Annotated in this window: 48 protein-coding genes (1 of these 48 running past the window's edge); 25 read left to right on the forward strand and 23 right to left on the reverse strand. The window is 70.1% G+C overall.

Features of this window, described 5'->3' with window-relative positions:
• Together infA and JI746_RS24250 are read right to left on the reverse strand one after the other, a co-directional pair.
• Positions 1-55 carry the start of a translation initiation factor IF-1 gene (gene infA / locus JI746_RS24245; RefSeq protein WP_201692869.1) on the reverse strand. 206 nt of this gene lie to the left of the window's left edge, so 55 of the gene's 261 nt are visible here — the first part of the coding sequence; it begins with the start codon at positions 53-55; its stop codon lies off the left edge, out of view.
• A 239-nt stretch (positions 56-294) separates the two neighbouring features.
• Complete coding sequence (locus JI746_RS24250) at positions 295-723, reverse strand: MarR family winged helix-turn-helix transcriptional regulator (protein WP_201692870.1); 429 nt, start codon at positions 721-723, stop codon at positions 295-297.
• A gap of 116 nt (positions 724-839) precedes the next feature.
• On the opposite strand from JI746_RS24250, the gene JI746_RS24255 reads away from it, so the two are divergent.
• On the forward strand, positions 840-1,307 hold the full coding sequence (locus tag JI746_RS24255) for a tripartite tricarboxylate transporter TctB family protein (RefSeq protein WP_201692871.1): 468 nt from the start codon (positions 840-842) through the stop codon (positions 1,305-1,307).
• Positions 1,308-1,317: 10 nt separating this feature from the next.
• Positions 1,318-2,820 (forward strand): tripartite tricarboxylate transporter permease, encoded by a 1,503-nt coding sequence (locus JI746_RS24260; protein WP_201692872.1) that lies wholly within the window; start codon positions 1,318-1,320, stop codon positions 2,818-2,820.
• A 118-nt stretch (positions 2,821-2,938) separates the two neighbouring features.
• Here JI746_RS24260 and JI746_RS24265 read toward each other — a convergent pair whose 3' ends face one another.
• Positions 2,939-3,643 carry a hypothetical protein gene (locus tag JI746_RS24265; protein ID WP_201692873.1) on the reverse strand — a complete coding sequence of 235 codons (705 nt, stop codon included), beginning with the start codon at positions 3,641-3,643 and terminating at the stop codon, positions 2,939-2,941.
• A 116-nt stretch (positions 3,644-3,759) separates the two neighbouring features.
• The gene (gene gshA, locus JI746_RS24270; protein ID WP_201692874.1) at positions 3,760-5,313 is read right to left on the reverse strand and encodes a glutamate--cysteine ligase; all 1,554 of its coding nucleotides are present in this window, start codon (positions 5,311-5,313) and stop codon (positions 3,760-3,762) included.
• A 163-nt stretch (positions 5,314-5,476) separates the two neighbouring features.
• On the opposite strand from gshA, the gene JI746_RS24275 reads away from it, so the two are divergent.
• Positions 5,477-5,950, forward strand: coding sequence for an SRPBCC family protein (locus JI746_RS24275; protein WP_201692875.1), 474 nt, complete (start codon positions 5,477-5,479; stop codon positions 5,948-5,950).
• A 94-nt stretch (positions 5,951-6,044) separates the two neighbouring features.
• Here JI746_RS24275 and JI746_RS24280 read toward each other — a convergent pair whose 3' ends face one another.
• Positions 6,045-6,662: a YidB family protein gene (locus JI746_RS24280; protein WP_201692876.1), complete on the reverse strand. Its 618-nt coding sequence runs from the start codon at positions 6,660-6,662 to the stop codon at positions 6,045-6,047.
• Between the two features lie 81 nt (positions 6,663-6,743).
• Positions 6,744-7,409 carry an alpha/beta hydrolase gene (locus JI746_RS24285; protein WP_201692877.1) on the reverse strand — a complete coding sequence of 222 codons (666 nt, stop codon included), beginning with the start codon at positions 7,407-7,409 and terminating at the stop codon, positions 6,744-6,746.
• Between the two features lie 136 nt (positions 7,410-7,545).
• On the opposite strand from JI746_RS24285, the gene JI746_RS24290 reads away from it, so the two are divergent.
• The 3 genes from JI746_RS24290 to JI746_RS24300 all read left to right on the forward strand — a co-directional run bounded on the left by JI746_RS24290 (position 7,546) and on the right by JI746_RS24300 (position 9,560).
• On the forward strand, positions 7,546-7,935 hold the full coding sequence (locus JI746_RS24290) for an HPF/RaiA family ribosome-associated protein (RefSeq protein WP_201692878.1): 390 nt from the start codon (positions 7,546-7,548) through the stop codon (positions 7,933-7,935).
• Between the two features lie 296 nt (positions 7,936-8,231).
• Positions 8,232-8,591, forward strand: coding sequence for a PA2779 family protein (locus JI746_RS24295; protein WP_201692879.1), 360 nt, complete (start codon positions 8,232-8,234; stop codon positions 8,589-8,591).
• 6 nt (positions 8,592-8,597) lie between these two features.
• On the forward strand, positions 8,598-9,560 hold the full coding sequence (locus JI746_RS24300; protein WP_201692880.1) for a PA2778 family cysteine peptidase: 963 nt from the start codon (positions 8,598-8,600) through the stop codon (positions 9,558-9,560).
• Here JI746_RS24300 and JI746_RS24305 read toward each other — a convergent pair.
• Complete coding sequence (locus JI746_RS24305; protein WP_201692881.1) at positions 9,557-10,612, reverse strand: serine hydrolase domain-containing protein; 1,056 nt, start codon at positions 10,610-10,612, stop codon at positions 9,557-9,559. The genes JI746_RS24300 and JI746_RS24305 overlap by 4 nt on opposite strands.
• Positions 10,613-10,654: 42 nt before the next feature.
• On the opposite strand from JI746_RS24305, the gene JI746_RS24310 reads away from it, so the two are divergent.
• The 3 genes from JI746_RS24310 (at position 10,655) to JI746_RS24320 (ending at position 12,912) form a co-directional block, all read left to right on the forward strand.
• On the forward strand, positions 10,655-11,530 hold the full coding sequence (locus JI746_RS24310) for an NUDIX hydrolase (protein WP_201692882.1): 876 nt from the start codon (positions 10,655-10,657) through the stop codon (positions 11,528-11,530).
• A gap of 420 nt (positions 11,531-11,950) precedes the next feature.
• Positions 11,951-12,394, forward strand: coding sequence for a DUF4864 domain-containing protein (locus tag JI746_RS24315; protein ID WP_201692883.1), 444 nt, complete (start codon positions 11,951-11,953; stop codon positions 12,392-12,394).
• An 11-nt stretch (positions 12,395-12,405) separates the two neighbouring features.
• Complete coding sequence (locus JI746_RS24320; protein ID WP_201692884.1) at positions 12,406-12,912, forward strand: DUF4864 domain-containing protein; 507 nt, start codon at positions 12,406-12,408, stop codon at positions 12,910-12,912.
• Positions 12,913-12,975: 63 nt separating this feature from the next.
• Here JI746_RS24320 and JI746_RS24325 read toward each other — a convergent pair whose 3' ends face one another.
• The 5 genes from JI746_RS24325 to JI746_RS24345 all read right to left on the reverse strand — a co-directional run bounded on the left by JI746_RS24325 (position 12,976) and on the right by JI746_RS24345 (position 16,452).
• A complete protein-coding gene (locus JI746_RS24325) occupies positions 12,976-13,377 on the reverse strand; it encodes a hypothetical protein (protein ID WP_201692885.1) in 402 nt (133 codons plus the stop codon).
• A gap of 134 nt (positions 13,378-13,511) precedes the next feature.
• Entirely contained in the window at positions 13,512-14,102 is a 591-nt protein-coding gene (locus JI746_RS24330) for a L,D-transpeptidase (RefSeq protein WP_236600091.1), read from the reverse strand.
• Between the two features lie 169 nt (positions 14,103-14,271).
• On the reverse strand, positions 14,272-15,156 hold the full coding sequence (locus JI746_RS24335; protein WP_201692887.1) for a hypothetical protein: 885 nt from the start codon (positions 15,154-15,156) through the stop codon (positions 14,272-14,274).
• 104 nt (positions 15,157-15,260) lie between these two features.
• Positions 15,261-15,431 (reverse strand): hypothetical protein, encoded by a 171-nt coding sequence (locus tag JI746_RS24340; RefSeq protein ID WP_201692888.1) that lies wholly within the window; start codon positions 15,429-15,431, stop codon positions 15,261-15,263.
• Between the two features lie 100 nt (positions 15,432-15,531).
• Positions 15,532-16,452 (reverse strand): DUF808 domain-containing protein, encoded by a 921-nt coding sequence (locus JI746_RS24345; protein ID WP_201692889.1) that lies wholly within the window; start codon positions 16,450-16,452, stop codon positions 15,532-15,534.
• 415 nt (positions 16,453-16,867) lie between these two features.
• On the opposite strand from JI746_RS24345, the gene JI746_RS24350 reads away from it, so the two are divergent.
• The 3 genes from JI746_RS24350 to JI746_RS24360 are packed head-to-tail and all read left to right on the forward strand — an operon-like array spanning position 16,868 to position 19,417.
• Complete coding sequence (locus JI746_RS24350) at positions 16,868-17,644, forward strand: c-type cytochrome (protein ID WP_236600092.1); 777 nt, start codon at positions 16,868-16,870, stop codon at positions 17,642-17,644.
• A complete protein-coding gene (locus JI746_RS24355) occupies positions 17,644-18,921 on the forward strand; it encodes a c-type cytochrome (protein WP_201692914.1) in 1,278 nt (425 codons plus the stop codon). Before JI746_RS24350 ends, JI746_RS24355 begins: the two co-directional genes overlap by 1 nt.
• A gap of 19 nt (positions 18,922-18,940) precedes the next feature.
• Positions 18,941-19,417: a protein-tyrosine phosphatase family protein gene (locus JI746_RS24360; RefSeq protein WP_201692890.1), complete on the forward strand. Its 477-nt coding sequence runs from the start codon at positions 18,941-18,943 to the stop codon at positions 19,415-19,417.
• Positions 19,418-19,427: 10 nt separating this feature from the next.
• Here the strand turns inward: JI746_RS24360 and JI746_RS24365 are convergent, their stop codons facing one another.
• Positions 19,428-19,592 (reverse strand): hypothetical protein, encoded by a 165-nt coding sequence (locus tag JI746_RS24365; protein ID WP_236600093.1) that lies wholly within the window; start codon positions 19,590-19,592, stop codon positions 19,428-19,430.
• Between the two features lie 6 nt (positions 19,593-19,598).
• Between JI746_RS24365 and JI746_RS24370 the strand changes: the two genes are divergently transcribed.
• Entirely contained in the window at positions 19,599-19,766 is a 168-nt protein-coding gene (locus JI746_RS24370; RefSeq protein ID WP_201692892.1) for a protein-tyrosine phosphatase family protein, read from the forward strand.
• Positions 19,767-19,929: 163 nt separating this feature from the next.
• On the opposite strand, the gene atpE is transcribed toward JI746_RS24370, so the two are convergent.
• From atpE to JI746_RS24400, 6 genes are read right to left on the reverse strand one after another with little or no spacing between them, the layout of a single operon-like run.
• Complete coding sequence (gene atpE / locus JI746_RS24375; protein WP_201692893.1) at positions 19,930-20,172, reverse strand: F0F1 ATP synthase subunit C; 243 nt, start codon at positions 20,170-20,172, stop codon at positions 19,930-19,932.
• 45 nt (positions 20,173-20,217) lie between these two features.
• Positions 20,218-20,703, reverse strand: a complete 486-nt coding sequence (gene folK / locus JI746_RS24380) for a 2-amino-4-hydroxy-6-hydroxymethyldihydropteridine diphosphokinase (protein ID WP_201692894.1) — start codon at positions 20,701-20,703, stop codon at positions 20,218-20,220.
• A 9-nt stretch (positions 20,704-20,712) separates the two neighbouring features.
• Positions 20,713-22,305: a polynucleotide adenylyltransferase PcnB gene (gene pcnB / locus JI746_RS24385; RefSeq protein WP_201692895.1), complete on the reverse strand. Its 1,593-nt coding sequence runs from the start codon at positions 22,303-22,305 to the stop codon at positions 20,713-20,715.
• Positions 22,302-22,988, reverse strand: coding sequence for an HAD family hydrolase (locus tag JI746_RS24390; protein ID WP_330893067.1), 687 nt, complete (start codon positions 22,986-22,988; stop codon positions 22,302-22,304). Before JI746_RS24390 ends, pcnB begins: the two co-directional genes overlap by 4 nt.
• On the reverse strand, positions 22,985-23,659 hold the full coding sequence (hda, locus tag JI746_RS24395; RefSeq protein WP_201692896.1) for a DnaA regulatory inactivator Hda: 675 nt from the start codon (positions 23,657-23,659) through the stop codon (positions 22,985-22,987). The genes JI746_RS24390 and hda overlap by 4 nt, the downstream gene beginning before the upstream one ends.
• An 8-nt stretch (positions 23,660-23,667) precedes the next feature.
• Positions 23,668-24,738 carry an AI-2E family transporter gene (locus tag JI746_RS24400; RefSeq protein ID WP_201692897.1) on the reverse strand — a complete coding sequence of 357 codons (1,071 nt, stop codon included), beginning with the start codon at positions 24,736-24,738 and terminating at the stop codon, positions 23,668-23,670.
• Positions 24,739-24,827: 89 nt separating this feature from the next.
• Between JI746_RS24400 and purM the strand changes: the two genes are divergently transcribed.
• From purM to JI746_RS24425, 5 genes are all read left to right on the forward strand, one after another.
• A complete protein-coding gene (purM, locus tag JI746_RS24405; protein WP_201692898.1) occupies positions 24,828-25,865 on the forward strand; it encodes a phosphoribosylformylglycinamidine cyclo-ligase in 1,038 nt (345 codons plus the stop codon).
• A gap of 7 nt (positions 25,866-25,872) precedes the next feature.
• Positions 25,873-27,063, forward strand: a complete 1,191-nt coding sequence (locus JI746_RS24410) for an MFS transporter (protein WP_201692899.1) — start codon at positions 25,873-25,875, stop codon at positions 27,061-27,063.
• Positions 27,064-27,440: 377 nt separating this feature from the next.
• Positions 27,441-28,685 carry an ABC transporter substrate-binding protein gene (locus tag JI746_RS24415; protein ID WP_201692900.1) on the forward strand — a complete coding sequence of 415 codons (1,245 nt, stop codon included), beginning with the start codon at positions 27,441-27,443 and terminating at the stop codon, positions 28,683-28,685.
• 55 nt (positions 28,686-28,740) lie between these two features.
• Positions 28,741-30,420: a methyl-accepting chemotaxis protein gene (locus JI746_RS28280; protein ID WP_330893068.1), complete on the forward strand. Its 1,680-nt coding sequence runs from the start codon at positions 28,741-28,743 to the stop codon at positions 30,418-30,420.
• Between the two features lie 118 nt (positions 30,421-30,538).
• Positions 30,539-31,276 (forward strand): ParA family protein, encoded by a 738-nt coding sequence (locus JI746_RS24425; protein WP_201692901.1) that lies wholly within the window; start codon positions 30,539-30,541, stop codon positions 31,274-31,276.
• A gap of 274 nt (positions 31,277-31,550) precedes the next feature.
• Here JI746_RS24425 and JI746_RS24430 read toward each other — a convergent pair whose 3' ends face one another.
• Complete coding sequence (locus tag JI746_RS24430) at positions 31,551-32,405, reverse strand: SirB1 family protein (RefSeq protein WP_201692902.1); 855 nt, start codon at positions 32,403-32,405, stop codon at positions 31,551-31,553.
• A gap of 67 nt (positions 32,406-32,472) precedes the next feature.
• Positions 32,473-34,038 carry a murein biosynthesis integral membrane protein MurJ gene (murJ, locus tag JI746_RS24435; protein ID WP_201692903.1) on the reverse strand — a complete coding sequence of 522 codons (1,566 nt, stop codon included), beginning with the start codon at positions 34,036-34,038 and terminating at the stop codon, positions 32,473-32,475.
• Between the two features lie 118 nt (positions 34,039-34,156).
• Here murJ and rpsT point away from each other — a divergent pair, with 118 nt between their 5' ends.
• Complete coding sequence (gene rpsT, locus JI746_RS24440) at positions 34,157-34,465, forward strand: 30S ribosomal protein S20 (RefSeq protein ID WP_201692904.1); 309 nt, start codon at positions 34,157-34,159, stop codon at positions 34,463-34,465.
• A 317-nt stretch (positions 34,466-34,782) separates the two neighbouring features.
• On the opposite strand, the gene JI746_RS24445 is transcribed toward rpsT, so the two are convergent.
• Positions 34,783-35,106, reverse strand: coding sequence for a DUF3579 domain-containing protein (locus JI746_RS24445; RefSeq protein WP_201692905.1), 324 nt, complete (start codon positions 35,104-35,106; stop codon positions 34,783-34,785).
• A gap of 279 nt (positions 35,107-35,385) precedes the next feature.
• On the opposite strand from JI746_RS24445, the gene JI746_RS24450 reads away from it, so the two are divergent.
• Positions 35,386-36,579 (forward strand): aspartate aminotransferase family protein, encoded by a 1,194-nt coding sequence (locus tag JI746_RS24450; RefSeq protein ID WP_201692906.1) that lies wholly within the window; start codon positions 35,386-35,388, stop codon positions 36,577-36,579.
• A gap of 8 nt (positions 36,580-36,587) precedes the next feature.
• Positions 36,588-37,508: an ornithine carbamoyltransferase gene (argF, locus tag JI746_RS24455; RefSeq protein ID WP_201692917.1), complete on the forward strand. Its 921-nt coding sequence runs from the start codon at positions 36,588-36,590 to the stop codon at positions 37,506-37,508.
• A gap of 135 nt (positions 37,509-37,643) precedes the next feature.
• Here the strand turns inward: argF and JI746_RS24460 are convergent, their stop codons facing one another.
• Positions 37,644-38,030 (reverse strand): hypothetical protein, encoded by a 387-nt coding sequence (locus tag JI746_RS24460; protein ID WP_201692907.1) that lies wholly within the window; start codon positions 38,028-38,030, stop codon positions 37,644-37,646.
• 86 nt (positions 38,031-38,116) lie between these two features.
• Here JI746_RS24460 and JI746_RS24465 point away from each other — a divergent pair, with 86 nt between their 5' ends.
• The 4 genes from JI746_RS24465 to kynA all read left to right on the forward strand — a co-directional run bounded on the left by JI746_RS24465 (position 38,117) and on the right by kynA (position 41,293).
• Complete coding sequence (locus tag JI746_RS24465) at positions 38,117-38,452, forward strand: YkgJ family cysteine cluster protein (RefSeq protein ID WP_201692908.1); 336 nt, start codon at positions 38,117-38,119, stop codon at positions 38,450-38,452.
• Between the two features lie 66 nt (positions 38,453-38,518).
• Positions 38,519-39,148: an arylformamidase gene (kynB, locus tag JI746_RS24470; RefSeq protein ID WP_201692909.1), complete on the forward strand. Its 630-nt coding sequence runs from the start codon at positions 38,519-38,521 to the stop codon at positions 39,146-39,148.
• Positions 39,145-40,407, forward strand: a complete 1,263-nt coding sequence (kynU, locus tag JI746_RS24475; protein WP_201692910.1) for a kynureninase — start codon at positions 39,145-39,147, stop codon at positions 40,405-40,407. Before kynB ends, kynU begins: the two co-directional genes overlap by 4 nt.
• Before the next feature lie 94 nt (positions 40,408-40,501).
• Positions 40,502-41,293 (forward strand): tryptophan 2,3-dioxygenase, encoded by a 792-nt coding sequence (gene kynA, locus JI746_RS24480; RefSeq protein WP_330893069.1) that lies wholly within the window; start codon positions 40,502-40,504, stop codon positions 41,291-41,293.
• Positions 41,294-41,436 lie beyond the last annotated feature (143 nt).

Raw genomic sequence — 41,436 nt, forward strand, 5'->3', positions numbered from 1 at the left:
CCGGCAGGATTTCGGCCACGCGGCCGTTCATTTCGATCAGTTCTTCCTTCGCCATGCAGGTCTCTCGTGGGCAGCTGCGCCCGCCCGTGCGAACGGCGCGGCCCGTGCATCCTGGCAGGGGGCGTCGCCATCAGTGAATCGGCCGGCCGATCGGGGCCGGTACATGCAAACCTGCGCTGTCGCGGCCTCGTGCTGCAAGGGCGGGGGTCTGCTTCCTGGGGGCCGTCATGCACCACTGCGCACCGGCCCCGGACATTGAATTGTAAGCCGGACGGGCAAAGCGCGCAGGCGCGCCTACCCGGGCTTGCCGGCGCTGGCGCGCGCGGCCTCGATCACCGCGGCCAGCTTGCCGAGCTCCGCCTGGTGCAGCGCCGCCAGCCGCTCCACGCGGCGCCGTCCCTTGGGCGTCAGGTGGACCTCGACGAGCCGGCGGTCGTCCTGGTTCTCGCGCCGCCGCACCAGCCCCGCTTCCTCGCAACGCGTGACCAGCGCCACGACGCCATGCTGCTGCGCCTGCAGCCGCTCCGCCAGTTCGCCGATGCTCGCCCAGTCGCGGCCCGGAAAGGCCTGCGTGTGCAGCAGCATGTGGTACTGCAGCGCCGTGAGGCCGGCGGCGCGGGCAGCCTCCTCCCCGAAGCGCAGGAAGCGCCGCAGCTGATAGCGGAACTGCGATTGCCGTTCCAGGCCGGCCTTGTCCAGCCCCTCGATCGTCTTGTTTTCCATCTGCTTCCCGGGGCTGCAATGTAGCACCCGGTCCCGTACGGGCGAACCACAGGCCATGATCAAATTAGATCATGCCGTGATACAAACGCCGGTTCGGAAACTCAGAGACAGATGCAATGAAGTTACGCATCCGCAACCAGAAGGACGTCGCCGCAGGAGCGATCTACCTTGCCTTCGGCGCCGCATTCAGCCTCGGGGCCCTGAACTACAAGATGGGCGACGCCGCCCGCATGGGCCCCGCATGGTTCCCGTTCTGGATCGGCGTGCTGCTGATGGCGATCGGTGCCGCGACGACGGCCGCCGGCCTGAAGTCCCATGCCGTGGAAGACAAGCTGCAGAAGCTCGAATTGCGCAGCCTGGCCTGGATCATCGGCTCCGTGTGCCTGTTCGGGCTGCTGCTGCAACCCCTCGGTCTGGTGCTGGCGCTGGCCGCGCTGGTGATCGTCTCCAGCATGGCGAGCCATGAATTCGGCTGGAAGGGCACGCTGGCGAATGCGACGGTGCTGATCCTCTTCAGCGTCGGCGCGTTCATCCAGGGCATCAGCCTGCAGATCCCGCTTTGGCCCCACTTCCTGATCGATTGAGGACAACGGGATGGAATTGCTTTCGCACCTGGCGCTCGGTTTCCAAACCGCGCTCTCCCTGAACAACCTGCTCTATGCCTTCATCGGCTGCCTGCTCGGCACGCTGATCGGGGTGCTGCCGGGCCTCGGCCCGTCGACCACCATCGCGATGCTGCTGCCCGTCACGTACGCGCTGCCGCCCGTGTCCGCGCTGATCATGCTCGCCGGCATCTACTACGGCGCGCAGTACGGCGGCTCCACCACCGCCATCCTGGTCAACCTGCCGGGCGAGTCGTCCTCCGTGGTGACCGCCATCGACGGCTACCAGATGGCCCGCAAGGGACGCGCCGGCGCGGCGCTCGCCACCGCCGGCATCAGTTCCTTCCTCGCCGGCTGCTTCGCCACCCTGGTGCTGGCCGCCTTCGCCACGCCCATGTCCGAACTGGCCTTCAAGTTCGGGCCCGCCGAGTACTTCTCGCTGATGGTGCTGGGCCTCGTCGGTGCCGTGGTGCTGGCTTCCGGCTCGCTGATCAAGGCCATCGGCATGATCCTGCTGGGACTGGCGCTGGGCCTGGTCGGCACCGACGTCAATTCCGGCGTGGCGCGCTACTCGTTCAACATCCCGGAACTCACCGACGGCATCAACTTCGTCGCCGTGGCGATGGGCCTGTTCGGCTTCGCCGAGATCGTGGCGAACGTGGAGCAACGCGAGCACCGCGAGACCTTCACCAACAAGGTCACCAACCTGTTCCCGACGATGGAGGACTTCCGCCGCATGCTGCCGGCCGCCGCGCGCGGCACGGCGCTCGGCACGGTGCTGGGCATGCTGCCGGGCGGCGGCGCGACGCTGTCTTCCTTCGCGGCCTACACGCTGGAAAAGAAGCTGTCCAAGCGCAGCGAGGAATTCGGCCACGGGGCCATCGAGGGCGTGGCAGGGCCGGAAGCGGCGAACAACGCCGGCGCCCAGACCTCGTTCGTGCCGCTGCTCACGCTGGGGATTCCTTCCAACGTGGTGATGGCGCTGATGGTCGGTGCGATGACGATCCACAACATCCAGCCGGGACCGCAGGTCATGACCAGCAACCCGGAACTGTTCTGGGGCCTGATCGCCTCGATGTGGATCGGCAACGCGATGCTGATCGTGCTGAACCTGCCGCTGATCGGCGTCTGGGTCAAGCTGCTGAAGGTGCCTTACCGCTACCTGTACCCGGCCATCCTGGTGTTCTGCTGCATCGGCGTCTACTCGATCAACAACAACACCTTCGACGTGTTCGTCACCGCCGGCTTCGGCATCCTGGGCTACGTGTTCGCGCGCTGCGGCATGGAACCGGCGCCGCTGCTGCTCGGGTTCGTGCTGGGCCCGATGATGGAAGAGAACCTGCGCCGCGCGCTGCTGCTGTCGCGGGGCGACTTCTCCACGCTGTTCACGCGGCCGCTGTCGCTGTCGCTGCTGATCGCAACCCTCGTGCTGCTGGTGATCGTGGCGCTGCCGGCCATCAAGCGCACCCGCGAGGACGCCTTCCAGGAAGCCTGAGTTCGAAGGGCGTTGGGAGCCCCTGGAGCGGCCGCGAGGCCGCTCTTTTTCGTTCTTCGTCGCAGGGCAACCCTGCGCCCGCTTCGAAATGCGGGAGACGTCCGGTCTTTCTCCGGCGTCAGCGCCCAGCCCGCACGCTGATGCCGTCCACCACCATCTTCGACCCGGCCGCCACCAGCAGGATGTCACCACCGAGCTGCACGTAGCGGTGGCCCGGCGGCAGCTTGGGCAACGCTGCCATCACCGGCTTCGGCACGGAGGCGATCGGCACGCCGGCGGGCAGGGACTGCCCGATCTCCCAGTGCGGCGCGGTGCCCGCCGGCGGATTCGCCTCGTAGTACTTGCGCACCGAAGCACGGTCCTTGTCGCCGAAGTAGGCCCCCGGGCCGAGCGGCTTGCGCGCGAAGTGCGTGCCCTTGCCGACGTCGTCGGTGGGGATGCGCGTGTCGGCACGGTCGTCGAGCGCCATCTTGGCCCGCCGCTGCAGGGGCGCGTCCGGCTCGGCCCCGGGCGGGGCCAGCGCCTGCTGCGCCGGCGCCGGCGCAGCGGGCGCTGCAGTGACCTTCTCGATCGCGGCCGGACGCGCGGCGGCCTGCGCCGCGGGCGCCGGTGCGCGGGCCGTGCTCTTCGCCCTGGTGTCCTTCTTCGCGGTCACCGGCCTGGCCGGCCGCACCGGCCGGATCTGGTCGAGCGGGCGGCCGATCACCGCCGGGGCCACCGGGTCGGGCAGGTGCGACTGCGCGAGCGCCAGCCCGGCGCCGCCGGCATCGGCCAGCAGCAGCGCGAGCAGGAAGGTCAGGCGATGCGGGCGGGGCGGGGTCATGCAGGCTCCTGGGCAGGTTCGCGTTTCGCCCGCAACTGTCGCGCCAAGCGTGGCGCGGTGTTGTCGGACAAGGCGGCATTGCCCGTCGGACGCCGGCGCGCCTGCTGGCGCCGCCGCTAGACGGCGGCCAGTGCGGGCGCGACGGCGCTGCGGCCCAGCCCCAGGCGCTCCGGCGAGATGTACTGCTGCCGGTACTGCTCGAAGGGCATGCTGTCGGCCGCTTCCACGGCGGCCTGGTCCTGCACCGACTGCCGGACCATCCCTTCCATGCGCTGCTGCAGGGCACCCGTGTACGGCAGCTTCAGGAGCTTGTCCCTGGCCTGGCGCGACTGCGCGAGGGCGAAGGGCCCGAAGCCGTTGTCGTGGTCGCGCGCCATGGCGGCCAGCACGCGGGCCGACGGCAGCATCTCGGCGTTGGTGAGCAGGGCCTGCGCTGCGCGCAGCGCATCGGAGTAGTCGGAGGTGGCATGCACCGCATCGAGCATCGCGGCGATGGGCGTGCACTGCGCCAGCACCTCGTCGCCCCACTCGGTGAGCTTGACCTCGCGGCCGGCGCGTTCCAGCGTCAGCGCGGGATCGCGCCCGTAGGCGGCGGTGCGGTGCTGGTTGCGACCGAGCTCCGCGATTTCCTCCGGCGAGTCCTCGGGGCTCTCGGCCAGCAGGCAATGCAGCAGGAACACGTCGAGGAAGCGCAGCGTCTGCGCCTTGATGCCGATCGGCACGAAGGGGTCGAGGTCCATCAGCCGCACTTCGACGTATTCGACGCCGCGTTCGCGCAGCGCATGCAGCGGGCGTTCGCCGGGGCGGATCACGCGCTTGGGGCGGATGGTGCCGTAGAACTCGTTCTCGATCTGCAGCAGGCTGGTGGCGAGCTGGTTGTACTCGCCGCCCGGGTTGACGATGCCGATCGCCTCGTAGGCGGGATACGGGCGCGTCAGCGCATCGTGCAGCGAGGCCGCATAGCCTTCGAGGCTGTTGTAGCTGACGGCAAGACTGGCCTGCGCCTCGCTCTGGTAGCCCAGGCGCCCCATGCGCAAGGAGGTGCCGTAAGGCATGTACACCGTGCCGGGCGACAGCGTCTGCAGTTCGTGCTTGCGGCCGGTGACGAAGCTGGCGCAGGCCGCCGGCGAGGCGCCGAACAGGTACAGCAGCAGGAAGGCGTGGCGGCGGAAGTTGCGGATCAGGCCGAAGTACTCCGCATCGCTCACGCCCGGCATCGACCAGTTGTAGTGGATGCCGGAGATCGTCTGCATGCGCCGGCCGTAGCGGTTGGCCAGCCCCACCCGGTAGACGCTCTTGGCGCGGCCGACGTTGGAGGCGCCGTAGCGGCCGATCGGGATGTTCTCGTCCGCCGGCAAGGTGCAGGGCATGCTGCTGACCCACAGCAGTTCGTCGCCGAGGGCGCGGTAGACGAACTGGTGGACGTTGGTCAGTTCCTCCAGGCACTGCTCCACGCTGGCGTGCACGCCCGTGATCAGTTCCAGCTGCGATTCGCTGTAGTCGGTGGTGATGTGTGGATGCGTCAGCGCGGAGCCGAGCGCCGCGGGATGCGGCGTCAACGCCAGCGCGCCGGTGGCCGTGGAACGCAGGCTTTCCTTCTCGATGCCGCGGCGGATGCCTTGCAGCCGCGCGGGCGCCAGCGTGCTCAAGGCCTCTTGCAGATTGCTCATGAAAATGTTCCCGCCGCCCTCTGGATGTATCTGGCGTGCGAAGTTAGCACCTTTGCGCAAAACGTGCTTGCGAGCGGTCAACCTGAGCCGGCCGCCGCGCGTTGTGGCTCGCCCCGGGCCGGCTGGCAGAATGGCCGCGTTCGCACGTGCGAGGAGGACGGCCATGAGCGTGAGCGTGCCCATCGAGCTGGGTTACGAATTCGAGGTCCGGGCGAAGTTCGACGAGGTGTTCGCGCTGCTGTCGGACGTCCCCCGGTCGGTGGCGCACTTCCCGAAGGTGGACCGGCTCACGGACCTCGGCGACGGCGTCTACAAGTGGGAGATGCGCAAGGTTGGCACGGCGCAGGTCCACCTGCAGACCGTGTATGCCTGCAAGTACGCCAGCGACAAAGGCAAGGGCACGGTGACGTGGACGCCCGTGAAGGGCGTCGGCAACGCCCTGGTCGGCGGCAGCTGGAACATCACCGACCACCAGGGCCGCTCCACGAAGTGCGTGCTCAGGACGCAGGGCACGGTGGACGTGCCGCTGCCGGGCCTGATGAAGCCGGTGGTGGCGCCGGTGATCGAAGGCGAGTTCGAGAAGCTCGTGGAGCAGTACATCGCCAACCTCGTCGCCGTCTTCGGCGGCGAGGTGTGACGCGCGACACTCGGGGTCCGCAGGCTGGCGGTGAGCCACGCAGCGCGCGAACGTAGGCTGGCGGTGAGCCGCGTAGCGCGCGAACCCCAGCGCTTCAGGAGTGCACTTCCCGATACTGCACGTCCTCGATCTCCTTTTCGAGCTTGCGCGTGCTTTCGTCCAGCACCTCGTCGGCCTCGTGCGGCAGCTGGCCGTCGGGAGTCATCTTGTCGACCATCTCGGGCATGATTTCCGCGAAGGCCTGGGCCACCTGCTCCTCGGGCACGCCGAGGCGCTCGGCCATCTGCCGCAGTTCTTCGCGGCCCACGACCTGTTCCACCGCCTGGCCGTCGATCGGGTCGTTGTCGCCGCTGGACATCCAGGACTGCGCCTGGCGGTGCAGCCCCTTGTCGCGGAACTTGTCGACCACCGCGTTCATGCCGCCATTGCGCTGGACCCAGCGCATCGCCAGCGGCAGCAGCATCACGAGCAGCGCCGTGCGGTTGCCATAGGGATGCTGGCCGCCCGGCACGCCGATGCTGCCGCCCTGCGCGCGGCCGCGCATCATGCCCGCCAGCACGCTGCCCAGGGCCACGCCGCCGAGCGCGCCGCCCAGCCCGCCGCCCGTGCCGCCGAGGCCGCCGCCCACTCCGCCGCGGTTCATGCCGCGGCTGCGCATCGCCTGTCCGAACAGGCCGCCGAGGACCTGGCCCAGCAAGGGGTTGTTGTTCATCGAAAGCTCCTTTGTTCTACGGATGCCTTCGATCCTTGGGCCGCCGGGGCGGCGGCGGTGTAGGCGCAGGGCGTGTCGAAGCTACCCAGCCGACAGCACGCGCAGCAACCACGCGTTGAGTTCCTCGATCTCCTGCGGCGTCACCGCATGCCCCATCAGGTACTCGTGCCACTCCACCTGGTACCCGAGGGCCTGCAGTGCGTCGCGCGAGGCCTCGGCCCGCTCCAGGGCGATCACGTCGTCGTGGGTGCCGTGGGCGAGGAAGATCGGGGTCTGCAGGCTCGCGCTGCTGCGTTCGGCCTCGCTCCGGTCCGCGAGCGGCAGGTAGCCGGAAAGGCCCATGATGCCGCCCAGCCGCTCCGGATGCCGCACGCCGGTCAGGAGCGACACGGCGCAGCCCTGCGAGAAGCCGCCCAGCACGATGCGGTGCGCCGGGATGCCGCGCTCCTTCTCGCGCTTCAGCAAGGCTTCGACGAGCTGCTGCGAGCGCCGCAGCCCCGTCTCGTCCTGCGCCGCGTCGGCTTCGAAGCCGAGGATGTCGTACCACGCCCGCATGCGGTAGCCGTTGTTGATCGTCACGGGCATCTCCGGCGCGTGCGGGAAGATGAAGCGCACCGGCCCCAGCCGCTCCAGGTCCAGCTCCTGCGCGATCGGCACGAAGTCGTTGCCGTCCGCACCCAGCCCGTGAAGGATCAGAATGGTGGCGGTCGGGTCCGGTCCCGACTCGGCCTCGATGATGTCCAGCATGCAGGGTCTCCTTTGTACCGAGCATAGCCCCTCGCCGCGGCTGGCAAGCCGTATCCGACAGGGCTATCAAAGGCGTCCGACTTGCCAGGCAGCCCGGCCGTCCGCAGCATGAGAGCAGACGCTGAAAGGAAACCGCATGAAAGTGCAAGTCAACACCAGCAATGACATCGACAACAAGGACGCCCTCGAACGCTGGGCCAGCGAATACCTGAACGAGCAACTCGGTCGCTTCGAACAGGACATCACGAGCATCGAAGTGCAGATGACGGACGAGAACCACGCGGCGCGCGGAGGCGGCGTGGACAAGCGCTGCATGCTGGAAGCACGCGTGAACGGCCGCGCGCCGATCGCCGTCACCAATTTCGCGCCCGACCAGAACCTGGCATTCCGCGGCGCGGCCGACAAGCTCGCGCACGCGCTCGAGCATGCCTTCGGCAAGCTGGACCGCCGCGAACACCGGGTGCGCGAAACGATCCGCCGCGACCCGGAGGTGCTCGAAGGCACCGCGATCCCGCCGCAGTCCTGATCCGTGGCAGGACCTGGGGTCCGCCCGCCGGCGGTACCTCGGCCGCAGGCAGTGGGCCATCGCGCCCGCTGCCTCCCCGCTCTCCCCACCCGCACTCCCGCACGCCAGGCCGCGCTCGGCGCAGCCGCTGCGCCGCCGCGCAGGCAGCAGCCCGGTTCCGACACAGATGGCAACACTTGTACCGACGTGTTTCGTGTAGGCGAAGCGCTGCACCGTCGAGGCAATGCGCGTGCGTAAATGGCGCTCCGCGCAGCCGGCTCCCGCCGGGGCCGGACCCACAACCAAGGAGCGCATCCATGAATCTCGGATTCAAGAAAACGACGTGTCGGGTGTTGGTGGTTTCCCTGTTCGCGCTGTCGTTCCAGACGGCGCAGGCCGGCCTCATCGGTGCCGACCAGGCCGCCGCGGGCACGACCAGCGCCGAGCGCATCATGTTGCTCGAGACGCTGGACCGTACGGACGTCGTCGCCCAGCTGCAGGCAGCCGGTGTCGATCCGCTGGCGGCACGCGAGCGCGTCAAGAGCATGACCGACCAGGAAGTGCACGCGATGGCGCAGGACATCCAGGCGGCGCCCGCCGGCGGCATCAACGGCTGGGGCTGGGTTGCGATCGTGCTGATCGCCGCCCTGGTCTGGTACTACGCGATCCGCAAGTAAGCGGGAATGCAGGCGCAAGCAACTGCGCTGCGCTGGGCACGGCTCCTCCTCCTGTGGGTGGCCGTGCTCGCGCTGGGAGGGTGCAGCACCCTGATCCCGCAGACCGTGGCGCTGCGCACCGACTGGCCGGCCGGCGTGCCGCAGCAGGTCGAGCTCGCGCAGGTGCCCTTCTTCCCCCAGGAGGAATACCAGTGCGGCCCGGCCGCGCTGGGCATGGCGATGAAGTTCGCCGGTGCCCCCGTCACGCCGGAGGCGCTGGTCGACGAAGTCTGGCTGCCATCGCGCAAGGGCAGCCTGCAGCTGGAGATGCTGGCGGCGCCGCGCCGCCACGGCTTCGTCAGCTACCGCCTCGCGCCCGCCTACGCCGACCTGCTGCGCGAAGTGGCGGCCGGCCATCCCGTCGTGGTGCTGCAGGACGTCGGCATGCTGCTGCCGCAGTGGCACTACGCGGTCGTCAACGGTTTCGACTACGGCACCGGCACGCTCTACCTGCGCTCGGGCCTGCAGATGCGGCAGGAGATGCCCTTCTCGTATTTCGAGCGAACCTGGCTGCCCGGCAGCTACTGGGCGATGGTCGTCACGGCGCCGGATGACATCCCGGTCACCGCCACCGAAAGCCGCTGGCTCGAGGCCTTGATCGGCCTGGCACGGGGCGGCGACCGGGAGGCCACGGTGCGGGCGTACCGGGCGGCACTGGTGCGCTGGCCGGAGAGCCTGCCGGCGGCTGTCGGACTGGCCAACCACCTGCATGCGAGCGGCTCGCTGCAGGAGGCGGCGGCCGTCCTGCGCACCGCCTTGCAGAAATTCCCCAGCTCCGTGGTGCTGTTGAACAACCTCGCCCAGACGCTGTCGGACGACGGCCGCAACAGCGAAGCGCTGGCGGTGATCCGCCGCGCCGACGACCCGCAAAGCCCCTTCGCGGGTGAAGTGCGGGCCACGCGCGAGCTGATCGAAGCGCGGATGCGTTAGGAAGACAAGGCGCGCGCGACGCGGCTCACGACGCCGGGCGCGTGCGCCGAATCGATCCAGCGCAGCACCACCACGGCCTGGTGCTTCGGATCGATCCACACGTAGTTGCCGCCGGCGCCCACCATGAACCAGCTCTCGCGCGAGGCGTCGGCGAACATCGCCCCCTCGCGATTGAGCCAGGTGAGCCAGCCGTAGAACGGCGCCACGGCGCAGGGTTGCTGCATGCGCGCTATCCACTGCGCGGGCACCAGCTGCTGGCCGCCGTGCCTGCCGCCATCGAGCAGCAGTTGCCCGATGCGTGCCTGGTCGCGCGCGCTGATCGACACGCCAGCGCCCCAGTGCGTGCCGCCCGGCACCGACTGCACGCGCATGCCGCCGATCTCCACCCAGGCGTCGTCGTAGCCGGCCCAGCGGAAATCGCGGCCGGCGCCGATCGGCTGCAGCACGGACTGCGCGAACACTTCCGGCAGCGGCTGGCGGAACAGGTGCAGCAGCGCCAGCGAGAACTGGTTGATGCGCACGTCGTTGTATTCCCAGTAGGTGCCGGGCCGCTGCAGCACGCGGGCCTCGCCCTTGCGCCCCTGCGGCGGCTTGGGGTCGTGCGACACGCGCCGGTTGTGCTCGACCTGGTCGGGCATGCCGAGGCAGGTGCCGTGCCATTCGCTGGTCTGTTCCAGCATGTGGGCCCAGGTGACCTGCCGGTTGTGCGGGTCGTCGAAGCCGATGCCGGGCAGGCGCGAGGCGATCGTCTCGTTGGGGTCCGGCAGCAGGCCGCGCGCATTCGCCACGCCGGCCAGCAGCGCGAGGTAGGTCTTGGCGATGCTGTAGGTGAGGTCCGCGCGATCCGGCTCGCCCCACGCGGCGACTTCCTCGCCGCGCAGCCAGATCACCCCGGAGACGCCGCCGCGCGGATGCACGGGGCCGCGCAGGCGGTTGTACGGCGGCGGGTCGTCGTGATGCACGCCCCATCGGGTGGGATCGGCGGCGGGGTCGCGCGGCCAGGGGACTTCGTGGTCCTGCGCGAAGCGGATGGCGTCGGAGAAATCGGGCATGGGCCGAGCATAGCGAATGTGCGCTCGTGTGAAACTCCGGGAATGGCCCTGGAACTGATCACCCAACGCAACCACGAGACGCCGGCCCCCTCGGCCTCGGTGGTCCTGCTGCGCGATGGCGCCGACGAACTCGAAGTGTTCCTCCTGCGGCGCCACGGGCAGTCGTCCGTGCTCGGAGGGGCCTACGTCTTTCCGGGCGGCAAGGTCGACGCCGCGGATGCGCGCTGGGTGGAGCGGCTCGATCGCGACCGCGAGACCCTGCACACGCTGCTCGGCGAGCCCGGACTCGCCCGCGACGAAGCCGCCGGCCTGTACGTGGCGGCGATGCGCGAGCTGTTCGAGGAGGCCGGCATCCTGCTGGCCGAGGTCACGCCGGCGCAGGCCGCGCAGGCCTGGGCCGCGCTGCGCGCCGGCCAGCACTTCGACGCCGTGCTCGCGCCCACGGACCTGAAGCTCGCGGCCAGTGCCTTGCAGCCCTGGTCGCGCTGGATCACGCCGACCCTGAGCAGCGTCGGGCGCAGGCGCTTCGACACGCGCTTCTTCCTCGCCACCGTGCCGCCGGGCCAGGACGCGGGCCACGACGAACACGAGGCGACCGAGAGCCTGTGGATCGCGCCGCGGGCGGCCCTGCGCCAGTACTGGGACAACCGCATCGACCTCGCGCCGCCGCAGATCATGAGCCTCACGCACCTGGCAAGGCATCGCGACGTGGCGAGCGCCTTTGCCGCGGCGCGTGCGCGCCAGCCCCCCTGCATCCGGCCGGAGCCGCACGACGTCGAGGGCACGCGCGTGCTGTGCTACCCGGGCGACCCGTGGCACCCGGAGCGCGACCAGGCGCTGCCGGGACCGACGCGCCTGTGCTGGCGCAACGGGCGGTTCGAACCCGATGGGGGTCTCGCCGTCCTGGTCGGCGAGTAGCGGCGAGCGCGACCGGCCCCGGGCTCCCACAGCCGGGCGCACTTCCCACCTACAGGCGCTCGCGTGCCCGGCCTGCGAACGACGGGCGGCGCGCACGGCTCCAATCCATCACGAAAGCCAGCCGGCATCGCGCTACGACGACAGGGATCGGACTCTTCCGCTTCCGCAGGCGATCAGCGAGACCATTGTCCAGTGAGCCGGCTGGCTTCCCCTTGCGGCCCCGTCCGGGACCGCCGCCCTCCCCATCGCCACTCCGCTCCTCGACGCGTGCATCTTCACGCTCTGCGCGCGCGAACGCCTGCGCGCCGTCACCGGCGCTGTGGCGGCTCCCACGCCGTCCGCCGCCGTTGGCCTACAGGAAGCCCGCGCACGGCGGACCTACGCTGCATGCCAGTCACACAGGCGTCCGGGAGAAACTTCATGAGTCCGCTGTTCATGCGCATCTTCACCTTGGTCGGCATGGCGCTCGCCGCTGCCAGCTTGCAGCTGAAGGCGCGGGCAGACACCTTGTCCGGCCCCGACGTGCAGCAGGTGCAGCAGGTCGTGACGGCGCAGCTGAAGGCCTTCTCCAACGAGGACGCCGACGCCGCCTTCGCCGCGGCCACGCCCGAAGTGCGCAAGTCGGTCGGCGACCCGGGCCGCTTCCTCGCGCTGGTGCGCGGCAACTATCCCATGGTCTACCACCCGGCCGGCTTCGCCTTCCTTCAGCCGCAGGTGGACAAGGACCAGGTGCTGCAGGCCGTGGCCCTGCGCGACGAGGAAGACAAGACCTGGATCGCCCTGTTCACCCTGGAGCGCCAGCCTGACAACTCCTGGCGCATCGGCGCGTGCATCGTGGCCGAGAACGACTGGCGATCGACCTGAGGACCTCCAACGTGCAGTACCCCCCGTCCCTTCTCCCCGCTTCCCGGCCGCAGCAGCATCGCCGCCGTGCCCGCAACGCCGCGGCCGGCTGGTCGCTGGTGTTCGCGGCGGTGGTCCTCGGGGGCGTCTTCGCCGCCGACCTGCCGCAGAACCTGGCGCAGCGCAGTGCGGCGCCGCAGGCCTTGCAGCAGGTGGTGCAGCAACAGCTGCAGGCCCTGTCGCACCAGAACGCCGGCGAGGCCTTCGCCCTGGCCGACACCGACCTGCGCACCCAGTTCGGCACGCCCGAAGCCTTCCTGGAGACCGTGCGCGACCAGTACCCCATGCTGATGCACCCGGCCAGCCTCCTGTTCCTCAAGCCCGAAACCGACGGCAGCATCGCCATGCAGAAGGTGCGCCTGACGGACGATGAAGGCTCCTCCTGGTCGCTGACCTACCTGCTCAATCGGCAGCACGACAACCAGTGGCGGATCAGCGGCTGCGTGGTCACCCCGGAGGGCCGTCAGGTGCTGACCTGAGGCGCTTGGACCCTGCAATGAAAAAGGCCGCGACGCGCGGCCTTTTCCATTCGGGAAGGGGCTTCAGTTGCGATCGGCCTTCACGCGCCTGGCCTTCTTGCTCTTGGCCTTGTGCGTGTGGGAGTGCGTGTTCTGCGCCACGGCGGTGCTGCGGGTGCCGGCGGAGGTGCCGGCCGTCATCGGCGCGGATCCCGTGGAGCCCGTCGTGCCCATGCTGGCAGATCCCGTGCTGCCGGTCGTGGCCGCGGCCGTGCCGCCGGCGCTGGTGGCACCCTGCGCCATGCCGGCGCCGGCGCCGGCGCCGGAGCCCGGCGTGCCGGTGCTGCCCATGGGCGTGTTCTGCGTGCTGCGCTGGCCCGCGCCCACGGCGGGATTGGTCGCCGGACGCGGCGGGGTGCCCTGGGCGAAGGCCAGGCTGAAGGTGGCCGCGGCCAGGGCCGCGGCGAGGATCTTGAGCGACGACATGTTGGAGCTCCTTTGGTGTTGCTTGTGCGCCGGCGCGTACGCCAGCCCGCCCAAGATACGGAGCGCCCGTTGAGGCAACGTCAGTTTCGCCCGCACTGCCCTGTCGGACGAAAGGCCACGGGAGGGCCGCAGCCTCAATCCTGTTCGAGCGTGCGCAGGAAGCCCTGCACGGTGCGCGTTTCCGGCAGCACGTAGATCACGCTGCGCGCGGCCCCCAGCACCCGCTGCACCACCTGCTGGTAGAAGGCCACCGGCACCACGACGCAACCCCAGGACACGCGCATGGCGGCGGCCTTGGCGTCGGCCAGGCGGCCACGGCGCGCCTGGTAGGAAAAGCCGGGGCGCAGGCGGTGGATGGCGAAGGCGCTTTCGTAATCGACCCAGATCACGTGTTCGCCGCTGCGGTTCTCCCCGGGCTGCGCCTCGAAGCGGCCGGCGGGCGTGGTCCGTTCGTCCGGCGGGACGTGGCCGGTCTGCGCGTGGTCGCCGACGCCGGGGACGATGTGGTCGCCCATGGCGCTTCCGAGCAGCGCCGGCGAATGGCCGGCCAGCCGGCCGTCGGCATGGAACACGTAGATGTGCGCGCTGCGCTTGTCGACCACGGCGTAGGGCCGGCCGTGCGCATCCCCCGTGCGCTGCACCCAGGCCAGGAGGCTGCGGGCATCCTCCGAAGTCCGGAGATCCTGGAAGTTTTCGCTGGCGCACGCCGCCGGCGCGAGCGCCATGCAAACAAAAGCTGCCGTACTGACGGCCGCAAGGCGCAGCCACCGGCGTCGATGCCACATCCGAGTCCCCTGTCGCTGAGCCAGGGAGCTCAGCAGGGGGCGATGCTATCAAGCCCAGCCGTCAGGCGGCAAGGGCTCCCGCGTCACCGAAGCGTGAAGTGTGCGGTCTTCAGCGTTCGGGTTGCAGCGCGCCCGCAGCCCGCAGGACGACCTGCTGCAGGGGGCGGATGGCCGGATCGCGGGCCGCCGCCAGCTGGATCGGGTCGGTCACGTCGTAGGCGCCGAACACCTCCTGCGGCGTCCTCACCTCCGGCAGCACGTACACGATGGCGCCGTACTGGCGCACCGTCGGCGCGACCACGTTCTCGTAGAAGGTCACCGGCAGGTTGATGCAGCCGAAGGAGATGCGGTTGTCGTCGATGGTGAGCGAGGCCAGGCGCTCCAGCCGGTGCTCGCGGGCGTGCAGCGGGCGCACGCGGTGCATCGAGACCGCCAGGTCGTAGGAAACCCACACCACGTCCTCGTTGCCCGCGTTCATGCCGGGTTCGGCGACGAAGCGGCCGGCGGGCGTGGTCTTCTCCTCGGGGCGCACCTGCTCCAGCGGCTTCTCGCCGATGCCCGGGAAGGAGTCGTCGCCGCGGGCGGCGCCCAGCAGGGCCGGCGCGCTGTCCTTCAGGCGGCCGTCGGCGCCGAACACGTAGACGCGAGCGTCCTGCTTGTCGACGATCACGAAGGCGTGCCGCCTGGCGTTGCGCGTGTGGACCACCCAGTTGGCCACCATGCGCGCATCGGGCGAAGGATCCTCGCCCCGGAAGTCGGCCAGGCGCACGACCGGCACGCCCGGAAGCGGCCGCGGCGCCACTTCGGGCGGCGCGGCCTGCGGTGCTTCAGCGGGCCGGGGGGCGACGGCGACGGCCTCGCGCTGCGCCTGCTCCTGCGCGTCGTGGTGCTTCTTGATCCAGACCGGCGGCAGCACGAGCACCAGCAGCCCGAGGCCGACCAGCGCGCCCTTGCGCAGCGCGGCGAAGAATTCGGAATCCTGTGCTTGCGGCATCGTGCGAGTTCCCGGGACGGAGCGAGCAGCCTAGGCAGGCTGGGCCGTGCCGCGCGTGCGACGATCGAGCCAGGCCTTGTAGGAGCAAGGCTCCCGGGCGGCCTTCAGGCGCCCTCGCTGCGGGCCTCCTGGCCCCACATGGCGATCTGAAGCGCGGGGTCGGCGCACTCGCAACCGAGGGCGAAATCGGGCTCCTCGGTCATCGCGGCGGGCATTTCGGCCAGCACGGGGATGGCGGCTTGCGGGCCCGGAACGGACGGCTGCATTTCAGGCATGGCGGCTCCCTCTCGTGGAAGAGCCATTCTTGGCAAGAGCCTGCGGCTGGGTTATCCGCAGAGCTCCCGAGGCAGCGTAGGAGAAGGCTGACGAAGCGGCTCAGGCCGCCGGCAATGCCGATTTGCCGCGCATGCGCCGCACCAGCGCATAGACGCCGACCAGCGCGCTGCCGGCGACGATGCCGACCACCGCGTCGAGCAGCATGCCCACGGGCGCGCGCAAGGCCCCGGCGCCGGAACTCGCTTCTTCCAGGGTGTGGTGCAGCGGCGGGATGCCGTGTTCCAGGATGCTGCCGCCCACGAGGAACATGGCCGCCGTGCCGGCGACCGAGAGGCCCTTCATCATCCAGGGCGCGGCGCGCAGGATCCCCTGGCCGATGGCGCGGCTGGCCGCGGCCCCGCGGCGCGTGAGCCAGGCGCCGACGTCATCGAGCTTGACGATCCCCGCGACCAGCCCGTAGACGCCGGCGGTCATCGCCAGGGCGATCGCCACCATCACGGCCAGCCGGGTGAAGAAATCTTCGCCGGCCACGGTGCCCAGGCCGATCACGATGATCTCCGCGGACAGGATGAAGTCGGTGCGGATCGCGCCCTTGATCTTGTCGCGTTCGAAGGCCACCAGGTCCACGTTGGCGTCGGCGACGGCCTGCTGCAGTTCCTGGTGGTGGGCCGCGTCCTCGGCGCGGCTGTGCAGCAGCCGGTGCGCGAGCTTCTCCGCGGCTTCGAAACACAGGAAGGCGCCGCCCAGCATCAGCAGCGGCGTGACGGCCCAGGGCGCGATCGCGCTGATGGCGAGCGCCGCCGGCACCAGGATCGCCTTGTTCAGGAGCGAACCCTTGGCCACCGCCCAGACCACGGGCAGCTCGCGCTCGGCGCGCACGCCGGTGACCTGCTGCGCGTTCAGGGCGAGGTCGTCGCCCAGCACCCCGGCGGTCTTCTTCGCCGCGACCTTGGTGAGAACGGAAACGTCGTCGAGGAGGGAAGCGATGTCGTCGAGGAGGGCGAGCAGGCTGGAGGCCATCGGCGGGCGTTCGTTGTGGTCGGCCCATTATGGGCAGGGCCCGCGCCTCGCGGGGCCCGCGCCTCGCGGGGCCCGCGCCTCGCGGGGCCCGCGCTCGCGCGCTCGCGCTGTCTCAGTAGTTGCCCGTGCGGTACGGGCTGCGAGGCACGTACTTGTGCTCGCCGTCGGGTATCGGTTCCGCTTTCGGATCCGGTCGGTGCTGGACCGCGTTGCTGCCATCACCCTCCGGAGGCGGCCGGCGACGGCCGCGCGGGGTCTCCGCCTGTTTGGGCCTGCTCGAACGTCGGTAGAGGTTCATGGGCCCACCTTAGGAGGCAGGCCGGGCCCGCGTTGTAGGACACGGGCCATGGCCGTGTCCGACCCGGGCCGACGCAGCGGTGCTGCGGCCTTCGCATCGGTGGCATAGTCCCGGGCCATGCGCGGCACCATCCTTTTCCTGTTCCTGCTGGGGAGCGCCGCCGCGGCGCCGGCCGCCGCGGTCCACTTCGAGGACACGATCGCGCAGCGCACGCTCGCCTGCACCGCCTGCCATGGCAAGGAAGGGCGCGCGGGCCCGGACGGCTACTACCCGCGCATCGCCGGCAAGCCGGCCGGCTACCTGTACAACCAGCTGCTCAATTTCCGCGAGGGCCGGCGGCACTACGGCCTCATGGTGGGCCTGCTCGACACCCTGTCCGACCCGTACCTGTACGAGATCGCGCAGCATTTCGCCCGCCTCGATGTGCCCTACCCGCCACCGCAGCCCTCGAGCGCGCCGCCCGAGACGCTGCAGCGCGGGCGCGAAATCGCGCTGCACGGCGATCCCGAGCGGCGCGTGCCCGCCTGCGCCCGCTGCCACGGCAAGGCGCTCACCGGCGTGCAACCGAACCTGCCGGGGCTGCTGGGACTGCCGCGCGACTATCTCAATGCGCAACTCGGCGCCTGGCGCAATGGCCAGCGGCGCGCGCTCGCGCCCGACTGCATGGCGGAGATCGCGCGCCGGCTCTCGCCGGAGGACCTTTCGGCCGTCACCAGCTTCCTCGCCGCGGAACCGCTGCCGAAGGACCCGCATGCGGCGCCGGCGGTGACCGCCACGCCGCCCCCGCCCGCCAAGCGGAAAGGCCGGACCAAGGCGGCGCCGCCGCCCGCGCCGGAGCCGCCGCCCCTGCGCTGCGGCTCGGCCCAGCCGCCGGCGGCAGGAAGCAGCCGATGATGCGGCGCGTGCTGTGGACGCTCGCGGCGGTGCTGCTGGCGCTGGTGGCCTTCGTGTGGTTGTTCAATTACTGGGGCGGGCCCCGGGTGCACGACAAGGCGCCCACCGCGCCGCCCTCGCGCGAGCAGGTCGCCCGCGGCGCCTACCTCGCGCGGGCGGGCAACTGCATGCTGTGCCACACCGAGCGCGGCGGCGCGGCCTATGCGGGCGGGCGGGCGATCGAGACGCCGTTCGGCACCGTCTACGCCAGCAACATCACGCCGGACGCGGAGACCGGCATCGGCAACTGGTCGGCCGCGCACTTCCGCCGCGCGCTGCACGAAGGCCGCTCGCGCGACGGCCACCTGCTGATCCCCGCCTTTCCCTACACCCACCTCAGCCGGGTGACCGGCGCCGACGTCGACGCCCTGTTCGACTACCTGCGCAGCCTGCCGCCGGTGAACAAGCCCAATCGCCCGCACCGGCTGCGCTGGCCCTACGACACGCAGGCCGCGCTGGCGGTGTGGCGCACGCTGTACTTCCGCCCCGAACGCTACCAGGAGGACGCCTCGCGCACGCCGGAATGGAACCGCGGCGCCTACCTGGTGCAGGGGCTGGGCCACTGCGGCGCCTGCCATACCGCCCGCAACGCGCTGGGTGGCATGCGCGACGTCGTCGACCTCTCCGGCGGGCTGATCCCGATGCAGAACTGGTACGCGCCCTCGCTCGCCTCGACCGGCGAAGCCGGCGTCGCCGACTGGCGGGTGGAGGACATTCAGGAACTGCTCGCGACCGGCAACTCGCCGCGCGGCACGGCGCTGGGCCCCATGGCGGAAGTGGTGCTGCACAGCACGCAGTACCTCGAACCGCGCGACCTGCGCGCGATCGCCGTGTACCTCAAGAGCCTGCCGCCGGCGCCGGGCGACTCCGACCCGCGCGAGGTGCCGCGCGCGAGCCCGACCCTGATCGAGCGGGGCGGCCAGATCTACCAGGACCGCTGCGCGGCCTGCCACGGCGACCAGGGCCAGGGCGTGGCCGGCGCCTATCCGCCGCTGGACGGCAATCGCGCGGTCACCATGCCGGTCACCGCCAACCTGGTGCAGGTGGTCCTGCATGGCGGCTTCCCGCCCGCCACGCGCGGCCAGCCGCGGCCTTTCGGCATGCCGCCGTTCGCGCCGGTGCTGTCGGACGGCGACGTGGCGGCCGTGCTCACCTACATCCGTTCGGCATGGAAGAACAAGGCGGCGCCGGTGACCGAGCTCACGGTCGCGCAGCAGCGGGCCAGCAGGCGCGAGTAGGCCCGGCGAGAATCGCTGCATGGCCTTGCGACGCGTGGAATTGCCCCCCGAGGTGAGCGGCCAGCTCTGGCTGGGGGCCATGCCTGGCCGCTTCCAGGCCTGGTCGGCGTTCACGGCCGAAGCCGAGCGCAGCGGCCTGGGCGTGGTCGTCTGCCTCACGCCCAAGGCGGAACTGGCGGAACTCTCGCCGGAGTACCACGCGGCGGTCGGTCGCGGCCGGTTGCCGTTTCGCTGGATGCATGTGCCGATGCGCAACTTCGGCCTGCCGGAGGACCCGGCCGCCTTCCGGCGCGACGTGGGCGCGATCGCCGACGGCATCCGCGCGGGCCACTCGGTGCTGCTGCACTGCGCCGCCGGCATGGGCCGCACCGGCACCGCCGCCGCCTGCGTCCTCAAGGCGCTGGGCCTGGCCACCCCCGAGGCCCTGCAGCGCGTCCGCGACGCCGGCTCCAACCCGCAAAACGCGGAGCAGTCGGGGCTGGTGGACTGGTTCTAGGGTTCTAGGGTCAAGGACAACCAGAACGCAAAAGCCGCAAAAGAGCGCAAAAACCGCCAAAGAAAACCTTCAAGGTCTTCTCCCCTTTTGCGGCTTTTGCGTAACCTTTGCGGCCTTTGCGTTCTGGTTGTCCGGCTTCTGCCTTCTGCGTCGATCGGCCGGCGAACAGGAACATCGTGGTTTGCACTCGGTGCTGCTGCACTGCGCCGCCGGCATGGGCCGCACCGGCACCGCCGCCTGCGTCCTCAAGGCGCTGGGCCTGGCCACCCCCGAGGCCCTGCAGCGCGTCCGCGACGCCGGCTCCAACCCGCAAAACGCGGAGCAGTCGGGGCTGGTGGACTGGTTCTAGGGTTCAAGGACAACCAGAACGCAAAAACCGCGAAAGAGCGCAAAAACCGCGGAAGAAAACCCTTCAAGGTCTTCTCTCCCTTTTGAGGCTTTTGCGTAACCTTTGCGGCCTTTGCGTTCTGGTTGTCCGGCTTTTGCCTCCTGGATGTCCGCCTTCCGAACGCCTACTTCACGAACGGATTCGCGAAGACGAACATCATCGCCACGCCCACGCCGATCAGGAAGTTGGCGTCGATCAGGCCGGCGAGCAGGAACATCTTGGTCTGCAGCTCGTTCATCAGTTCAGGCTGGCGCACCGCGCCTTCGATGAAGCGGCCACCCATCGTGCCGATGCCCAGGCAGGCGCCGATCGCGCCCAGGCCGATGATGAGGCCGCACGCGACGGCGACGAGGCCGGTGTCTGTCATGGTGAGCTCCTTTCGTGTGGATGCCCCCATGGTGCGCACGCGAGGTCAGGCCGTCGATGACGCCCCAGGTAATGGCGCGATGCGCTGGTGCGCCACGGCGGCCAGATCGCGCGCGGCCACGCGCTCCGGCGCCAGTTCCGCCAGCGGCAGCAGCACGAAGGCGCGCTCGCGCAGCCGCGGATGCGGCACCGTCAGGACCGCACTGGCGATGCGCGCCGATCCGTACAGCAGCAGGTCCAGGTCCAGCGTGCGCGGGGCATTGCGGTACGGGCGCTCGCGCCCCGCAGCAAGCTCGATCGCCTGCAGCTGCCGCAGCAAGGCGAAGGCGTCGAGCGTCGTCTCCACCTGGGCGACCGCGTTGACGTAGTCGGGGCCGCCCGCATCGACCGGGGCGCTGCCGTAGAAGCGCGAGCTGCGCACCAGCCGCGTGCCGGGCGCCGTACCGATCGCAGTGAGCGCGGCGCGCAGTGCGGCCTGCGCGTCGCCCAGGTTGGCACCGAGCCCGACGAAGGCGGTGACCGGCTCGCGCATGGCGCGCGCCTAGTCGGCCGGCCCGGCGCCGGAGCCTTCGGACGGCTGCCCCGCGCCCTGCCCGGCGGGCTTGCGGCGGCGCCGGCGCCGCTTGCGCGGCGCGTCGCCGGCCCCGGCCTCGGCAGGTGCGGCTTCGTCCTGCGCAGCCCCGTCGGCACGCGCAGCGCGCTGCCGCGGCGCCGGCGCTTCCGCCGCACCGTCTTCCGGCCGCTTCTTCGGCCCGCGCACGCGGCGCTGGCGATGCTGCTCCTCGCGCAGCGCCTCCACCAGGTCCTCGCGCACCGCGTCGCTCGCCTGGCTGAACTCCTGCCACCAGTCGGCCAGCGTGACGTCGACCTCGCCGATGTCGGCGCGCAGGCGCATGAAGTCGAAGCCGGCGCGAAAGCGCGGCTGCTCCGCCAGGCTGAAGGGCGTGTGGCCGCCGCGCTTCTCGAAGCGCGGCTGCATCATCCAGATCTCGCGCATGTCGGCGCCCAGCTTGCCGCGCCCGGAGATGTCGCCGATGCGGGCATCGAACACCTCGTCGATCGCGGCCTGCAGCGCGGGGAAGGGATGCTCCCGGCGCGCCACCCGGTCGGCCCAGCCGTCGCGCACGTCGGCCCACAGCACGCACGCCAGCAGGAAGCTGGGCGCGACCGGCTTGTCCTCGCCCACGCGGCGATCGGTGTCCTGCAGCGCCGCGCGCACGAAGGGCTGCTCGGCGCGCTCGACCACCAGGTCCAGCAGCGGATAGATGCCGGAGGCCATCCCGAGCTGCTTCAGCTGCTCGATGGTCGCCAGCGAATGGCCGGTCTGCAGCAGCTTGAGCATCTCGTCGAACAGGCGGCTTTGCGGCACCTCGTTGAGCAGCGGCAGCGAGGGCAGCAGCGGCGTCTTCGTCTTGGGTTCGAACTTGAAGCCCAGGCCGGCGAGCTTGGCGGCGAAGCGCACGGCGCGGATGATCCGCACCGGATCCTCGCGGTAGCGGGTGGCCGGGTCGCCGATCATGCGCAGCAGGCGCTTCTTCGCGTCGGCGATGCCGTTGTGGTAATCCACCACGATCCGGGTTTCCGGGTCGTAGTACATCGCGTTGATGGTGAAGTCGCGCCGCGCGGCGTCTTCTTCCTGCGGGCCCCAGACGTTGTCGCGCAGCACGCGGCCGCTCGAATGAACCGCGTGGTGCATGCCCGCGAGTTCCGCCTTGCTGGTGCGTTCGTTGCCTTCGACCGATTCGGCCGCGGCGGCGTCCATGTAGGCGCGGAAGGTCGAGACCTCGATCACCTCGTGCTCGCGCCCCCGCCCGAACACCACGTGCACGATGCGGAAGCGCCGCCCGATGATGAAGGCGCGCCGGAACAGCGACTTGACTTCCTCCGGCGTGGCGCTGGTCGCGACGTCGAAATCCTTGGGCCGCAGGCCGAGCAGCAGGTCGCGCACGGCGCCGCCCACGATGTAGGCCTCGAAGCCCGCTTCCTTGAGGGTGTGGACCACGCTGAGCGCGCGGTCGTCGACCAGGGTCGGGTCGATGCCGTGCTGCTCGGGGCCGACCTCCTGGCGTTTGCCGAACTTCGGCTTGCGGCCGCTTGCGCCCGCGATGAGCTTGTCGATGAACTTTTTGATCATTCTCTGTCGAAGAGGTCGAGTATGCGCCAGCCGCGCTCCAGCGCGATGGCGCGCAGGCGCGGATCCGGGTTGGTGGCCACCGGATGGTCCACCTGCTCCAGCAGGGGCAGGTCGTTCGTGGAGTCGGAATAGAAGGTGGATTCGACGTCCAGCCAGTCCAGGCCGCGCTCGGCCAGCCACTGGGTGACGCGCACCACCTTGCCGTCGCGCATGGAAGGCACGCCGGCGATCTCGCCGGTGATCCAGCCGGATGCGTCGCGCTCCAGCTCGACGGCGATCAGCTCCGGCACGTCGAAGGCCGCAGCGATGGGACGCGTGACCAGCTCGTTGGTGGCCGTGACGATGGCGACCAGGTCGCCGCGCTGCTGGTGCCCGCGCACCAGGTCCAGCGCCGCCTGCCGCAGCCTGGGTGCGATCCACTGCTGCATGAAGCGCGCGTGCGCCTCGCGGTAGGCCTCGGCGCCGCGGGTGCGCAGCGCCTCCACGGCGAAGCGCACGTAGTCGTGCACGTCCAGCGTGCCGGCCAGGTAGTGCGCGTAGAACGCGTCGTTGCGGCGCTTGAACTCCACCGGGTCGGTCCAGCCGATCTGCTGCGTGAACTCGCCCCAGGAATAGTCGGAGTCGATCGGCAGCAGCGTGTGGTCGAGGTCGAACAGCGCGATCTGTGTTTTGGGCGGACTCACTCGTTCTCCAGCATGGCCTTGACGAGGGGAATGGTGATGGCGCGCTGCGCCTGCAGGGCGTAGGCGTCCAGGTGCTCCAGCAGCAGCATGAGGCTGCCGAGGTCGCGCGAGAAGCGGTGCAGGATGAAATCCATCACCTCGTCGCGCAGGAACAGGCCGCGCGCATCCGCCGCCTGCCGCAGCACCGCGCGGCGCTCGGGCTCGGACAGCACGTGCAGCTCGAACACGTGGCCCCAGCCCAGGCGCGTGCGCAGGTCCTCGCGCAGCGCCAGCCGGGCCGGCGGCAGCGCACCGGCGGCAAGCACGCCGCGCTGCAGCGCCTGCGCCTGCACGAACCAGCTGAAGGCGGCGTGCTGCTGCACGGCGCCATAGCGCTCCACGTCGTCCAGCAGGACCACGGCCCAGCGCTCGTCGAAGGGCGGGGGCTCCGCCATCTGCGGGTCCAGCCAGCCGGTGCGCGCGCCCTGCTCGCGCAGGCACTCCTGCACCGCCTTGAGCAGGTGCGTCCTGCCGCTGCCGGGCGCGCCCCACAGGTAGGTCGGCACCGGGGAGCGCGTCGGGCTGCCGGCCCAGAGCTGCAGGTGGCTCCAGGCTGCCTCGTTGGGGCCGGCGAGGAAGCTGGCGAAGGTGGGCGCGCGGGCCAGGCCGATGTCGAGGGGCAACTGCTTCATGCTGCTGGCTAGCTGTGGTACAGCTTGCTGGCGAAATAGCCGCTGCGCATGCGCCGGATCGCCACCAGCAGGACCGCGCTGGCAGGCAGCGCGACGAGCACGCCCACGAAGCCGAACAGCTGCCCGAACGCGAGCAGCGCGAAGATCACCGCCAGCGGATGCAGGCCGATGCGCTCGCCCACCAGCCGCGGCGTGAGGAAGAAGCCTTCGAACACCTGGCCCGTACCGTACACGATGCCGACCATGAGGAAGGCCTTGGCCGAACCGAATTCCAGCAGGCCCGCCACCACCGCCAGGATCAGCCCGATGCCGAAGCCCACATACGGCACGAACATGGCCAGGCCGGTGAAGATCCCGATCGGCACCGACAGGTCGAGGCCGAACAGCGCCAGCCCGGTGCTGTAGAAGATCGCCATCGTCACCATCACCAGCAGCTGGCCGCGCAGGTACTGGCCCAGCACCTCGTCGGCCTCCGAACTGAAGGCATCGACGCCCGGGCGGGCGCGCGGCGGCACCAGTTCCAGCACCCGCGCCACCAGCTGCTTCCAGTCCAGCAGGAGGTAGAACAAGGCCACGGGCACCAGCAACGCATTGCCCGCCAGCACCACGGCGAGGCCGCCGCCGATCTTCAGCGAAGACCAAAGGGAGCCGAAGCTGTCGCTCCAGTTCGTCTGCAGGTAGTCCATGAGCTGCGCGCGCAGGCTCCCCAGGTCCAGCGAGATGCGCACGCCGAACTGCGCCAGCCAGGGCGAGAGGCTGCCGTGCAGCTTGTCGAACAGCACCGGGATCTGCTGGCGCATCAGCGGCAGCTCCTTCAGCAGCACGGGCAGCACCAGCAGCAGCAGCGACAGCACCGCGATCACCAGCAGCAGTTCGACCAGGATCACGGCCAGCACGCGCGGCAGGCGGCCCCGCCACAGGGCGTCGAGCCGGTCGACCAGGGGCGTGAGCGCATAGGCCAGCACCGAGGCGATGATGAAGGGCGTGAGCACCGGCCCCAGCGCGCGCAAGGCCAGCAGCGCCAGGACGGCGATGGCCGCCCAGGCCGCGGCCCGTTTCTGCGTGGGGGTGAATTGCATGCGTGGCGGTCCACTCCGGGGACTCGAAGACACTAGAATCAGCCGCAAATTCTATCGGCCGGCGCCATGCGCTCCGGCTGCGCACCCGCATGAACGCTTCCCCCCTCTCGTACAAGGATGCCGGCGTCGACATCGATGCCGGCGACGCGCTGGTCGAACGCATCAAGCCGCTGGCCAGGAAAACCATGCGCGAAGGCGTGCTGGCGGGCATCGGCGGCTTCGGCGCGCTGTTCGAAGTGCCCAAGCGCTACCAGGAACCGGTGCTGGTGAGCGGCACCGACGGCGTGGGCACCAAGCTCAAGCTCGCCTTCGAGTGGAACATGCACGACACGGTGGGCATCGACTTGGTGGCCATGAGCGTGAACGACGTGCTGGTGCAGGGGGCCGAGCCGCTGTTCTTCCTCGATTACTTCGCCTGCGGCAAGCTCGATGTCGACACCGCGGCGGCGGTGGTCGGCGGCATCGCGCGCGGCTGCGAGCTCGCGGGCTGCGCCCTGATCGGCGGCGAGACGGCGGAGATGCCGGGCATGTATCCGGCGGGCGAATACGACCTGGCCGGCTTCGCGGTCGGCGTGGTGGAGAAGTCGCGCATCCTCGCCGGGCAGGACGTGCAGGAAGGCGACATCGTGCTGGGGCTGGCCTCCAGCGGCGTGCACTCCAACGGCTTCTCGCTGGTGCGCAAGTGCATCGAACGCGCCGGCGCGCAGGCGCCCGCGACGCTCGATGGCCGCCCGTTCCGCGAGGCCGTGATGGAGCCCACCCGCATCTACGTGAAGAACGTGCTGGCGGCGCTCGCCAGCCACGCGGGCGGCATCAAGGCGCTGGCCCACATCACGGGGGGCGGCCTGCTGGAGAACATCCCGCGCGTGCTGCCCGATGGCCTGGCGGCGCAACTGCGCCTGGGCAGCTGGCCGCGCAGCGAGCTGTTCGCCTGGCTGCAGGCCACCGCCGCCATCGACGACCACGAGATGAACCGCACCTTCAACAACGGCATCGGCATGGTGCTGGTGGTCGCGCCGGCGCAAGCCGCCGACGTGGCCGAGACGCTGCGCCTGGCCGGCGAGACGGTGCACGAGATCGGCCGCATCGCGCCGCGCGCCTCGGGAGCCGCCGTCACGCTGGCCTGAGGCGCGGATGGAGCGCGCCGCCCCCCGGCTGCCCGCAAGCATCTGGGCGCTCGGCTTCGTGAGCCTGCTGATGGACGTCTCGTCGGAGATGATCCACAGCCTGCTGCCCGTCTTCCTGGTGAGCGGCCTGGGCGCCAGCATGGTGGCGGTGGGCGTGATCGAAGGCCTGGCGGAGGCCACCGCGCTGGTCATGAAGGTGTTCTCCGGCGCCTGGAGCGACTGGCTCGGCAAGCGCAAGCCGCTGGCGGTGCTGGGCTACGGCCTGGGCGCCGTCTCCAAGCCGCTGTTCGCCCTGGCCACCAGCACCGGCATGGTGCTGGGCGCGCGCCTGATCGACCGCGTCGGCAAGGGCCTGCGCGGCGCGCCGCGCGACGCGCTGGTGGCCGACCTGGTGGCGCCGCAGCAGCGCGGTGCCGCCTACGGCCTGCGGCAGTCGCTCGATACGGTCGGCGCCTTCCTCGGCCCCCTGATCGCCGTGGCCCTGATGCTGCTGTGGGCCGACGACTTCCACGCCGTGTTCTGGGTCGCCGTGATTCCCGGCCTGCTGTCGGTGGCGCTGCTCGCCTTCGGCGTGCGCGAGCCGGAAGCGCCCGCCGGCACGAAGCGCGTCAACCCGATCCGGCGCGAGAACCTGCGCCAGCTCGCGCCCGCGTACTGGTGGGTGGTGGGACTCGGTGCGGTCTTCACGCTGGCGCGCTTCAGCGAGGCCTTCCTGGTGCTGCGGGCGCAGCAGGGCGGGCTCGCCATCGCCTGGGCGCCGCTGGTGCTGATCGCGATGAACGTCGTCTATTCGGTGGGCGCGTATCCCTTCGGCAAGCTGGCCGACACGGTCTCGCACCGCAAGCTGCTGGCCATCGGCCTCGCGGTGCTGATCGCCGCCGACCTGGCACTGGCCGCCGCCGACCGCGGCGTGCTGCTGTGGGCCGGCATCGCGCTGTGGGGCCTGCACATGGCACTCACGCAAGGACTGCTGGCGACCATGGTGGCCGACACGGCGCCGGCGCAGCTGCGCGGCACGGCCTTCGGCGTCTTCAACCTCGCCAGCGGCATCGCGCTGCTGCTGGCCAGCGGCCTGGCGGGCTGGCTGTGGGACCGCTTCGGCGCGCCCGCCACCTTCGCCGCCGGCGCGCTGCTGTGCGTGCTGGCCCTGGGCCTGATGGCGTCCCCCCGGCTCGCCCGCAGCGGCCGCGGCGCCTGAGAAGCTGTGAACGAATTGCTCGCACCCGCGTGAGGCCGCCATGAACCTCCTTGTGCTCTCAGGGCCGCGCCCAGCGGCCTCACCCTTCGGGCCGAGGCGCCTCGGGGCGCATGCCGTCGTTGCGCCCCTTGCCCAGGCGGCCAGCCTGGGCTGCGGGCCGCGCCTAGGCCTGCACCCCGATGCACCCCGTCGCGGGCACGATCAATTCATTCACAGCTTCTGAGGCGGCCGCGCCACGCGGCGCCACCTCCGGTCGGTGACGAGCGGCAATCCCTTGACGGGTATCAAGCCCGGCGGGCGGCCTCTTAACATTCAGTAACTGTTTTCCCTAAGCTCCCCTCCAAGCCTGAAGCCGGGCGAACCGAAGAGAGGGATCCATGGGAAATCGACGCGCATTTCTGCAGGCCACCGCCGCGGCGGGCCTGGGCATCGCCGTGCCGGGGCTGGCGCAGGCACAGGCCGCGGGAGACACCTTCCGCATCGGGCTGATGGCCGTCAAGAGCGGGCCGCTGGCCTCCGGCGGCATCGACATGGAGCGCGCCCTGAACCTCTTCCTGGCCGAACGCGGCCAGATGATGGCCGGCCGCAAGGTGCAGGTGTTCGCGGTGGACGCCGGCGGCAAGGCCCCCGAAGCGCGCGCCAAGGTCGCCGAGTTGTGCGAGGTGCAGAAGATCCACGCGCTGCTCGGCCCGCAGACCGCCATCGAACTGATGGCGCTCGACGAGGTCACGCGTTCGCACCGGCTGCCGCTGGTCTCGACCGCGGCCGCCGAGGACGTCACGCAGCGCAAGGCCAACCCCTGGCTGGTGCGGCCGACCGCTTCCTCGGCCCAGACCTCGCACGTGCTGGCCGATTACTGCGCCAGGACGCTGAAGTACAAGCGCATGGCGCTGGTCGCCGACGACTTCCCCTACGGCCACGAGACGGCGGCCGGCTTCCAGCGCGTGTTCGAGGAGTCGGGCGGCCGCATCGTGCAGAAGATCTATTCGCCGCTGGTCACGCCGGACTACTCCGATGCGGTCGCCCAGTTGCGCAAGGTCGACGGCGTGTTCCTCGCCTTCGCCGGCTCCAACGGGTTCCGCTTCATCCGCCAGTTCGCCGAAGCCGGCCTGCGCGGCAAGCTGCCGCTGGTGGGCAGCATGACCTCGCTCGACGAATCGGTGCTGCGCAACATGGGCGACGAGGCGCTGGGCATCCACACCGCCTCCTGGTACAGCGCCGACCTCGCCACGCCGGCCAACGCGAAGTTCGCGCCCGACTTCCGCAAGGCGCACGGCTACGACCCCGGCTTCTATGCCGCCGCCATGTACATCAGCGCGGAGGTGCTCGAATCCGCGCTCAAGTCCGCCGGCAGCGCGGCCTCCGACCCGCAGGCGCTGATGGCGGCGCTGCGCAAGGCGCACGCGCAGACCCTGCGCGGCGCGGTGCGCTTCGACGACTACGGCAACGCCGTCGGCGACGTGCACATCCGCCGCGTCGAGCGCAAGGAGGGCCGCCTGGTCAACGCGGTGGTGAAGACCTATCCCAACGTGAGCCAGTTCTGGACCCACAACGCGAAGCAGTTCCTGGCCAATCCGGTGTACTCGCGCGAGTGGCCGCCGGCGCGCAACCTGGAAAGCTAGGAAGCTGCTTCTGATTTGGCCATCGGCGGACCGATCCCGCCCGCGGAGAGCGCACTTGAAAGTCCTGCACAAGATCCTGGTCGCGCCCGTGGTGGCGATGGCCTTCCTGCTGCTCGTGGGCGCCGTCGCGTATGGCGCGCTGCGCCAGCAGAACGCCGCGCTGGAGGACCTCGCCCGCACCCGGCTGCATACCTACGAGGTGAGCGCCGATGCGGCGCAGGAGGTGACCGCGGTGCACTCGAACGTGTACCGCCTCATCACCTGGCTGTCCGGGCTGAAGGAAGACCGCATCCGCCAGATCGTGGGCGAGCAGAAGCTGCGCATCGACGCGGTCGCCGGCAAGCTCGCGGCGCTGGTCGCGCAACCGGGGCTGACCGAGGCCGAGCGGCAGATCGCCAGCCAGGCGGCCGCCGAACTGGGCAAGTACCGCCAGTCGGTGGAATCCGCGATCGACCTGAGCGCCGGCGACACGCTCACCGGCGCCACCGCGATGCAGATGGCGGACAAGCAGTTCCAGGCGATGCAGAAGCACTTCGACGCCCTGGTGCAGCTGGAAAAGAAGCTGGCCGACGCCAGCTACGAGGCGGCGGCCGGCACCTCGCGCCTGGCCACGGGCACCATGCTGGCGATCACTGCGGCAGCCCTGCTCGCTTCGGCCGCGATCGCGTGGCTCATGAGCGGCGTCATCGTGCGGCCGCTGCGCACGGCCATCGCGTCTGCGGGCCGCATCGCGCAGGGCGACCTGAGCGAGACGCTGCACACCGGCGGCAGCGACGAGACCGGCCAGCTGCTCGCGGCGCTGGCGGAAATGACGCAGCAGCTGCGCCGGCTGGTCGGCGAGGTGGCCCTCGGCGCCCGCGCGGTCTCGCAGACCAGCGCGCAGATCGCGCAGGGCAACCTCGACCTGTCGCAGCGCACCGAGGAACAGGCCAGCACGCTGGAAGAGACGGCCAGCTCGATCGAGGAGCTCACGGCCACGGTGAACCAGAACGCGGAGAACGCGCGGCAGGCGAGCCAGCTCGCGCTGGGCGCGTCGCAGATCGCGCGCCAGGGCGGCGAGGTGGTGGAACAGGTGGTGCGCACCATGAGCGGCATCTCCGCCGCCTCTGGCCGGATCGCCGACATCATCGGCGTGATCGACGGCATCGCCTTCCAGACCAACATCCTCGCGCTGAACGCCGCGGTGGAAGCGGCGCGCGCCGGCGAGCAGGGGCGCGGTTTCGCGGTGGTCGCCGCGGAAGTGCGCAACCTCGCCCAGCGCAGCGCCACGGCCGCCAAGGAGATCAAGGCGCTGATCGGCGACTCCGCCGGCCGCGTCGACGCCGGCGCGAAACTGGTCGACACCGCCGGCCGCACCATGCAGGACATCGTGCGGGCGGCCAAGGAAGTGAGCGACCTGGTGGCCGACATCGCGGCGGCGAGCGAGGAACAGGGCGCGGGCATCCGGCAGGTCAACATCGCGATCGCGCAGATGGACGGCGTGGTGCAGCAGAACGCCGCGCTCGTCGAGGAAGGCGCCGCGGCCACCGAGTCGATGAAGGCGCAGGCCTGCACGCTGTCGCAGTCGGTGGCCCGCTTCAAGCTGGAGGAAGGCGAGGCTGGCGCTGCGGACGGGGACCCGCAGCCGGCGAGGATCCGGCTGCGCCTGCGCAGCGCAGCGCCGGCGACCGCGTCCGCGGGTGAACACCCGCAAGCGTCCGTGACCGACAGCGGGGATCGCTGGCAGACATCCTGAAACAGCCGCGCGGTGAACGGCGCGCGCGGCCGGATCGGCGGAGTGCGCGGTTTCCGCGCTGAAGAGCACCATTCCCCGAGGCGGGCCCCGAGCGGCCACGCACGACAAGGGAGGCCCGATGCCGGTGGTGGCAGTGGTGAACCGCAAGGGCGGCAGCGGCAAGAGCACTTTCGCCGCGCACGTCGCAGCCTGGTGCGCACGCCAGAAGCTCTCGGTGATGCTGGGCGACGTCGACCGCCAGCAATCGAGCCGCGGCTGGCTGCGGCGCCGCGATCCGGCCCTGCCCGGCATCGCGCCCTGGGTGGTGGACCAGAAGAACGTGTTGCGCGTGCCCTCCGGCATCACGCACGTCGTGCTCGACACGCCCGGCGGGCTGCAGGGCTTCGAGCTCGCGCGGATCGTGATGTTCGCCGATGCGATCGTGGTGCCGGTCTGCCCCTCCGTGTTCGACCGCGAATCCGCCGCGGCCTGCCTCGACGAACTCAAGACGCTCCCGCGCGTGGCCAAGGGCCAGTGCCGCGTGGCGACCGTGGGCATGCGGGTGGACGGCCGCACCCATGCGGCCGGCGTGCTGCGCGCGTGGGCCGGCGAGCAGGACGTGGAGATGATCGGCATGCTGCGCGAGACGCAGCTTTACGTGAAGAGCCTGGAGCGCGGCCTGACCTTGTTCGATGTCGCGCCCACCCAGGTGGCGACCGACCTCGCGCAGTGGGAGCCTGTCCTGCAGTGGCTGCGGCCGGTGCTGCTGCCGGTGCCGGTCGTTGCGGAGGTGCGGCGGGAACCCATCCTGCCGGTGCGCAGGGCGTCGGTGCTGGGCGCGCGGCCGCTGCATCCGGGGCAGGGGCTGTGTTCGTAGGCTGGCGGTGAGCCGCGAAGCGCGCGAACCCAGGCTGTCGCACGGAGAAACGCTGGGGTTCGGCCTGCGGCGCTCACCACCAGCCTACGCCAGCAGGCTGCGGAGCAGAGGCTGTGCAGGCGGGGTGATCGCGCACGCCGATGGCGGGGAGACGCGGTTTTCGTAGGCTGGCGGTGAGCCGCGAAGCGCGAACCCCAGCGATGCGACCGCACGGAGAAACGCCGGGGTTCGGCCTGCGGCGCTCACCACCAGCCTACGCCAGCAGATCCGGGACCTACTGCTTCGCCCGCCGCAGATCCGCCACCCGCTCCGCGATCGCATCGATGTCGAGCGCATCCTGCGCGTGCACCAGGTACGTTTCGAGATCGCCGACCGCCAGCTCCGTGTGGCCCTGTTCCGCGTGCGCGATGCCGCGGTCGCGGTACTCGGCCCAGGCGTCGGGCAGCAGCACGAGCAGCCGGTTCTGCACGGCGATCAGCCGCTGCCAGTCTTCCTGCGCGCGGTGGATTTCCTTCAGGTTGCGCAGCATGCGCGCGATGATGTCGCGCGGCGGCGCGGCCTGCAGGTACAGGCCCAAGGGCACTTCGAATTCGTCGACCAGGCCGCTGCGGCGCTTGTACGGCTCGAGTCGTTCGGACAGTTCCTCGCGCGAGAGCGACTGGCCGCTGAACGGGTCGATCACGACCTGCCCCTTGGGCAGGTTCACCTTGACCATGAAATGCCCAGGGAAGCACACGCCGCGCGCATGCAGCCCGATGCCTTGCGCCAGCTCGATCCACAGCACCGCCAGCGAGATCTGGATGCCGCGGCGCGTGCGCAGCACCACGTTCAGGTAGCTGTTGTCCGGGTCGCAGTAGTCGTTGACGTTGCCGCCGAAGCTCAGGTCGCGGAAGAAGAACTGGTTGAGCGTGCGCAGCCGCTGCAGCGCCGCGGCGTCGGCCGGGATGCGGCGCTTCAGCCGCGCGAGCAGCTGGTCGACATCGCCGAGCACCGTCTGCAGGTCGAGGTCGGGGTATTCGTCCTGCGCGAGGCTTGCCGCTGCCTCGAGCAGCGGGAAGTGTTCATCGCTTTGCACCAGCGTCCGGAAGTAATCCAGCGGCGTGGGCGCAGTGATGGGCAGCGACGTCATGGTAAGTCGTTGTAATGGACGGGCCAGGGGGCGTCAAGCGGGAGCGGCTCTATGGTGCGCCGCTTGCTCAGTGCGTGACAAATTGACGCAGCTTCAGGCCGGCCGCCAGCAGTGCTCCGAAATAGAGAGCACCGGCGCCCGCGACCAGAACGGCCAGCATCCCCGCGCGCTTGAAGGGCTCGGTGCGCCATGCGACCCACGGGAAATGCTGGTTGGCCCACATCAGGAAGATCGCGAGCAGCGCGCTGCCGGCCAGCACCTGCAGCGCGAACACCCCCCAGCCCGGGCTCGGCTTGTACCTGCCGCGCCGCAGCAGCCCGACCAGCAGCGACCCCGCGTTGACCAGGGCACCGAGGCCGATCGACAACGCGAGTCCTGCGTGCTTGAGCCATGGCACCAGCGCCACGTTCAGCAACTGCGTGACGATCAGCGCCGCGACCGCGATGCGCATCGGCGTCTTCATGTCGTGGCTGGCGTAGTAGCCGGGTGCCAGCACCTTGATCGCCACCAGGCCCAGCAGCCCGGTGCCGTAGCCGGCCAAGGCCAGCGCGACCTGCCCCACGTCGCTGTCCTTGAACGCGCCATAGTGGAACAGGGTGGCCACCAGCGGCGCCGAGAAGACCAGCAGCGCGATGGAACTGGGAATGGCGAGCAGCACGACCAGGCGCAGGCCCCAGTCGAGCATCGCGGAGTAGCGCACCTCGTCGCCGCCGGCGCGCGCCGCGGCGAGCTGCGGCATCAGCACCACGCCCAACGCGACGCCCAGCATCGCGGTCGGGAACTCCATCAGCCGGTCCGCGTTGTTCAGCCAGCTCACGCTGCCGGCGGGCAAGTAGGAAGCGATCTGCGTGTTGATCAGGAGCGAGATCTGGGCCACGCTCACGCCCAGCAGCGCGGGCAGCATGAGCCGCAGCACCTCACGGGTGGCCGGATCGCGCCAGGATTCTCGGATCGCAGCGAAGGCCAGCCCCACCCGCGGCCACATGCCGATGCGCCGCAACGCCGGGATCTGGATCGCCAGTTGCAGCACGCCGCCCAGCATGACGCCGATCGCCTGCGAATAGATCGGCTCGATGCCGAGGCGGCGAAACAGCGGCGCGGCCACGGTGATGGAGGCGATCATCGACAGGTTCAGGAGCACCGGCGAGGCGGCCGGCACGGCGAAGCGCTTCCAGGTGTTCAGGATGCCGCCCGCCAGCGCGACCAGCGACATGAAGCCGATGTACGGGAACATCCAGCGCGTCATGAGCACGGCGGCGTCGTAGGCGTACGGCTCCTTGCGCAGCCCGCTGGCCAGCGCCCAGACCATCACCGGCGCGCCGATCACCCCCAGGATGCACAGCAGCACCAGCGTCCACAGCAGCACGGTGGAGACGTGATCGACCATCCGCTTGGCGCCGGCCTCCCCCTCCCTGGTGCGGCATGCGGCCAGCACCGGCACGAAGGCCTGGCTGAAGGCGCCCTCGCCGAAGATGCGGCGGAACAGGTTGGGGATGCGGAAGGCGACGTAGAAGGCGTCGGTGAGCGCGCTCACGCCGAAGAAGGCCACGAACAGCATGTCCCGGACCAGGCCGGTGATGCGCGAGGCGAGGGTCAGGGCGGAGACGGTGGAGGCGGCTTTGAACAGGCTCACCGCCGCGAGTGTAGCCCTGGGGTCCGGCCCCGGGTTCCCGCGGCTGGCCGAGGGCCATGGTACGGGCTATAATGGTGGGCTTTGCTGGCATCATCCTCAGACACGAAGGAATTACTCCATGGCTTCCGCAAAACCCAAGAAGAAGAACCCGCGCCTGGCGTCGGGGCGCAAGCGCGCCCGCCAGGACGTCAAGCTCAACGCCGCGAACACCTCGCTGCGCTCCAAATACCGTACCGCGGTGAAGAACGTCGAGAAGGCGGTCGTCGCGGGTGACAAGGCCAAGGCGACCGAACTGTTCGCCAAGGCCCAAGCGATCGTGGACACGGTGGCCGACAAGGGCATCTTCCACAAGAACAAGGCCGCGCGCGACAAGAGCCGCCTGTCCGCCAAGGTCAAGGCCCTCCAGGCCGCAACCCCCGCCGCCTGACGCCCCAGCGTCAGGTCAGCCCGTGAGCCGCCAGGCCCACGCCGTTTGATCCGGGTGCGCTGCCAGCAAAGCAAAACGAAAAACCGCCTTCGGGCGGTTTTTTCATGGGCCGTCGGCCGCCACAGCAAGCGTTTTTTAGCGCAGAAGCCGCAAAAGTAACGCAAAAGCCGCAAAAGGGATTCGAAGGGGCATCTCCATTCGTGAAATCCCTTTCGCGGTTTTTGCGTAACCTTTGCGGCTTCTGCGTTCCTGCATTCCTGCATTCCTGCATTCCTGCATCCGTCTTGGATCCGGCCAAGCGCGGTCGCGCGCCCAGGCTACGCCGTGCGCCGCTCTTCCCGCACGGGGGGCGCCCCTTCGCTGATCTTCAGCTCGTTGTCCTTGGCGAAGTTCATGACGAAGTCCCAGGCCATGGGCTCGTAGTCGCGCAGGGCCCGGTTGACGATCACGCACTTCACGCCTTCGATCACCGTCGGGATGCACCAGGGCGAATAGTTCAGGTGGCTGCCGGGCTGGGCGCCGCCGGGGCGGAAGGAACTCATCACTCCGGCGAGCCGCTCCGCCCAGTCGCTGGGGCGGAACGTCCGTCCTTCCCGGGTCACGCCCTGGATGAACACTTCGTCGGCGATCTTCAGAACCATGGGTGGATTTCGCATGCGTCGGGCCGTGCAGCCGGTGGGTCTGCTGCACCGCACAAGTATTATATCTTATATAAGAGTTGAGGCCGCGATTGGACCCCGCGGACCTGTCACCGGGCTGTCTCGGCGGACGCATCGCAGCGATGCGGAATTCTCAACCCAAAGCCCCGCGGCCGTGTGCCTACAATCGTGCTCCAACGGCTCACATCGGTGACCCCGGCAGGCAAGCCTGGCGGGACCCGCACGTTGAGCCGCTTTCGTTTGGAGAACAGGAAAACGCCCATGCCCAACATCGAGGCGGCATCGCCCCACACCATGAACACCTACGGCCGGCTGCCCATCGCGCTGGACCACGGCGACGGGGTGTACCTCTGGGACGTCAACGGCAAGCGCTACCTCGACGGGCTGGCGGGCATCGCGGTCAACACGCTGGGGCACAACCATCCCAAGCTGGTGCCGGCGCTGCAGGACCAGGTCGCGAAGATCATCCACAGCTCCAACTACTACCACGTCCCCAACCAGGAGAAGCTGGCCAGCAAGCTGGTGCAGATCTCCGGCATGACGAACGTGTTCTTCGGCTCCACCGGCCTGGAGGCGAACGAAGCCGCGATCAAGCTGGCGCGCAAGTACGGCCACGACCGCGGCATCGCCCGCCCCGAGATCGTGGTGTACGAGAAGGCCTTCCACGGCCGCAGCATCGCCACCCTCTCGGCCACCGGCAACGAGAAGGTGCAGAAGGGCTTCGGGCCGCTGGTCGAAGGCTTCATCCGCGTGCCGATGAACGACATCGACGCCCTGCGCAAGGCGACCGACGGCAACCCCAACGTGGTCGCCGTGATGTTCGAGACCATCCAGGGCGAAGGCGGCATCAACCAGATGCGCATCGACTACCTGCAGAAGGTGCGCGCGCTGTGCAACGTGAAGGACTGGCTGCTGATCATCGATGAGGTCCAGTGCGGCATGGGCCGCACCGGCAAGTGGTTCGCGCACCAGTGGGCCGGCATCGTGCCGGACGTGATGCCGCTGGCCAAGGGCCTGGGCTCCGGCGTGCCGATCGCGGCGGTGGTCGCGGGCCCGAAGGCGGCCGACATCTTCCAGCCGGGCAACCACGGCACCACCTTCGGCGGCAATCCGCTGGCGATGCGCGCGGGCGTCGAGACGATCCGCATCATGGAGGAAGACGGCCTGCTGGAGAACGCCGCCCGCGTGGGCGCGCGCCTGAAGCAGACGCTGGCCCGCGAACTCGGTGGCCTGAAGGAAGTGGTGGAGATCCGCGGACAGGGCCTGATGATCGGGGTGGAACTCGCCCGGCCCTGCGGCGTGCTGACCCAGCGTGCCGCCGAAGCCGGCCTCCTGATCAGCGTCACGGCGGACACCGTCGTGCGGCTGCTGCCGCCGCTGATCCTGACGGAGCGGCAGGCGGACGATATCGTCGCGATCCTCGCGCCGCTGGTGAAGCAGTTCCTCGCGGAGTGAAGCGCACGATGGCGATCCGGCATTTCCTGCAGTTCAGCGACTTCAGCACCGAGGAGCACGAGTGGATCTTCCAGCGTGCGGCGGTGATCAAGCGCAAGTTCAAGAACTACGAGAAGTACCACCCGCTGGCGGACCGCACGCTGGCGATGATCTTCGAGAAGGCCTCCACGCGCACCCGCGTGAGCTTCGAGGCCGGCATGTACCAGCTCGGGGGCTCGGTGGTGCACCTCACCACCGGCGACAGCCAGCTCGGGCGCGCGGAGCCGATCGAGGACAGCGCCAAGGTGATCAGCCGCATGGTCGACCTGGTGATGATCCGCACCTTCGGGCAGGACAAGATCGACCGCTTCGCCGAGCACTCGCGCGTGCCGGTGATCAACGGCCTGACCAACGAGTTCCATCCCTGCCAGATCCTGGCGGACATCTTCACCTACATCGAGCACCGCGGCTCGATCAAGGGCCGCGTCGTCGCCTGGGTCGGTGACGGCAACAACATGGCCAACACCTGGCTGCAGGCGGCCGAACTGCTCGGGTTCTGCGTGCACGTGAGCACGCCCAGCGGCTACGAGGTCGACCAGGCGGTCGCCGGCATCCGCAGCACCGACAGCTACAAGGTGTTCCAGGATCCGATGGAAGCCTGCCGCGGCGCCGACCTGGTCACCACCGACGTGTGGACCAGCATGGGCTTCGAGGCGGAGAACGAGCAGCGCCGCGCGGCCTTCGCCGACTGGTGCGTCGACACCGAGATGATGCGCGTGGCCAAGCCCGACGCGCTCTTCATGCACTGCCTGCCCGCCCACCGCGGCGAGGAAGTGCAGGCCGAAGTGATCGACGGCCCGCAGTCCGTGGTGTGGGACGAAGCCGAGAACCGGATGCACGTGCAGAAGGCGCTGATGGAGTTCCTGCTGCTCGGCAAAGTCACGGACTGACTTGCCCCCTCCCTCTCCGGGAGAGGGTTGGGATGGGGGCGCTCCCTGCGCGCTGTTGTTCGCTCCCTGCCTCCCTGCCATTTCCGGAGCGCCCCCCTCCCAACCTCCCCCCGGGAGGGGGAGGAGCAAGACCAGCTACCCGGCCGCGGACCCGAAGCGCCCTCCCCCCGCCGGCGCCTCCATCTTCCCCAGCTTGATCAGCCGCTGCTCCACCGCGAAAGGGGTGCGGCCCAGTTCCTGCGCGACCTGCTTGACGGGGATGCCGGCGTCGAACGCGATCTCCAGCGCGGAGTCTTCCTGCGCCGACCAGCGCTTGCCGGCGTTCGGCGGCAGCCCCGGCCTGGCGTGCGCAAGATTGGGCGCTTCGCCGGCGGTGCCCTCCAGCGCGCGCGACACGGTGTGCAGCGCGCGGATCACCGGCGGAGCGTTGTAGGGGCTGTCTTCCGGCATGGCTTCACCGGTGACGGGATGGATGCCCTGCGCCAGGGTGTCGATAATCTGGCGCGCGATCTGCAGTTCCATGCTTTTCCTCCTGGGTCGTGGCGGATACTGTATTGACGTACAGTCTCTCCGCAACGCGCCCGCCCCTGCCTGCGTTGACCATCCCAATGGCCGATCCCCACCATCCTTGCCTGCGCTGCGGCGCCTGCTGCGCCGCCTTCCGCGTCGACTTCGCAGTCGATGAAATCGACGAACAGGGCGGCAGCGTGCCCGCGGGCCTCGCCGTGGAGGTCACCGGCACCACCTGGCGCATGCGGGGCACCGACCACCTGCCGATCCGCTGCGCGGCGCTGGTCGGCAAGGTGGGCGAGCGCGCGTCCTGCGGGATCTACGAGTGGCGCCCCAATCCCTGCCGCGAGCTCGAACCCGGCAGCGCCGCCTGCGAGAAGGCGCGCTTGCGCCACGGGCTGCCGCCGCTGGATGCCGGCGGGCCCGGCACCTGAAGCTGCGGCCGCGGCATCGCCCCCGACTGACACCACGCCGCCGCGCCCCGGCGCACACTTGGACGCATGCCACGTCTCTGGGACATCTCTCCGCCGGTGCGTGCGGGCTCACCCGTCTTTCCGGGGGATACGCCGTACCGGCAGCAGTGGGCCGCCACGATCGCGCCGGGCTGCCCCGTCAACGTCAGCACGCTCACCCTGTCGCCGCATGTCGGCGCCCATGCGGACGCGCCGCTGCACTACGACCCCGAGGGCGCCGCCATCGGCACCCTGCCGCTGGATGCGTACCTCGGCCCCTGCCGCGTGATCCACGCCATCAGCCGCGGCGCGCTGGTCACCTGGGAGCACATCGCGCACGCGGCGCAGGGCCTTCCCGCGCGCGTGCTGGTGCGCACCTACGAGCGCGCACCCGTGGACCATTGGGATCCGGAGCTCGCCGCCTTCGCGCCCGAGACCATCGAGCGCCTGGCCGACGCCGGCGTGCAACTGGTCGGCATCGACACCGCCAGCATCGATCCGGCCGAGAGCAAGGCGCTGCCCAGCCACCAGGTGGTGCGCCGGCGCGGCCTGCGCGTGCTGGAGAACCTGGTGCTCGATGAAGTCCCGGAAGGCGACTACGAGCTGATCGCGCTGCCCCTGAAGCTCGTGACCGCCGATGCGTCGCCGGTGCGCGCCGTGCTGCGGGAGCTCGCATGACGACGCTGGCAGACTGCCGCGCGCTCGATGCGCAGGACCCGCTCGGCCCCCTGCGCGAGCTCTTCGCGTTGCCGGCCGGCGTGATCTACCTGGATGGCAACTCGCTCGGGCCGCTGCCGAAGCACGCGGGCGAGCGGATCGCGCGCGCCGTGAAGGAGGAATGGGGCGAGGGGCTGATCCGCTCGTGGAACAGCGCCGGCTGGTTCGACCTGCCGCAGCGCGTGGGCGACCGCATCGCCACGCTGATCGGCGCGCGGGCCGGCGAGGTGGTCGCCACCGACAGCACCTCGATCAACCTGTTCAAGGTGCTGAGCGCGGCGCTGTCCATCGTGCGGGCCGATGCACCCGCGCGGCGCAGCGTGATCAGCGAGCGCAGCAACTTCCCGACCGATCTCTACATCGCGCAGGCGCTGTGCCGGGAGCGCGGCTTCGAGCTGCAACTGATCGAGGCGGAGCAGATCCCCGGGGCGCTCGGAAACGACACGGCCGTCCTGATGCTCACGCACGTCAACTACCGCACCGGCGCGATGCACGACATGGCCGCCGTCACCCGCGCCGCGCATGCTGCGGGCGCGCTCGTCGTCTGGGACCTGGCGCACAGCGCCGGCGCCGTCGAAGTCGACCTGCACGCGGCGCAAGCCGATTTCGCGGTCGGCTGCGGCTACAAGTACCTCAATGGCGGGCCCGGTGCGCCGGCCTTCGTGTGGGTCCACCCGCGCCACGCCGAACGCTTCTGGCAGCCGCTGGCGGGCTGGTGGGGTCACGCGGCGCCGTTCGCCTTCTCCAGCGACTACAGCCCCGCGGCCGGCATCGCACGGTACCTGTGCGGCACGCAACCCGTCCTGAGCATGATCGCGCTCGACTGCGGGCTCGACACGGTGCTCGTCGCGCAGCCGCTGGGCGGCATGGCGGCATTGCGGCGCAAGTCGCTGGCGCTGACGGACCTGTTCATCGCGCTGGTGGAGCAACACTGCGCCGGCCACGGCCTGGGGCTGGCCACGCCGCGCGAGCACGCACTGCGGGGTTCACAGGTCTGCCTCACGCGCGGGGAAGGCGCCCATGCGATCGTGCAGGCGCTGATCGCGCGCGGCGTGATCGGCGACTTCCGCGCCGGCCCGCCGGACATCCTGCGCTTCGGCTTCACGCCGCTGTACATGCGCTTCGAGGACGTGTGGCACGCGGTGCAGCACCTGCGCGAAGTCCTGGAGAGCGGCGAATGGCGGCGCGCCGAGTTCTCGCGTCAGCAGGCGGTGACATGAGTGCCGCACGGCCGCCCGAAGGCGCTCGCCCCCTCCGCTCGCGCAGGGGGGAGGAGGAGTCCGCGCAGCAGACGGATCCTGGGGGAGGTATCCAGTGAAGCCCGACATGACCTACGGCGACTACCTGCAGCTCGATGCGATCCTGCAGGCGCAGAAGCCGCTTTCGCCGGACCACAACGAGATGCTGTTCATCGTGCAGCACCAGACCAGCGAGCTGTGGATGAAGCTGATGCTGCACGAACTCGCCGCGGCCAGGGACTGCATCGCCCGCGACGAGTTGCCGCCTGCGTTCAAGATGCTGGCGCGCGTCTCGCGCATCATGGAGCAGCTGGTGCACGCCTGGGACGTGCTGGCCACCATGACGCCGGCGGAGTACAGCGCGATCCGGCCCTACCTCGCCAGCTCCAGCGGCTTCCAGAGCTGGCAGTACCGCTGCATCGAGTTCATGCTGGGGAACAAGAACGCGGCGATGCTGCGCTCGCACGAAATGCATGCCGGGCGCCATGCCCTGGTGCGTGCGGCGCTCGAAGCGCCTTCGCTGTACGACGAGGCGCTGCGGCTGCTGGCGCGCCGCGGATTGCCGGTGCCGGCATCGCACCTGGAGCGCGACTGGACGCAGCCTTACCAGGCCAGCCGCGAGGTGGAACAAGCCTGGCTGGTCGTCTACCGCGAGCCGCAGGCGCGCTGGGATCTGTACGAGCTGGGCGAGGAGCTCACGGACCTGGAAGACGCCTTCCGGCTGTGGCGCTTCCGGCATGTGACGACGGTGGAGCGCGTGATCGGCTTCAAGCGCGGAACGGGCGGAACGGGCGGCGTGCCGTACCTGCGCAAGATGCTGGATGTTGTGCTGTTTCCGGAGTTGTGGCAGTTGCGCACGGATTTGTAGGCCGCACCGTCACCCCGCGCAGGCGGGGGGCGGTCTCAACCGGTCAATGCAACATGATTCATGTTGTGAAAGGCCGGAATGACATCGAGAAAAGATCGAGGGCTGGAGCCCGAGCAGAACGCCGAGATGTGGCGTCGCTGGAA

Source organism: Ramlibacter alkalitolerans, assembly GCF_016722765.1.
GTDB lineage: Bacteria > Pseudomonadota > Gammaproteobacteria > Burkholderiales > Burkholderiaceae_C > Ramlibacter > Ramlibacter alkalitolerans.

What these genes read in the sequence shown, in the direction of transcription:
- JI746_RS24285 (WP_201692877.1), bottom strand. Translation starts at nt 7,409, where the DNA reads ATGCTGGACATCATCGAGGCCGAGTCGGGACCGGACCCGACCGCCACC.
- JI746_RS24355 (WP_201692914.1), top strand. Translation starts at nt 17,644, where the DNA reads ATGCGGCGCGTGCTGTGGACGCTCGCGGCGGTGCTGCTGGCGCTGGTG.
- JI746_RS24250 (WP_201692870.1), bottom strand. Translation starts at nt 723, where the DNA reads ATGGAAAACAAGACGATCGAGGGGCTGGACAAGGCCGGCCTGGAACGG.
- JI746_RS24460 (WP_201692907.1), bottom strand. Translation starts at nt 38,030, where the DNA reads ATGGAACTGCAGATCGCGCGCCAGATTATCGACACCCTGGCGCAGGGC.
- JI746_RS24300 (WP_201692880.1), top strand. Translation starts at nt 8,598, where the DNA reads ATGCAGGCGCAAGCAACTGCGCTGCGCTGGGCACGGCTCCTCCTCCTG.
- argF (WP_201692917.1), top strand. Translation starts at nt 36,588, where the DNA reads ATGGCGATCCGGCATTTCCTGCAGTTCAGCGACTTCAGCACCGAGGAG.
- JI746_RS24415 (WP_201692900.1), top strand. Translation starts at nt 27,441, where the DNA reads ATGGGAAATCGACGCGCATTTCTGCAGGCCACCGCCGCGGCGGGCCTG.
- hda (WP_201692896.1), bottom strand. Translation starts at nt 23,659, where the DNA reads ATGAAGCAGTTGCCCCTCGACATCGGCCTGGCCCGCGCGCCCACCTTC.
- JI746_RS24425 (WP_201692901.1), top strand. Translation starts at nt 30,539, where the DNA reads ATGCCGGTGGTGGCAGTGGTGAACCGCAAGGGCGGCAGCGGCAAGAGC.
- JI746_RS24260 (WP_201692872.1), top strand. Translation starts at nt 1,318, where the DNA reads ATGGAATTGCTTTCGCACCTGGCGCTCGGTTTCCAAACCGCGCTCTCC.
- pcnB (WP_201692895.1), bottom strand. Translation starts at nt 22,305, where the DNA reads ATGATCAAAAAGTTCATCGACAAGCTCATCGCGGGCGCAAGCGGCCGC.
- rpsT (WP_201692904.1), top strand. Translation starts at nt 34,157, where the DNA reads ATGGCTTCCGCAAAACCCAAGAAGAAGAACCCGCGCCTGGCGTCGGGG.
- JI746_RS24265 (WP_201692873.1), bottom strand. Translation starts at nt 3,643, where the DNA reads ATGACCCCGCCCCGCCCGCATCGCCTGACCTTCCTGCTCGCGCTGCTG.
- JI746_RS24345 (WP_201692889.1), bottom strand. Translation starts at nt 16,452, where the DNA reads ATGGCCTCCAGCCTGCTCGCCCTCCTCGACGACATCGCTTCCCTCCTC.
- purM (WP_201692898.1), top strand. Translation starts at nt 24,828, where the DNA reads ATGAACGCTTCCCCCCTCTCGTACAAGGATGCCGGCGTCGACATCGAT.
- kynB (WP_201692909.1), top strand. Translation starts at nt 38,519, where the DNA reads ATGCCACGTCTCTGGGACATCTCTCCGCCGGTGCGTGCGGGCTCACCC.
- JI746_RS24290 (WP_201692878.1), top strand. Translation starts at nt 7,546, where the DNA reads ATGAAAGTGCAAGTCAACACCAGCAATGACATCGACAACAAGGACGCC.
- JI746_RS24335 (WP_201692887.1), bottom strand. Translation starts at nt 15,156, where the DNA reads ATGCCGCAAGCACAGGATTCCGAATTCTTCGCCGCGCTGCGCAAGGGC.
- JI746_RS24280 (WP_201692876.1), bottom strand. Translation starts at nt 6,662, where the DNA reads ATGAACAACAACCCCTTGCTGGGCCAGGTCCTCGGCGGCCTGTTCGGA.
- JI746_RS24340 (WP_201692888.1), bottom strand. Translation starts at nt 15,431, where the DNA reads ATGCCTGAAATGCAGCCGTCCGTTCCGGGCCCGCAAGCCGCCATCCCC.
- atpE (WP_201692893.1), bottom strand. Translation starts at nt 20,172, where the DNA reads ATGACAGACACCGGCCTCGTCGCCGTCGCGTGCGGCCTCATCATCGGC.
- JI746_RS24275 (WP_201692875.1), top strand. Translation starts at nt 5,477, where the DNA reads ATGAGCGTGAGCGTGCCCATCGAGCTGGGTTACGAATTCGAGGTCCGG.
- JI746_RS24310 (WP_201692882.1), top strand. Translation starts at nt 10,655, where the DNA reads ATGGCCCTGGAACTGATCACCCAACGCAACCACGAGACGCCGGCCCCC.
- JI746_RS24295 (WP_201692879.1), top strand. Translation starts at nt 8,232, where the DNA reads ATGAATCTCGGATTCAAGAAAACGACGTGTCGGGTGTTGGTGGTTTCC.
- gshA (WP_201692874.1), bottom strand. Translation starts at nt 5,313, where the DNA reads ATGAGCAATCTGCAAGAGGCCTTGAGCACGCTGGCGCCCGCGCGGCTG.
- JI746_RS24305 (WP_201692881.1), bottom strand. Translation starts at nt 10,612, where the DNA reads ATGCCCGATTTCTCCGACGCCATCCGCTTCGCGCAGGACCACGAAGTC.
- JI746_RS24330 (WP_236600091.1), bottom strand. Translation starts at nt 14,102, where the DNA reads ATGGCGCTCGCGCCGGCGGCGTGCGCCAGCGAAAACTTCCAGGATCTC.
- JI746_RS24325 (WP_201692885.1), bottom strand. Translation starts at nt 13,377, where the DNA reads ATGTCGTCGCTCAAGATCCTCGCCGCGGCCCTGGCCGCGGCCACCTTC.
- kynU (WP_201692910.1), top strand. Translation starts at nt 39,145, where the DNA reads ATGACGACGCTGGCAGACTGCCGCGCGCTCGATGCGCAGGACCCGCTC.
- JI746_RS24365 (WP_236600093.1), bottom strand. Translation starts at nt 19,592, where the DNA reads ATGTTCCTGTTCGCCGGCCGATCGACGCAGAAGGCAGAAGCCGGACAA.
- JI746_RS24445 (WP_201692905.1), bottom strand. Translation starts at nt 35,106, where the DNA reads ATGGTTCTGAAGATCGCCGACGAAGTGTTCATCCAGGGCGTGACCCGG.
- JI746_RS24360 (WP_201692890.1), top strand. Translation starts at nt 18,941, where the DNA reads ATGGCCTTGCGACGCGTGGAATTGCCCCCCGAGGTGAGCGGCCAGCTC.
- folK (WP_201692894.1), bottom strand. Translation starts at nt 20,703, where the DNA reads ATGCGCGAGCCGGTCACCGCCTTCGTCGGGCTCGGTGCCAACCTGGGC.
- JI746_RS24350 (WP_236600092.1), top strand. Translation starts at nt 16,868, where the DNA reads ATGCGCGGCACCATCCTTTTCCTGTTCCTGCTGGGGAGCGCCGCCGCG.
- JI746_RS24465 (WP_201692908.1), top strand. Translation starts at nt 38,117, where the DNA reads ATGGCCGATCCCCACCATCCTTGCCTGCGCTGCGGCGCCTGCTGCGCC.
- JI746_RS24400 (WP_201692897.1), bottom strand. Translation starts at nt 24,738, where the DNA reads ATGCAATTCACCCCCACGCAGAAACGGGCCGCGGCCTGGGCGGCCATC.
- JI746_RS24430 (WP_201692902.1), bottom strand. Translation starts at nt 32,405, where the DNA reads ATGACGTCGCTGCCCATCACTGCGCCCACGCCGCTGGATTACTTCCGG.
- JI746_RS24410 (WP_201692899.1), top strand. Translation starts at nt 25,873, where the DNA reads ATGGAGCGCGCCGCCCCCCGGCTGCCCGCAAGCATCTGGGCGCTCGGC.
- JI746_RS24255 (WP_201692871.1), top strand. Translation starts at nt 840, where the DNA reads ATGAAGTTACGCATCCGCAACCAGAAGGACGTCGCCGCAGGAGCGATC.
- JI746_RS24450 (WP_201692906.1), top strand. Translation starts at nt 35,386, where the DNA reads ATGCCCAACATCGAGGCGGCATCGCCCCACACCATGAACACCTACGGC.
- JI746_RS24315 (WP_201692883.1), top strand. Translation starts at nt 11,951, where the DNA reads ATGAGTCCGCTGTTCATGCGCATCTTCACCTTGGTCGGCATGGCGCTC.